A 40,784-nucleotide genomic window follows, 5' to 3' on the forward strand; every position below is an offset into this window, starting at 1 on the left:
GGACCAGGTACACGGCCCGCGGCAAGGTCATCTGGTCCGAGCAACCGCTGACCGCACCCGAGTTCCAGTTCGAGGCGATGCTGCTGTAGCCCGGACCCGTGGACAGAGCGCACTACGATCGGCGCCAGACCGAGGCGGCGCGCCGGCACCGGGAGCGGATGAAGACCCTGGCCACGTGTCGACTGCGGCATGTTGACCGAACCGGAATCCCTGACCTGCGCCGCCGGAGCGCCTGCCGCCACTGTTTGCGCGGCCGCCACGGTCTGGCCAGTTTCAGGAAGCTCGCGCCGCACTGATATCGGCGCTCCTGCCGGCTCTCCTGGTCGCATGAGGACTACGTGCTCAACCCCGGATCGAAGACCTTTACAGTGCCCTTATTTACTCGGCGAGCCCTCTTGCGGATGAGATCGTGTCGGGCATGAATGAGACGGAACACACCGTGTTCGACGATTCCGACCTGCTGGGCAGGATGGAGCAGAACCTGGCCGAACGCGCCGGCCACCTGCACCGCAACATGAAGCACGCGACCGTCACCGAGACAGCCGATCTCGTGATCGCCGACAGCGGGCTCGACGACGACACCTTCAACATCGTGGCGGCCGCGCGTTTCACCGACGACACCGCTCCCGACCGGGTGGCGGAGACGGTCCGGACGCTGACCGCGACAGGCCGGCCCTTCTCCTGGTGGGTCGGTCCCGCCACCACACCCCCGGACCTCGCCGTGCTCCTGACCGGCGCCGGCCTCAAGGCGTCCGAGACCGAGACCGGCATGTGGATGGACCTGCACACCGCCCCGCCCGAGCCATACGCCGAGGGCCTGGACATCCGTCCCGTGACGACTCCCGAACAACTCGCCGACTACGCGATGATCCTGGCCGCGAACTGGGACCCGCCGGCCGCCACGGTCCGCCGCTTCTTCGCCGATGCGACCGAGTGGGCTCTGGCCCCCGCCTGCCCCGCGCGCTACCTCATCGGCTACGTGGACGGCCGACCGGTCTGCTCGGCCGAGGTCTTTCTCTTCGCGGGTGTCGCCGGGATCTACAACATTGCGACCCTCGCTTCCGACCGCCGCCGCGGATACGGCGGAGCCATCACCCTGGCCACCTTGCGCACGGCCTACAACGCGGGCTACCGCACCGCGGTCCTGCAGGCGTCCTCGGACGGAGAACCCGTCTACCGCCGTCTCGGATTCCAGGCCTGCGGCCAGTTCACCGAGTACGCAGTCACCACCTGAGACCTCCGGCCGGGCCAGGGGCAGGGGACACCGCCCACCGGCTCGGCCTCGGGTCATGTCCGCTGGAGTGGTGTATCGACGGCCACTCGGTGATTCGTCAAGAGGTTATGCGGTGAGGGGAGTTGGGGTCAGGTCTGTGCTGTTTCCTCCCTTGACGAGGTGAACACGGCAGCGGCCGAGGATATCGGGGCCCGTGTAGCGGCGCTGTCGGCCCACTCGTCGTTCTGTTCGGCGAGGACCGCGCCGACGAGCCGGATGACGGCCGTGCGGTCGGGGAAGAGGCCGACGACGTCGGTGCGGCGGCGGATCTCCTCACGTTCCTGGGGGTTGTTCGAGATCTGCCCAGGGCCGCCGGGCACGTCTCCGGCTTCATTTCTCCTGCTGCCGCGTGGCCTGCGCGGGCGGGGCCGCCAGCCCGGGTCGATGCCGGTCCGGTCAGGGAGTGTTGCCGTGGACCGTCGTGCGGCCGGGGTAGTGGGTCGCGAGGTAGGTACGGGCCGCGGTGAGGTCGCCGACGACGCCGACGATGGTGCGGCCGTCCGGCGCGGCGCCGGTCTCGAAGACCGCGAAGCCGGGCTGATTGAGTGCCTGGAGGTCGCCTTCGAGTTGGTAGTCGTGGCCGCGTCGAAAGACGAGGTCGGAGGTGATGTGGCCGCGCACGACCCGTGTCCGGCCTGGGAAGCGCTGGTCGAGGGCGCGGCGGGCGTCGTTGAGGTCGCCGATCACTTCGACGGTCTGCACCCTGTCACCGGGGTGGGCACCGACGGTGTCCACGTGCCAGGTGGCCGGGCCGACGCCGGCGTTGTAGATGGCCTGCTGGAGGTCGGCCAGCGACTGCCCCCGCGGTCCGGCGGGCTGGGCGGCCGCCGCGCCGCATGCGACGGCCAGGACGGAGACGGTGACCAGGAGCCGGCCGGTGAGTGCGACGTCCACGGGCGTGCCCTTCTTTCATGCTGTCAGGCGATGGAGAGGCCGAACTTGTCGACGACCGGCGAGATCGGGGTGTACAGGAGGGTGTCGTAGCAGGTTGTCCGGATAGCTGTGTCCCCGCAAACAATCTTGTTGCCACCACCGGCAACGGCGATGCCTCTGGCCTGCATGTCCTCGCCACCGTTGATGCTGGCGAAGACCGGCCCGCCGCTGTCTCCCTGGGCCACGGCGATGGTGCTGTCGTCGGTGCGCTCGGCGATGTCCATGTCGGTGTGCCAGGTGCCCTCGACGTTGGCGGCGTACTCGGTTTTGGTGATCTTCAGACCGCAGTGCACGCCGGACATGGCCCCGCTGTCACACACCAGTCCTCCGACGTTGTTGTGCCCGGCGCCGAAGGTCCGCTTGGAGTAGCCCGACGCGTTGTTCCAGGCCCCGTCGTAGAAACGCCCGGACGGAGTGCCGTTGACGTTGATCACGGCCACGTCGAGAGCGGTGTCCGCATCGGAGACCGAGCCGATGACGGCCCCTGCGCCGGTCTTGTAGGTGCCGGAGGTGCCGCAGTGCGCGGCGGTGAGCAGGACGGCGGTCTTGCCGCGCCAGGCACCGAACCCGCTGCTGCAGAACGCGTTGGCGGGGGAGGTGAGTTCGGCACCGGCGCTCCAGGGGTTGGCGTCGCTGTGGCGGGTGGCCGTGGCAGTGGGAGCGGCGGCCGGGGCAGCGTCGACGGGGACACCTGCGAGCTCGGCAGCGCGGGCGGCGACCTGCTCGCGCGCGCGAACACCGTCCCGACGTGCAGTGCCCGGGGTGTAGCCGACAACCAGCCCGGTCCCGTCTGCCGTAGGCCCGGCCGAGTTCCACACCGCGCCCGCGTCGCCGCGCACCGCGGCCGCCACGAGCCGGTCCCGCGCCTCGCGAAGCTGCCGCAGGGTGTAGGGCGCCCGCCGGACCGTGGCCGTGACCCCCGGCGGGGTGTGCGCCAGCAGGTCGGTGACGCGCTCGGGCACGTCCCCGTGCCAGTACAACGTCAGCCGGCCCTCCTGCGGGTCGACAACGTGCCCGGCGTAGCCCGGGACCTGCGCGCGCCGGTGCTCGGGCACCCCGAGGGCGGCGTCGGCAAGCCGGTCGAGCACCACCTGACGCCAGAGCACCTCAGGGGCCACGACGCCGACTGTGCGGTGGGTGCCGAGCGCGGGCGGCGCCGTCGCCGCTCGGGCCGGCACCGCGGTGAGAAGGGCGAGCAGGGCCCCGACAACGGCCGTCCTGCTGGTTCGCATCCGCCCAGTAGCCCACAACATGGGTCAGCGGCACCAGTTGCTGGGCCCCGTGTCACCCGCACGAGCGACCCGGTCCGCCCACGATAGACGGTGTGTGGAAGCAGCAGGGGCCGGGCGGGCCTCGGCTACCGGCTGCCGGTCGAAGCGGGGGGCGAGACAGTGTCGGTGGTGTCCGGCTCCGGGGTGACCGTGGCGTAGGTCGGTGCCGGAGCGGTCAGTCGCGGACCCGCGACATGCCAACTGGTCACACGACAAGTGCCTGTCGAGCGCGCTCGGACAGGGCGGCTGCGCCCGGTACCCCACGTGCCTGGTAGCGCCGCGTCATGCTACCCATGGCCTGGACGGACTCGGTGTTCCGCTTCGAGGTGATGCCGTCCATCAGGCTCAACGCCTGCCCCCAGGTCGAGACTGCCCGTTCATCTGGCCGCGGCTGTCGAGCGTTCCTGCCAGCTCGTCCAGCGTCAGAGCATGGATACGCCGGAACTTCTCCGGGGCTCGGCCGGCAAGAACAGCACGGCGGTGCTTCTCCGCGTTCTGGTGGTCGCCGAGTTCGGAGAGCGTCTTGCCAGTGTGAGAGCTGACGGGGGCGCCGGCCGGCCCGGCAGTGGCGGTACGGTCTTCCCGCCAGGCCCGCTGGGCGGCTACCTCAAGTGTGTGGGCAACGAGAAGGGGCTGGTGCCGGCCTGCGCCTGGGCCGACCAGAGCGGGACCACCATCGGGAGCGTTGCGGACTGCCGCAGCGGTGCCGGCACGGACGACCTGGCGTCTCTCGCCGAGCGCACCAGGGCCGTGCGCGAGGCGATGACGCATCAGCAGAAGTAGCGCGTGCGCGTGGGCCATTTTCACGAATCCTCATCACTGTGCCGCCCCACCTCCGGCAGTGGGGGAGGTGGGGCGGCGGTGAGAGTGCGATCAGAGCCAGTCGAGCCCGAGCGCGGCGGCCTGGTCATCGGACCTGTTCCACCGGGTACCCCTGGGCCAGAGCGGCCTTGCGGAAGGCGGCGAGCCGATCGGCGGGGACGGCGAAATGGCGCTCCCCCAGCCGGGTCACGAGGGTACGCAGGCGCCGGTCTCCGGCCAGGAGAGCGGCGACGGCACCGTCCGCGCATTCGATCAGGTGGACCGGGCCGGTGTCGCGGACCTGGCCGAGGCGGCGAGCGGCGTCGGCCAGGAGCGTCGTGACGGTCTGCGGCAGCGGATGCCGGCTTGCCGACTCCAGGTAGCGACGCAGCTCGGTGAGGTCGCGTCCGGCGTCGGCGGCTTTGAGCAGGGAGCGGTGGGTGAGGCTCCAGACGTGGTCGCTGGTCTTGTCTGCGAAGGCGTCCAGAAGCAGGGCGTCGCCGGGGGCCAGTCCGTCGAGGGCGGCGATGTCGTGGTTCGGCAGGACGGTGATCCGGCGGGCCGGGGTTGCCGGTTGGGGCTTGGGGCTGGGGGTGTAGGTGGCCGCCTCGCCGGTGGCGTAGGCGCCGAGCGGGTTGAGGCGCAGGGCGAGCAGGCCGTCGTAGCGGCTGAGTTGGTCGAGGTAGTCGCCACCCCAGTTGTGCTGGTAGTCGGTGCGGGCTCCGGTGGGCGGGACGTAGTCGATGTCGATCAGGCCGAGGACGGCCGCGTACTCGAAGAGCACGGCGAGTGTGTAGCGTCCTTGGAGCAGTGACCAGTCGTGGTGGCCGTCGTAGCCGAGGCTTCCGTACTGGGGGTCTTCCAGGTACAGCTTCCACAGGGCGCGTTCGGTTCGGGTGATGACGGGGTCCTGGCCGGCTCGGCGCATCCGGGCGAACAGGTCGTCCATGGCGATCCACTGGCCGGTTGTGCGGGCGGCGAGTGCCTGGCCGACGAGCTCGCGGCGCGGTCGGACGGCGGTGAGCACGTTCGCGGCGCGCTGGCCCTTGATCTCCTCGATCCGGGAGAACTCGTCCAGCAGGGTGTTCTTCAGCCAGCGGTGCCACAGGGGGGCGATGGTCTCGTGCGCGGGCTTGGCGAGTGCGGTCCGGCCGCGCGGGGTGAGCGTGAGCCTGCCGGAGGCGAGGGTCGCCAGGCCACCGGCCTGGAGGAGTAGCGGCCAGGCGAAGGCGGCGATGGCCTCGTGCTCGTAGAAGTCGCCGCCGTCGAGGACCCCGCCGATCGCGGCGACGGCGGCCGCGCTCGGCCTGCGGGTCTTCTCGCTGCAGCGCAGCTTGCCCGTCGCGCACAGCTGGAGCACCGCGGCCAGGTTGGCCTGCGCCTCGTGCTCGGTGACACGGATCCGGCGCTCTTTCTCCTGCCGGTCCTCGAGCTGGTGGTCGATGCTCACAGCTGTCCCATCGCCACGGTGTAGTGGAAGCCGCCCGGGCCGCAGGACTGCTCCAGGGTGCGGACGATGTGCCGGGCGTCGTCGTACGGGCCGGAGGCGTAGAAGGGCTTCCCCTCGCGGCCGAAGACGATCGCGGGCTCATCGCCTCGCACAGGCCCGAGGTAAGGGGCGGTATCCGCGAAGCCCGGTGCGGGCGTGAAACCGAGGGAACGCGCGTACGCGACCGCACCGTGGACGATCGTGCGGGCCTGGTCGAGCTCGATGCTCAACGGCGGCTGGTCGAAGGCCGAGTAGTACCGGCGCAGGTACGAAAGGAGTGAGCCGGCTCCGATGACCTCCGGCCCGACGGTGTTCTTGACGCCCAGGCAGTAGACGTCGACCAGGAACCCGCACACCGTCAACCTGCTGGCGCGCTCCTGACGGGCCACCAGCACCTGGGCGAACCCGCTGGTCTCCGTGTCGTCGGCGGCGTGGGGGTACCCCCGCCCGGAGGCTGGGGGAGGGTCGGCCTCCGCCCACGCGGGCACGGCGGCCAGCCCCAGGCCGGCGCTCCAGCCCGCGTTCACCCAGCACCCGACCACCGGCCGATCGGCCGGGGCCGCCCCTGCCGTCCGGCACTCGGCCACCTGCCGCAGCAACGCACTCGCCTGCGCAGGGCGCAGGCCCAGCGCCCTCGCGATCTGCTTCGGCCCGCTCCCCGCCGCCCGCAGCTCCAAGACCCTGGCCAGGACGTCATCGCTCTCCATCACCCGGGCATTGTCCACCAGCCCCGGACACCGGAGACACCCGCCCATGACCGTTCGACCCCAACGGCTGGAGCATGCCCCGAACGGCCGCCGTCGACGTGGCAGTGCCGCTATTCTGGGGCGTTCCAGGGCCAGCTTCCGCCACGATCGGGCCCACCCGACCGCTCACCTCAACCCGACTACGTCATCTCTGCAACTCGCAGCCTCCCCGCAACCGCCACTGCCGCCCCGCCGCCGTGGTCGCCGTCGCCGAACGCAACTGCCGGGCCACGAGCACTGCCCGAACATCCGCGGATCCCCGTGCCCGCCCATGCGCCGGCTGTTCCGTCCGGCGGTGGTCACGGGCGGGCCACCGGGCGATAGCCGTTCCCGGCGAGCCAGGCCCGCGCCCGGCCGCGATGCCGCTCCTCGGCGAACAGGCGGAACCGGCGCAGCTCGTCCTCACGGCGCGCCAGGACATCCTTGAAGCGCCGGAACGTCCCACGGCCCGCAATCGCGATCTCCAGGCGATCCGCGAAATCGGCGTCACCGACCGTCGCGATGAACAGCTCCATCCCTGATCTTCGGAGGGTACCCCCGGCTTCAGTCGGGGAGGGAATCCGATCCTGGGACCGGCGGCGCGGAGCGCTCGTGGTGCCTTCTGTCAGCGGCGACCGCTAGCGTGCGGCGCAGCCAGGACGGGTGACCAGGGAGGGTTTTGCGTGGGTGGCAGTGGATGGGCGGAAACCGGGCCCTACCAGGAGGATCTGGGAGCGGCATTCCGTCGGGCTCAGGCGCAGGAGCTGGCGAAGGACGATCACGGTTTTCCGGGGCAGAGCATCAGTGAGCTGTGGAGGGACGAGGACTGGCAGGAGTACATCCTGACGGGAGGCACCGGTACCGTGCTCGACTTCTACGCACTGATCGACGCCGAGGGCGGCGACGACGTCGCCATGATGCGCCCACTGACCGGGAGCGAAGTCCGGAGCTGGGCTCCCAACGGCCGGCCCACGCGCGAACAGTGGGAGGCCGCGCTACCGCAACTCCTGAACCCTGTCGGCCGAGGAATCGGCCGGTGCACGGTGCTGTACCAAGATGGCGAACCAGCCGAGATCGCCTACTGGGGCTGTACCGCGGACTAGATTCAGCACCGGTCAAACTTCCCTGAGACGGGTCAGTGGGCTACCGGCCGGGTGCGGTGCCCTTGACCTCGGCGACCAGGCGGGCATGGACGGTGGCGGCCGCTTCCTGGGTGGCCGGATACGGGTCCTTCAGCTGGGGAGCGATCAGTTCGGCGGCCGCGGTGAGGACCGGCACCGGCACCGGCCCGGTGGTCTCCCCGGCGCCACTGCCGCTGCCGCCGTCCGGACGTCCACCGACCCCGACGCTGCGGTCCGCGCCGCGAGGACGCCGACTCCCGTCCGCCTGCGGCCTGGCCCTGGTCCACCACCTCACGGGTCAGAACAGCTAGAGCTCGTTCCGGCCTTGGTGCAGGGGTTGCGCCGTCCCCGGGTCTGCCGCGGCGGCTTGGAAGCCGAGCGCCGCGCCGCGCTGACCGACCCGTGTCGTGGCCTCGTATGACTGCCTTTGGACGCGGTGTGCCTCCGGCATCCGGATCGCGGCGAATCCGGCCAGCGCGGTCGGGATGGGCAGGTCGGGCAGTGTGAGGAGCTCCGTGAGTGCTGCGGCGTCCTGCAGGCCCACCCCTGCGCCCTGGCCGAGTCGGGGGCTCATGGCGTGTGCGGCGTCGCCGATGAGCGTGACCCGGCCGCTGGTCCATCGGTCGGCCAGTACCTGGTGGATGTTGGCGTAGTAGCTGGGGGGTTCGGTGCGCATGGCCTGGATGAGGCTGCGCAGCGGTCCACGCAGGCCGCGGTAGCGTTCGGCGAGGTCGGCGGGCGTGTGATCCCGATGGTTGTCGGGTCTGCCGGGCAGGAACACCGTGGCGTTCAGCGTCCGGCCGCCGTCCATGATGAAGTAGCCCAGGGACCCGTCGCTTGTCATCGCGGTGACGTCGAGGCCGTCGGTGTTGGGGACCTGGAAGCGCAGGACGGCGCTGCCGGCGTAACTGGCGTCCGGACCGCCCAGGACGGTGCGTCGCGTCCAGGAGTTGATGCCGTCGGCGGCGACGACCGCGTCGAACTCGCCGCTGCTGCCGTCGCTGAACTCCACTTCCACCTGCGCGCCGCGCTCGGCGATCGCGACCGGCGAGGTGCCGGTGCGGACCTGGTCGCGGACCGGCTCGTAGAGCCAGAGTTGGAGCGCGGAGCGGGCCGTGATCCGGCCGCCCACCGTGGTGGTGGCGACCGGGACGGACCTGTCCGGATCGAACATGACGACGCGGCTGAGCGGGTCCGAGGGGAGTTCTCCCGGGTCGAGGCCCAGTTGGCGAAGGGCGTCGAGATGCCGCTCGGACAGCACGATCGCCCAGCCCGCCTCCGCTATGACGGGCGTCCGCTCGACGACGGTGACGTCGACGTCGCGGGCCCTGCGAAGCCCGTTGGCCAGGGCGAGTCCGGTGAGTCCGGCACCGATGATCAGGATGCGGCGGGTCACGCGATCGCCATTCCGCCGTCGACCGCGATCACCTGGCCGGTCACCCACGCTGAGGCGGGGTCGGCGAGTGCGACGATCCAGCGGGCGACCTCGTCGGCCGTGCCGCGACGCCTGAGCGGCAGCGCGGCTGCCTCCTGCGCCTTGACGGCTTCAACCGCCTCGGGCGGCAGCATCGTCGAGAGGATCGGGGTGTCGGTGGGGCCCGGGGAGACCGCGTTGACCCGGATGCCCTGCTCGGCCAGCCCGGCGGCCCACGAGCGGGTCAGATAGTCGATGGCGGCCTTGGACGCGCCGTAGAAGGCGCCCTGGGCGTTGGGGCGCTGCGCGACCGCGCTGCTGACGTTCACGATGCTGCCGCCCGAGGCGGACAGGTGCTTCACTGCCGCGCTCGCCAGATAGGACGGTCCGAAGACGTTGATGGCGAACAGGTTGCCGAGAGCCTCGGCATCGAGGTCGAGGATGTGCACGGGGCTGATCACGCCGGCGTTGTTGACCAGCGCGTCCAACCTGCCGTGGGCGTGCGCGGCGTGGTCGACCAGCCGGCCGGCCTGCGCTTGATCGGAGATGTCCGCGATGCGGTAGTCGATGGCCGGGTGGGCTGCGGCGAGCTCGGCGAGCGGCGCCTCTCGGCGGCCCGCCACGATCACCCTCCAGCCTGCGTCGGCGAACTGGAGGGCCGCCGCGCGGCCGATTCCGGTGCCGCCGCCGGTGACCAGGGCAACACGCTCCGGGCTGTGGGTCGTCATGCTCGGCTCCTTGAGCGAAAGCGAATGATCTTTCGTTTTAGTTCTACTCCCGGTCGGGGTGCGCGTCAAGACGAAAGATCGTTCTATATTGGGGGCATGCCTCAGGTCACGCCGGAGTACCTCGCCGAGCGACGCTCGTCCATCCTCGCGGCCGCGCGCCGCCGCTTCGCCACCCACGGCTTCCACACCACCTCGATGCCTGACATCTGCGCCGAGGCGGGAATGTCGGCCGGCGGGGTCTACCGTTACTTCGACGGCAAGGACGCGCTCATCAGGGAGCTGGCCGAAACCGCGATGGCGCCCGTTCTCCACGCCCTCCGCGAGGCGGCCGACGCGGACCCGGTGCCGGGGCCGGCCGAGGTCATCGACCTGATCCACCGCACACTGCTGACAGATGGCGCTTCGACGTCCACCGCGCCGCTCATGCTTCAGGTGTGGGCCGAGGTGGTCCACAATCCCGGTCTGCGGGAGTCCCAACGCCGCCACACCGCCGAGCTCCTCGACGTCCTGAGCATCTTCGCCCGCCGGTGGGCGGACCTCGACGAAGAGTCGGCGAGGGCCGCGGCACGCGCTCTGATCGCGATGAGCGTGGGGACGTTCGTGATGCAGAACGTCATCGAGGTGGACGGCGAGCCGACTTCCGCCTCGACCCTGCTCAAGTCACTCAAAGGAATCGCTCTCCAGTGAGTCTTCCGTCGACTACCCGGTAACCCCTGCCACCTGCTAGACCCGGCCTCCCAGCACTCCCCCCTGCCGGTCCTACGCCCAGGACCGTCCGTGGGCACGCGTCCGGTACCGCGCAGGACGTCCAGGAGACCATGGTCTGAAGCGTCCTGCGCGACATCCACCCGATGATCGAGACCGGGCCGCTGGACCAGGCGGCTGAGGCCTGCCGGAAGATGCTCTCCGGCATCGCGTGCTTCCGGATGGTGCTGACCGCCGGCTGACCTCGCGCCTCCGCCCGCGCTGGACCGCGCGCTCCCGCTGCGCGGCCGGTGGTGACGGCCGTCACCCGCTCGTGTGGCGGGGCAGGTGAGGGGCTTGTTCGAGGAAGGTGTCGAGCACGCCGTCGGCGATTTTGACGGGGCCTTGGGGGCGGGTGGCGCCTGGCAGGGTGTGCTGGCGGGCGGCTTGTCCGGCGTGGTCGCGGGAGAGGGAGAAGAGCTGCTCGGCGCGGGCCGTGTCACCGTCGAGGCGGGCCAGCAGGGCGTCGCTGGTGTCGGTCAGGGCTTGTCCCCACAGGGCGAGGGCGTCCAGCCAGGGTTTCGCCTCGGCTGCCAGGCCTGCATCGGGCACATGGGCGCGGATCTGCTGAGGGGCGGCGGCCATGGAGCGGGCGTAGCGGCCCAGTTCCTGTGCGGCGTGCTGTTGGCGGCCGGCCTTCCAGTCGGCCTGGAAGCGGTTGATGCGGGCCTGCAGTTCGGGGGCTTGGGGCTGCCAGGGGGTGCCGTCCCAGCTGGGGGCGAGGTGCTGGGTGTCGAAGAAGAGGGCCAGGGCGTCGGTGGTGGAGGGATCGCCTGCCGCGAGGTAGCGGGTAGCGGCCCGGAGGCTGGCCTCGGGGGTGTAGGCGCGGGTGTTCCAGGCGTAGTCGGCGCCGGTGAACAGGACCGGCTTGCTGGCCGAGGCCTGGTTCATGGGGTTGAGGACGATGCCGGTGAGGTGTTCGTCCAGGGCGGGGGCGCGGCGTGCGTAGGGGGCGAGCAGCAGGCGTCCGGCCGCGTGGTCGTAGTCGTTGGTGGGGTAGTTGTCCCACAGGGCCACTTCGCGGCCCCACACGTCCGTGGCGTCGTCGGCCTGCTGGGCGGTGACGCTGGTGGGCACGACGTCCGCGCCGGTCCACATCATCGCGATCCGGCTGTCCAGTGTGCGGCGCAGTGTCTTCTTGTACGGAGTGTCCTTCAGGTCGCTGTACTGGGTGGGGACCATCTGCAGCGGTCGCACGTCGGGGTGCTGGTCCACGAAGTCGTGCTGGACGCGGTTGAGGAGTTCGCTCTGGGCTGCCGCCATGGCCTGTTCGTTCAGCGGTCCCCAGCGGGCCAGGTCCGCGGCGCAGCTCCACACCGGCAGCGGGTGGATGTCGTCGAAGGCCATCACGAAGTCGCGTATCCCCAGCTGGTACAGGGACCGCAGTTTGCCGGTGACGGCGGTGCGGTCGGCGGCCGAGCTGTAGCACATCGACTTGCCGGGCGAGAGAGCGTAGGTGAAGTCCACGTGGTTCTCGCGGGCGGCCCGGGCGAGTTCGGCCAGCTGTGCGGCCTGGGCGGCGGGGTAGTCCTCGCGCCACCGGTCGCGCTCATAGGGGTCGTCCTTGGGCGCGTACAGATACGTGTTGAGCTTCATCCGGCCGTAGAAGGCCAGTTGGTCCAGCCGCTGGGCCTGCGTCCAGGGAGTGCCGTAGAAGCCCTCGACCACGCCACGCTGGGGGATGGAGGGGTAGTCCACTACCGTCGCTCCGCTGAGGGTCCTGCCACGGATCAGCTGGGTGAAGGTCTGCGCCGCATAGTAGACGCCGGCCGTGTCCTGCCCGGCCAGCACCATGCCGCTGCGGCCGTCCACCGCGCCGGAGGTGATCTGGTAGCCCTCGGTGGGAAGGCCGCCAGGACCGAACGCTCCGCTGCGAGCCAGCAGTTCCCTGACGCGCGGAGCGTCGCGCCGGCCCAGAACCAGCGTCAACTCGGCTTGCCGGGAAGGTTGTTCATCGACACGGGCGGTGCGCACCTCGGCCCCTGCCGCACGCAGCGCCTGGGTGACCACCTTCACCGCCTGGTCGTCGGCCCCGTCGTCATGGAGCACATCGACCTGGCGGGGAACGGGCAGGTCCGCACCGGTGCGGCGGATCTCGTGCGGCGTGGGCGACACCTCGGGCAGGTCGGGCCCGTCGACCGGGCCGGCAGTGATCGACGGGGCCGGTGCCGTGGGCCTGGCGGACGGCGGGCCCGGGTCCCGGGGTGCGCATGCGGCGGCGGTACCCAAGGCCATCGCCACCGCCGTCGCGGTGGCGGCCCGCTTGACCCGCCTCACCGGCCGCTCCCGTGCGCGCGGTCGGTGCCTGCCTTCAGCAGGGACCAGGCGGCGACCACCAGCACCAGGAACCAGCTGCTGGGAACGAGCAGGAAGAGCGAGGTGATCACGGAGGAGACGGGGTCACCGAGCGGAAGAACCAGCCAGTACGCGGCGGCGCTGGTGACCACCAGGCCGAGGGTGCACAGCGGCCATACGAGCACCCCTGCGATCTTCGACGTCCTCGTCCATCCCGGGACGAGCAGCCACACGGCCGCCCCGATCAGCCAGCCCACGACGGGCAGGAGGTAACCACCGAAGACCACCAGCAGGACAGCGACCACCTGGCGCCGGCTCCACCGCGGGAACGGCTGCTGCCGGCTCCCCCCGGATGACGCCTGGTCGGCGGCGGACGGCGGGAGGGACACGAGGGGATGTGTCACGGGCACTCCTTCTGCATCGGGCTGCGGCAGCCTCCCCCGGGCTCACCCTGGGAAAGAGGCATCTGTTCAGTTTGTGACGAAATAGGGCGGTCGGCCGGTTCCCTCCGGATACAGCGGCCCGGCACGGGCAAGCGTCCTACGCGGTCACGCGCATCGGACGGGGGAGCGCAGACCCGCCGATGCCGCCCCCTTGATGCCCAGTGGGCCGACCTGCGCTTCCACGCGGCGGCCGCGGCCCGGCCCTGCGCGCGGCGGTCTCGTATTCTCGTGCCGCCGGAGAGGAATTCGGCGAGCGGGAAGGGAAGCTGACGGTGTTCGGACGAAGCAGGCGCGACGAGCCCTTCGAGGCGCTGCACTGGGACGAGATCACCCAGTTCACGGTGGGCAGGGCGTTGCGGAACACGTTCCGCACGCCGAAGCGGGGCGAGGGCGCGCACGCGGTCCGGTTCATGAGGACGCGCGGGGGCGACGAGTACATGGTCCCTGGCGTCTACATCGTCCCCGTGGAGCCGGCCGGACCGCTTGCGAAGGGCGGTTTCCGGCTCTTCGAGGACGAGGCCGGGCGGCAACTGCTGTGCACGGTGCTGCCGGACGGTTCCGACCGCTACCGGGTGACGGACGCTGCCGGCCGGGAGCTCGGCTCCGTCCGTCGCACACCGGTCACGAAGCGGCTCTCCCAGCAGGGCCTGTGGATGGAACAGCTCGGGCACCCGGTCATCGTGGCCCCACGGGCCTGGGCTCGGGGAGGGCCGGGAGCGTCCCTGGGGCGTGGGGCGGGCCACGTCCTCGACGGGATCGTCGACTCCCTGCTGTCCTTCGGGTCCGACGAAGCGACGGGTTCCGGGGGGAGCCTCAAGCCGGTGGTCTGGGCAACGGGCGTGGGCGCGGGGGAGGGGGCGGACGGGACGGGGGAAGCGGTGCTGACCTTCCCGCGCCGCTCGGACGGCACGCGCTGGTACTTCGTCAAGCGGGACGGCTGGCTGGACAAGCGCCTCGCCTTCGCGCTGGCAGTGCTGCGCGAGACCGACACCATCGGCGCCGACCGCCGTTGAACCGCGCCCGCCTCCGGGCGTGCCCGGCGCGGCCGAACCCTTGCCGTCGGGTTCGGCCGCCCGGACTGCCTGCACGGCCCGGACGGCCTGGACCGAATGTCGGGCGGTGAGGCCTGCCTCCGACGGCAACACCGCTGCCCGGCACAAGACGTGGCGGCTGGAGGGCGTGGCTGGGCTGGACGCGGCCGCTTCGGTGCTCGGGATGGTCCGCTCGGAGATGGGCGGCACTGCTCGGGGCGCCGGCCGCATGGGCGCGCCGCACGCGAAGGCGGTCAACGAGGCCGTGCTCTCCTTCGTCCTCGGCGGTACCGCGCCCGGGGCCGTGGGTGGGGGTGGCCCGGCCCGGCCGACGCGTCCCGTACGAGCACGGCGGAGCCGTGAGTGCGGGGGAGGCCGATCCGGTACAGGCCGGTGGAACGTCCGGGTGGCCTGTTCAGTGGCCTGGCTGGTGTTCGGGCATCAGGGCGAGGAGGCTGTCGGGGATGGTGTCGCCGAAGGTCTCTTCGAGGTGCTTGGCCGTCTCGGCGTCGGCCCGGCTCATGCGGGCGAACATGTCCTGCTCGTAGGCGTCGAGGCCGGATTCGAGACTGCAGGCATGCGGCGGAGCCCCGTAGCCAAACGGACGGGGCGTCAGCGCATGCCACCGGAAGCGAGGATGACATCCCCGGTGATCCAGCGCGCGTCGTCGGAAGCCAGAAAGGCCACCAGCGGGCCGTAGTCGTCCGGGGTGCCCGTACGGCCCAGCGGGGTACCGGCGATCGCCTGTGCTTCCTGAGCCGAGCCGGGGAATCCCATGGCCCTGGTGCCCTCGGTGTCCGACGGTCCGGGCATGATCGCGTTGACCCGGATACCGCGCGGGCCCAGCTCCTTGGCCGCCACGATGGTGAACGCGTTGACGGCGCTCTTGGACGCGACGTAGAGCGAGGCGTACGGCGGGTGGGTAAGCGTGCCGGCCGTCGAGACGTTGATGATCGATGCGGCGCCGATGTCGTCCTGCGCGGCCAGGGCCTGCGTAGTGAGGATCGTACCCAGCAGGTTCGTGGTCATCTCGCGCTGGAACTCCTCTTCGGTGATGCCCGACAGCGGCGCGAAGGCCGCGACGGCTGCGTTGTTCACGAGCACGTCGACCGGTCCGTACTCCTCGCGCGCTCGATCGAACAGATGGCGCACGTCGTTGCCGCGGGCCACGTCCGCCCGGACCGCGATCGCCCGGCCGCCCTTGGCGGTGATGCCCGCGACGACCCGTTCGGCGCCCTTCGCATCCTCCCGGTAGTTCACCACGACGGCCGCGCCGGTCCCGGCCAGCGCCTGGGCGATCCCCGCACCGAGGCCCTTTGATGCGCCCGTGACGATCGCCGTACGTGCGTTGCTGCTGATCACAGTGACTCCTCGAACGTTGGTGCTTGCGGAAGTCACCGTAGGAAAGTTAATTACTATTGGGAAGTACCTACTTTTTTGTAAGCTCATAACGTGATGGAAACTCAGCAAGTCGCGACGGCTGCCCGACTCCTGGCCCACGACACCTTCGACAACAAGTGCGCGCTCAGGCCGATCATGGACCAGACGACAAGCCGCTGGGCGACGCTGATCATCTCGGCCCTCATCGCCGGCCCGCACCGCTTCGCGCAGCTGCACCAACGAGTCGGTGGCATCAGCCAGAAGATGCTGTCGCAGAACCTCAAGGCACTGGCCCGGGCCGGGCTCGTCGACCGCCATGTCGCGCCCACCATCCCGCCCCAGGTCACCTACAACCTGACGGAACTCGGTGTCAGCCTGGCCGGGCCGCTGACCGAACTCATCCAGTGGTTCGGCCGACACGGATACGAGCTCCTCGCCGCCCAGGAGCACTACGACAGCCAGCAGGCGTCACCGCGCGCGTAGCGGGCCGCTCCCACGGGACAGCCTCTGCCACCAAGGCGGGGCCTCCGCGGCCGGGGCGTTCGCCGTCCCCTTCCTGATCCGCACCGCCCTCACCCACCCGCGCCCCGCCACCGTGCCGGCATCCTGCTCCTGGTCGGCTCCCTCGCCCGCCGCTCCCACTTCGGCGACGGCTCCCGCACCGGGCTCTTGCGCGCAAGCCTCCCCGCCGGCGCACTCGTCTTCGAGTCCAGCGGCTACGTGGGCACCTGGTCCGTCCAGGCCGCACAGCAGGCCATCGCCGCCGACGCAGACCTGCTCGTACCCCTGCCCCTGCTCGACCACCCTGCCGCAGTCGTCCGCACCGCCACCGCCTACGCCCTCTCGGCCACAGCCCTCCCCGTCCCCGACGGAATCACAGCCGCCCCGCACGCACGCTTCGAAACCGAGGACGACCCGGTGGCACGGGCGAGCCTGGTCCTGGCCATCGGCCAACTGGCCTGGGAAGACCGCGACGCCGCCACTATCGCACGCACCCGCACATGGTGGCAGGACTCCGCCCGCCCCACCGACGTCCGCATCAGCGCAGCCCTCGCCTGGCTCTGCCTCGTCGACGACCCCATCCCCACAGACCTCGACGCCCTCCTCGACACCGAGGTCACCGACGAAATCGCCAGCCTCCTCGTACCCGTCCCCTGGCTGCACGACGTCGACGACGACGGGCTGCGCACCACCCTCACCCAGATGCGCAATCCCGTAGTCCGCAGCGGCGCATACGTCACCGGACCCCCGACTACGCACGGATGAAGGTCGCAGCCGTGCTGGACCGGCTGGACGAGCCGGTGCTCGTGGTCCTGGTGCGGCTGGTGCAGGAGCCCAACCACGCGGTGGCCCGGCCCTCGCTCGCCCAGGCCACGGTGGACATCAACGGGCGTCCGCTGCGCGCGCACGTCGCGGCGGCCGGCATGCGCGAGGCGATTGACCTGCTCCAGAACCGCCTGTCGGCACGGATCGCCCGGTTCCGCCACCACCGCCGTCCGGCCCGTACATCGCTGGGCTGGGCGGACGGCCTGGGCCCTGAGCACCGTCCGCAGCCGCCCCCGCGCACCGGAGGAGCGTCGGCTGGTGCGGCACCGCAGCTACAGCGCGGCGCGGCTGGGCGCGCTGGAGGCGGTGTTCGAACTGGAGGCGATGGACTACGACTTCCAGCTGTTCACGGACGCCGAGAGCGGCTGCGACAGCCTGGTGCACCGGGGCGCGGCGGGCAGCGGGCCGGCCCGCTGCCCGGCCCGGTGTCGGGCCTGGTGGCCGGCCGCTTCACGGTGCCCTGCCTGACGGGCGCGCAGGCCCGGGTCCGACTGGACCTGAGCGGGTTGCCGTTCGTGTTCTACACCGATGCCGCGACCGGCCGCGGCAACGTCCTGTACCACCGCTACGACGGGCACTACGGGCTGATCACGCCCGCCGAGTAGCGGCCCCGTGCACCCGGCCCGCGTGGGGGCGGGAGGCGTGGAAACAGCTCCCGGCCCGCGTGGGGCCCGCCCGGGAGGCGAGGAGACAGCTCTCGGCGGGGGTGGGGACCGTCCGGGAGCGTGGGAGGAGGAGCTGGGGACGGTGTGGGGCCGTCCCCGGCTCCCGTCTGCTTTTCGCCTGCATTACCCGCCCACTGATGGCGAATTACCTCGACATTACGTCTGTGGCGAAGCATTTCGGCCAACTTGCTGCAGCACGGGTGACGCGTTCCCAACAAAGCTGGCACTGTACCGTCCCATCGCCGCAGAGGTCCTTGCAGCCGCACGCGCACCACCCGCTGCGGCGATCACATGAAGGCTGTCCCCCACTCGAACCACCAGCTCTACCGGGCGGCACCACCCTCGGCCGCCCGGCTGACTCCGGCCGTACCCTCACGGCCGCCGCAGAAGGAGTTCAGTGTGACTCGATCCTTCCGAAAGACCACTGCCACAGGCGCGCTGATAGCCAGCGCCGCAATGGTCGTGACTGCCCTGACGTCCGGCGTCGCCACCGCCGACGAGACCCCCGTCCAGGCCCCCGCCGAGGTCCGGGCGATCGCCGGCGCGCTGCCGGTGCAGCTGTCGCCGGAGCAGCGCGGCGAGTTGCTGGCCTCGGCGGACGCGTCGCTGGCGCAGACCGCCAGGTCGCTGGAGCTGGGCCCGCAGGAGGCGCTGGTCGTCAAGGGCGTCACCAAGGACGCCGACGGCACCCTGCACACCCGCTACGAGCGGACCTTCGACGGACTCCCGGTGCTCGGCGGCGACCTGGTCGTCCACACCGCCGCGGACGGCTCCACCAAGGGCGTCACCAAGGCCACCCAAGCGGACATCGCCGTCGACACCACCGCCGAGGAGAGCGCCGAGGCGGCGAAGGGTCTCGCGCTCGACAGCGCCGGCAGCGCGAAGGTCGCGGAGCCGGCGGCCGACAACGCCCGCAAGGTGGTCTGGGCCGCGTCCGGCACCCCGCGACTCGCGTGGGAGACGGTGGTCACCGGCACGCAGGAGGACGGCACGCCGTCCGAGCTGCACGTCATCACCGACGCGAACTCCGGCAAGAAGATCCTCGAGTACCAGGGCATCGAGACCGGCGTCGGCAACAGCAAGTACTCCGGCCAGGTCACGATCGGCACCACGGCGACCGGCGGCGGCTTCGCGATGACCGACACCACCCGCGGCGGCCACAGCACCTACGACCTGAACGGCACCACCTCCACCAGGAAGTTGTTCACCAACCCGACCGACACCTGGGGCGACGGCACCGTCGCCAACCGGCAGACCGCCGCCGTGGACGCCGCCTACGGCGCCCAACTCACCTGGGACTACTACAAGAACGTCCACGGCCGCAACGGCATCAAGGACGACGGCATCGGCGCGTACACCCGGGTCCACTACGGCAACAACTACGTCAACGCGTTCTGGTCCGGCAGCTGCTTCTGCATGACCTACGGCGACGGTGCGGGCAACGTCAAGCCGCTGACCTCCATCGACGTCGGTGCCCACGAGATGACCCACGGCGTCACCTCCGCCACCGCGAACCTGGTCTACAGCGGCGAGTCCGGCGGCCTGAACGAGGCCACCTCCGACATCATGGCCGCCGCCATCGAGTTCTGGGCGGGCAACTCCGAGGACCAGGGCGACTACCTCGTCGGTGAGAAGATCGACATCAGGGGCGACGGCACCCCGCTGCGTTACATGGACAAGCCCTCCAAGGACGGCCGCTCCAGGGACTACTGGTCGTCCGACCTCGGCTCCGTCGACGTGCACTACTCCTCCGGCCCGGCCAACCACTGGTTCTACCTGGCCTCCGAGGGCAGCGGCGCCAAGACCGTCAACGGCGTGGCCTACGACTCCCCGACCTCCGACGGCCTGCCGGTGACCGGCATCGGCCGGGACGCGGCCGCCAAGATCTGGTACCGGGCGCTCACCACGTACATGACCTCGACCACCAACTACGCGGGCGCCCGCACCGCCACCCTCCAGGCCGCTGCCGACCTGTACGGGCCGACCAGCGCGACCTACATGAACACCGCCAACGCCTGGGCAGCCATCAACGTCGGCCCGCGCGTCGTCGACGGCCTCCTGCTGGACCCCGTCGCCAGCCAGGTCACCGCGATCGGCGCCCCCGCCGATCTCCAGATCAAGGCCGCCAACTTCAACCCCGGCATCGTCACCTACCACGCGACCGGCCTCCCCGAGGGCCTGACGCTCCACCCGGTCACCGGCCGCGTCACCGGCATCCCGGCCCTTGCCGGCACGTACACGGTCACCGTCACCGCCAAGGCTTCCCACCACAGCAGCATCGCGACGACGTTCACCTGGAAGGTCTCCCGGGGCATCTTCGCGAACACCGCCCCCATGCCGATCCCGGACGGGGGCCCGGCGGTCTTCTCGGACGTCGTCGTCGACCGGATCCAGGGCCGGGCACCGAGCGACCTCAAGGTGGGCGTGGACATCAAGCACACCTGGCGCGGTGACCTGGCCATCGACCTGGTCGGCCCGGACGGCACCGTGTACCCGCTGAAGAAGAGCAACATCGGCGACGCGGCCGCCAACGTCATCGAGACCTACACGGTGGACGCCTCCACCCAGCTCGCCAACGGCACCTGGCGGCTCCGGGTGCAGGACATGTACCGCGGCGACTCGGGCCGCATCGACGGCTGGAAGCTCATCTTCTGACCGCGTCCGCACTGAGCACCGACCACTGAGGTGACCCGGTCGGCGAAGGCACTCACTTCGCCGGCCGGATCATCTCTTGGACGTGCGGTACGGTTCGTCGCCGGGCTCTGGACCACCGAGACCAGCAGTAGTTCGACTGTTCGGCGGCTGGTCAAGTCCCTGACGACGAGGGACGGGACCTCTGGTAGATCACTTGTGCCGAGCAAGATGATCAAGACCGAGGGGTCCTGTTGCAGGAGAAGCCTGTCATCACCCGGACGATCACGACAGCCCCGGGGTGTACGCGCCGGGGCACCTGGGCGAGCTGTCCCCTGCTGCTGTGGATGGGCCGCTACCTCGGCTTCAAACGCCTGGACCTGCTGCTGGAGGCCTTCGCCAGGCTCCGGGACATCCCGGCCGTGCGCCCGGCCCTGCTGGTCCTGGGCGGCTTCCCGGGGGAGTGGGTGGGCGAGCACCCGCGTCGATCCTCGACGGCACGAACTCGATGATGGTCAACCTTCGATGACACATGGCGGTGCCAGTCAACCTTCGACGGCAATCGGTGATGACCCGACGCAACGAAGTTAGTCGACCGGCTCGCATCGACCTGCGCGGACTGGATTGAGTGAGACGGCTGTGGGTCGGCGATTTGCCTGTGTGTGACATGGCTGTCCTTTGACGCTGAGGTATGACGGCTCAGGCACTCGCCCGCGTGACCAGCTGCCGCGCCGTTAGGATGCCGGCGATCGCGTCTGCGGCAACGGCTCGTGTGCACTCCAGGCCGGTCGCGCAGGTTCGAATGAGGGGAGCGCTGTGGCTCTGGCGGAGCGGCCTTCGCCAGCGTGGGATGTTGCCGACCTGGTGGATCAGCAACTGCTCGTCGTGCCGAATCCCCTGGCCGCGTGAAACAGTGACACGTTGTCGGGTGCAAGCGGTGCGGATCGACGAGCCGCTGCTGTGGCGCCGAATGGGCTGGGTCCGGGTGCGGATGAACGTGGCCGGGCAGGACGCGGCCGGCGGCTCGCTGCTGCTGCCGGTCGCGCCACGCGCGCAGGCGCTGGCCCTGCTGGGCCGGCTGTGGCCAGGGGGCTGGACCTGGACGCAGTCGCCCTGGCCCCGCCACCGCGGCGGGCCTGCTTCCTCGCGCCGCTCTGGGCGGCTCGGTCGGGCTTCGGGCTGGACGCGCAGGTCGTGGTCGGTCGCCGGGGACTGATCGTCCGCCGGACGATGATCATCCCTCATACGAAGCCGCAGAGTCTTGCGCTGACGCAGAACCCACTGACGCGATCGCTGGGACTGGCAAGGCTGCACCTCCGCCCCACCACTGGCCCGGTGCGCGTCTCCGCCCGCTTCCGTGACCTGGGCGAAGCTCGCACCTTCCTCCAAGCCCAAGCCAGTAGTGCTCGGCGACCAGACCGAAGTGGGCCGTGCTGTAGCGGATGCTGAGGCTGAGCTCGCCGCCTCGGCAGGGCCCGGCCGGAGTCGCCGGCACATTCGGCTGGACCCGTCCGAGGGCGTCGACGACATGGACGAACTGCTGGCCTTCCACGACTTCCCGGCCGAGCGCCGCCTCGCTGCTGCTGCCGATCGCGCTGGACCGCACGACGGTACCCGGTCGCCGGGGAGGGGGCCCGGCTTGAGGCGGTACAGCATACCGGGTATACATACTCGGTATGTCCATCCGTCACGGTCTGCTCGCCCTGCTCGACCAGGGCCTGCGCTACGGCTACCAGCTGCGCACCGAGTTCGAGGCGCGCACCGGCGCCACTTGGCGCTCAACGTCGGGCAGGTCTGCACCACGCTCGGTGGGGTGGACCTTGAGGTTGACGCCCGCGTAGGGCCTGGACTTCGGCGGCGCCGTGGCCGTGGACGCGGCTGGCGTTCTCCAGGTGGAGCACCGGCGTCTGCCGGGCCTCTTCGGTGGGGGACACGAATTCCCCCTGCGGGGCTCAGGTGCGCAGGCGGCGGCCGCGCTTGGCGGGCGTGGTGCCGTCGCGGGCGGTCTCGGCCGTGCGGTTCTGCAGTCAACGTGCGCGCCGCACACTGAACGGTTCACAGAAGCCGTTGCCATATCGAACGCGAGCACGAAGTGCACCCCGACTCGAAAGGGGAGGCCCCCAGTCGTTGCCTGCGAGCTCGTCCATCAGAACAACCATGCAATAGCACAAGGAGTTTCCCGTGACCACGACGTCCGCGCATGCCGTCCGCACCGGCCAGGCGGCTGCCCGAGCCACCGGTCTGAACAAGGTCTACGGCGAGGGTGAGACCCGAGTGGTCGCCCTGGACAACGTCAGCGTGGTGTTCCCGCAGGGCGAGTTCACCGCGATCATGGGCCCCTCGGGTTCCGGCAAGTCCACCCTGATGCACTGCATGGCCGGCCTGGACACCGTCTCCTCCGGCTCGTCGGTGATCGGCGAGATGGAGCTGGTGGGGCTGAAGGACAAGCAGCTGACCAAGCTGCGCCGGGACAAGATCGGCTTCATCTTCCAGGCGTTCAACCTGCTGCCCACGCTGACGGCGCTGGAGAACATCACGCTGCCGATGGACATCGCCGGCCGCAAGGTCGACAAGGCCTGGCTGGACAGGGTGGTGGACACCGTCGGCCTCTCCGGCCGTCTCTCGCACCGCCCGTCCCAGCTCTCCGGCGGCCAGCAGCAGCGCGTGGCGTGCGCCCGCGCGCTGGCCGGCAAGCCGGACATCATCTTCGCCGACGAGCCCACCGGTAACCTCGACTCCCGCTCCGGCGCGGAGATCCTCTCCTTCCTGCACGACTCCGTGCGCGAGCTGGGCCAGACCGTGGTGATGGTCACCCACGACCCGGTCGCCGCCTCCTACGCGGACCGCGTGGTCTTCCTCGCCGACGGCCGGATCGTCGACGAGCTGACCGCTCCGACCGCCGACGGCGTCCTGGACCGGATGCGCCGCTTCGACGCCAAGGGCCGGACGAGCTGACGCCTCGCCAGCAGCCGCCCCCCGAACTCCCAGGACGCAACCCATGTATCGCACCGCACTGCGCAATGTGCTGGCCCACAAGGGTCGCCTGTTGATGACGGCACTCGCCATCCTGCTCGGCACCGCTTTCGTCTCCGGCACCCTGGTCCTCTCCGACACGCTCGGCCAGGCCATGAAGAACAGCTTCGCCAAGAGCTACACCGACGTCTCCGTGCTGGTCACCGACCGCACCGTCGGCATCCGGACGGGTCCCGGGAACCTCGAGGACGAGAAGAACACCGAGAAGCTGACCGACGCCATCGTCCAGCAGACAGCCGCCCTGCCCGGCGCGGCGAAGTCACGCGGTGTGGTCTCCGGCTTCATCGGCGTGTCGGACAAGAAGGGCAACCTGATCGGCGAGGTCTGGAGCGCGATGGGCGGCAACTACGTGCCCGACGCCTCCGGCAAGGACAGCCGCTACCCGCTGGTGGAGGGCAAGGCCCCGTCCGGCCCCAAGGAGGTCGCACTCGACAAGGCAACCGCCGACAAGGGCGGCTACCACGTCGGTGACACCGTCCGGATCGCACGCAACGGCCCGGCCCTGGAGGTCAAGCTGGCCGGCATCGTCACCACCGACGACCCGCAGATCACCTCCGGCGGCACGCTCACCCTGTTGGACACCGCCAGTGCGCAGAAGATACTGCTGACGCCCGGCCAGTACAGCTCCGTCTCGGTGCTGGCCAAGTCCGGTACCACCGAGTCCGCCCTGCTCGACCAGGTGAGCAACGTCCTTCCCAAGACCGGCGACTTCCGCACCAACACCGGTCAGCAGCTGATCGACGAACAGGCCGAGGTCATCGCCAAGGGCACGGACAAGATGAAGACCATGCTGCTGGTCTTCGCGATTATTTCGCTGTTCGTCAGCATCTTCATCATCGCCAACACCTTCACCATGCTGGTCGCCCAGCGCACCAAGGAACTGGCCCTGCTCCGCGCGATCGGCGCCAGCCGCTCGCAGGTCACCCGCTCGGTGCTGGTCGAGGCACTGGCCCTCGGCGTCACCGCCTCGGCGGCCGGTCTGCTCGCCGGTATCGGCATCGGCGCCGGGATGCAGTCCCTGATCCACGCCACCAGCCCTGGAATACCCACCGGCCCACTGCTGATCGCGCCGACCACGATCGTGGTGACCCTGGTGGTCGGTGTCCTGGTCACCGTCCTCTCCGCCGTCCTCCCCGCCCTGCGCGCCTCCCGGATCGCCCCGGTGACCGCGATGAGCAGCGGCGACCAGCCGGCCACCCAGAAGAGCCTGGTGATCCGCAACGTCGTCGGCTCGGCGTTCACCATCGGTGGCCTGGGCCTGGTCGTGACGGGCGCGGCCACCAGGAGCAGCTCCGGCCAGGTGCCGGTGGGTGCCGGTGTCGGGCTGGCGCTGATCGGGATCTTCGTCCTGCTGCCGCTGCTGTCCCGTCCGGTGATCGCCCTGGTCGGCCCGCTGCTGGCCAAGCTGGCCGGCACCCCTGGCAAGCTGGCCCGCCGCAACGCGGTGCGCAACCCGCGCCGCACCGCCGCCACGGCCGCCGCGCTCACCATCGGCCTGGCCCTGGTCACCGGCCTGAGCGTGCTCGGCTCCTCGGTCTCCGACATGGTGGACAAGGCCGTCACCAGCTCCATGAAGGCCGACTACGACGTCACCCTGGCCACCGGCGACCTGACCCCGGAGCTGGCCGCCGCCATCGCCAAGGCCCCCGGTGTCGCGGCCTCCAGCCCCATCAACCGGGCCTTCTGGGAGCTCGGCGGCGCCTTGCACTCGGTCCGCGGCTTCGACGCGGCCGGCTTCGAGCAGCTGGTCCAGCCGAAGATGACCAGCGGCTCCGCCGCGGCGCTGAAGCAGGGCCAGATCCTGGTCGACTCCAACATGGCCAAGAAGGAGAACCTGTCGGTCGGCTCCATCGTGAAGGTGGACTACCGTACCGGGGGCGGGGGCGCCGCCAGCGAGGGCACCGTGACGGTCGGTGGCGTGTACGAGGGCAACACGATGATCTCCGAGGTCGTCATGGCCGGCGCCGAGATCGCCAAGCACGAGCCCCAGGCCTACCTCAGCGAGGTCCTGGTCAAGGGCACCGACGGCCCGAGCGCCGCCCTCAAGCAGTCCATCAAGGACGCCACCGGCAACAACCCCGTGGTCGAGGTCAAGACCAAGCAGGACATGCGCGACGAGTTCAGCAAGATGATCACCTTCGCGCTGAACATGATGTACGGCCTGCTGGGCATGGCCGTGGTGATCGCGGTCATCGGCGTGATCAACACGCTGGCGATGTCGGTCTTCGAGCGCAAGCGCGAGATCGGCATGCTGCGGGCGATCGGTCTGGACCGCCGCGGCATCAAGCGGATGGTCCGGCTGGAGTCGGTGGTGATCTCGCTCTTCGGCGCGGCGATCGGCGTCGCACTCGGCACCTTCGCCGCCTGGGCGGTCAACCGCACGCTGATCTCCACCCTGCCGACCCTCACCACCGTGGTCCCCTACGGCCAGTTGCTGCTCTTCCTGGCCCTGGCCGGCCTGGTCGGCCTGGTCGCTGCCCTGTGGCCCGCCCGCCAGGCGTCCAAACTGAACATCCTGGTCAGCATCAAGACCGATTGACAGCCGAGACCACCGGAAAGGCTCCGGCTCCGACGGCCGTCTTGCCGCTCTGCCTGTGCGCGGACAGCGCACAGGCAGAGCGGCAGCAGCGCCGTGCCGGCAAAGCTCAGCCGGCCGGAGGCCTGGAAATGCGGGCAGCCGACAACATCGGGTGAGACGAACCCACCGATCTGCTTCTGTCGGCGGCGGTTGAACCGTGACCCACTTTGGACGGTTGAGTTCTGACTCTCGCGTCGTCGGTGGTTTTGTTCAGTCGTTGTCGGTGGTGGCGGGGACGCGGCCGAGTTCGCGGCCTCGCATGCGGTAGGACTCGCCCTTGAGCGAGTGGACCTCGGCGTGGTGGACGAGCCGGTCGATCATCGCGGCGGCGACGGTCTCGTCGCCGAAGGTCTCTCCCCAGCGTCCGAAGGGCTTGTTCGAGGTGACGATCACGCTCGCGCGTTCGTATCTGTTCGAGATCAGCTGGAAGAACAGGTTCGCGGCCTCGGCCTCAAACGGGATATACCCCACCTCATCGATCACGATCAGCGGGTAGCGGCCGAGCTTGACCAGTTCGTCCTGGAGCCGGCCGGCGTGGTGGGCGGCGGCCAGGCGGTCGACCCACTGGGCGGCGGTGGCGAACGCGACCCGGTGGCCGGGCCCGGATCGCCAGCCCGGTCGCGATGTGTGTCTTGCCCGTGCCCGGCGGCCCCAGGAAAATCGCGTTCTCCTTCGCGGCGATGAAGTCCAGTGTTCCCAGGTGAGCGAGCTGCTGGCGCGTCATTCCGCGCAGATGGGCGAGGTCGAGTTCCTCGATGGTCTTGATCGCGGGGAAGCGGGCGGCGCGGATGCGGCCCTCGCCGCCGTGACTGTCGCGGGCGGCGACTTCGCGCTGCAGGCAGGCGACGAGGTATTCGAGGTGGCTCCAGGACTCGACCTGCGCGCGTTCGGCGAGCCGCTCGGCGGCGTCCAGCAGCGCGGGTGCCTTCATCGCGCGGGCGAGGAAGGCCAGGTCGGCGATGGTCTGCCGGGTGGTGCGGGCGGCGGGAACGCCTGCTTTCGCCGTGTCGGTGGCGGTGTTCGGGGGTTGGGGAGCGGTGCGGGCCATCATGTGTCCTCCTTCCCGGCGCCGCCCTCGATGAGGGTGAACATACGGTCATAGGTGCCCAGTTCGCGTTGCTCGACCTCGATGCCAAGACTGTCCGGGGCCAGCATCGCGGCCCGGGCAGTGGCCGCGCGGGCGGCCTGCTGATGGATCACCTCGCCGCGCATGAGGTCCGCTGCGGCGGCGTGGTCGGGATCGGTCAGGCTCTGGTGCCTGGCCCAGCAGCGCGGATGGCGGGCCACGGTCTCGTCGCCGCAGATGACGGTGATCTCCTCGTTGTCGGCGTGGACCATCACCGTCCGGCCGATCGCGCGAGGGTGGACGGAGTAGTCGTTGGTGTCGACGCGGATGTAGTGGTCGCGGCCGATACGGACGCGAAGCGGCCACCAGTGCGGCGGGGCGACCGGCGGGATGGTGAGCATCGCGGTGCGGTCCACCTCCCACCGGTCCGTGGGGCGGGCGTCGATCGAGCGGTGATGCCGCCGGTTGGCGATCTGCAGCCAGGCCGTGAGCTGGCGGTTGAAGTCGTCCGGGCCGGTGAAGGTGCGGCCGGGCACGAAGCTGGTTTCCAGGTAGCCGTTGGCCCGCTCGACCAGGCCCTTCGTTTCCGGGTCACGGGGCCGGCAGAGGTGCACCCGGGTGGCGAGCAGGCCGGCGAACGCGGCGAACTCGCTGGTCAGCCTGCCCTTGCCGACACCGGTTTCGTTGTCCCAGACCAGCGTCTTGGGGACGGCTCCCCAATTGGAGAGCAGGCGCCAGTGTCCGTCGATGAGATCACCGGTGGTCCGCGAGGGCAGCATCCGGGCGGTGATCACTCGCGAGTAGCCGGAGACGATCACGAGCACCGGTGGGCGGCCCGACTGGCCGTAGCCGAGCGGGATGTCGACCGGTGGGAACCACAGGTCGCACTGGGCGAGCTCACCGGGCTGGTAGACGGTCCGCGAGACCGGGTCGACCGGCAGGTAGGCGGGACGCAGTTCGCGCACGCGCTCCTTGAGGATGGTCATCCCGCGCTCCCAGCCGATGCGCTCGGCGATCACGGTGGCGGGCATCGTCGGGGTCTGCTTGAGCAGCTCGCGGATCGCGGGTTCCACGGCGTCCACCGCCGAGCCCTTCAGCGGCCGCTGGTAGACCGGCGGCCGGTCGGTCGACAGGGCCCGTTTCACCGTGTTCTTCGAGATACCCAGGTGCCGGGCGATCCCCCGGATCGGCATGTGCTCGGCCCGGTGCAGCCGACGGATCTCAGCCCAGTCCTCCACGGAAATCACCCTCTCCTCCTGACCCTCAATGAAGATCAGGATGATCAGACGATCGCGAGGTGGGTCACCGTTGATCCGCCGTTCAGCGGTCAGTTTTCACCCGTCACCGAGAGCTTCCCGGCGACAACATCAAGTGAGACCGGCCGCCAGGCCGGTCTCACCGCTGATTACACCTGTCCAGCTCACAGGACTGCCCACCGGCAATGATCAATTGAGACGGGACACCAGCCAGGTACACCGGGGTCGCCTGCGGCATGAGCTCGGATACACAGCCCATCGCACCCGACCCTTGCTGTCTGCTGCCCGTGCCTTGCTGCCCGGCAGTCTCACACACCCCTGGGTGTCGGGGCAGATGAGCCGACGACCGTCAGCATGTCGCGGCGCCGGGCCACCCACATCGACACCGACGCGCTGCTCCCCAGCCCGTTCACTGCGGACGGCTCCCCGCCGACGGGCCCAGCCTGGTACTCCACGGTGAAACTGCTTGGGCGGCGCCTTTGCCCGGGGCTTGAAGGGGCTGGTGGGCAGGGGCTGCGACCTGCTGAAGATTTCGTCATTTCGGCCAGTACGCGCCTGGAAGCGCGGGTGCGGGACTTTCCAGCGCATACGAGTTCGAGTCGGGCCGGAATACCGCACACATCGTCCAGTGCGTCCTCGCGAATGGCGACGGTGGGCAGTGTGCACCGTCTTCGTGGGGCTGTCACCGTGAGGGCGGGCACTCCGTGCCGCAGGAATCCCTGGGAGGTGTCGGCCCCGACGGGGTGCGGCCAGATACTCAAGCGGCTTGCTCTCCAGGTGTGTTCACGGTCCTCTCGGCTCGGAATCGGCAGCCTCGGGGAAGGCTCCCGCAGAACCGGGGGTGAAAAATCCCGCCGCGGCGGGCCGTGGCCTGCTACAGTCGCCCTAGTTGCAGTAGTGGTTCCCATGAACTTTGTGTGCGCCTGCTGATGTATTGCAGGCGCATTTTTTGTTCCCCGGCTCTTCCCCGGTGGGCGCTCCATGCGGTGACTCGAAGCCCGCGCTGTGCGTGCTTCGGACAGTCCCTTGAAGGAGAGATTTTTAATGGCTAATGGCACTGTGAAGTGGTTCAACTCGGAGAAGGGCTTCGGCTTCATCGAGCAGGAGGGTGGCGGCCCCGACGTCTTCGCCCACTACTCGAACATCAACGCCAACGGCTTCCGCGAGCTGCTTGAGGGCCAGAAGGTCGAGTTCGACGTCACGCAGGGCCAGAAGGGCCCGCAGGCCGAGAACATTCGCCCGCTGTAGTTCTTCTGCCACGGCACCCGCCTAGCAGCGAGGGGCCCGCACCGCGCACATGCCCGGTGCGGGCCCCTCGGCCATCGCGCCACGGCGCATCCCCCGGCCGTTCAGGCCCCTGGCTCCGCCACCGGCGGCCATCCCCATGCGAGACGCACAGCGCCGCGTCCGGATCGGCGCCCCGCCGTGACAGCTCACGGTTCGAGGTTCTTCGCTCCCGCCCTCCGCGGCGAGCGCCGACCGTAGGTGACGCGCCGCACGGTTCCACCGTCCACGCTCCGCTCGTCACACTTCCGGCCCGTTCCCTTGCGGTCTCCGCCCGGCGCCCCGCGCCACGGGGCCTTCCTCGCGACGTGCCGCCCCGAGGAAGGTTTTCCGCATGGCCCCCTCCAGTCGCTCCTCGTACCACAACGCCGACTTCCGCTCCGGTGGCGGCCGCTCCTACGGCGACCGGCCCGCCGGAGGCCGGCGCTCCTCCGGCCGGAGGGCCCCTCGGGGCCCCTTCGCGCAGGGCGAGTTCGCGGCGCCGGTGAGCACGACCCCGGCACTGCCGGCCGTCGAGTCCTTCGACGAGCTGGACATGCCGAAGGCGCTGCTGTCGGTGCTGACCCGCCAGGGCGTCACCGCGCCGTTCCCGATCCAGGCCGCAACGCTGCCGAACTCGTTGGCCGGCCGTGACGTCCTCGGACGAGGCCGGACCGGCTCCGGCAAGACCATCGCGTTCGGCCTCGCCGTGCTGGCCCGCACCGTCGGGCAGAGGGCCGAGCCGCGTTACCCGCTGGCTGTCGTGCTGGTTCCCACCCGCGAGCTCGCGCAGCAGGTCACCGAGGCACTCACCCCCTACGCCCGCGCCGTACGCCTGCGGATGGCGACCGTGGTGGGTGGGACGTCGATCAGCCGCCAGGCATGGATGCTGAACCGTGGGGCGGAGGTCGTGGTGGCCACCCCGGGCCGGCTCAAGGACCTGATCCAGCGCGGCGACTGCCGGCTGGACCGGGTCGGCGTCACGGTGCTCGACGAGGCCGACCAGATGGCCGACATGGGCTTCCTGCCGCAGGTCACCGAGCTCCTTGAGCAGGTCGCCGAAGGCGGCCAGACGATGCTGTTCTCCGCCACCCTGGACCGCAACGTCGACCGCCTGGTGCGGCGCTTCCTCAAGGACCCGGTCACACACTCGGTGGACCCGTCCGCGGGAGCGGTCAGCACCATGGAGCACCATGTGCTGCACGTGCAGAACTTCGACAAGAACGCCACGATCGCCCACATCGCGTCCCGTGATGGCAGGGTGATCATGTTCATCGACACCAAGCACGGCGCGGACCGCCTGGTGGAGGACCTGCTCGCGAACGGGGTGAAGGCCGCGGCCCTGCACGGCGGCAAGTCCCAGCCTGAGCGCACCCGCACCCTGGAGCAGTTTCGCACCGGCGAGGTGACCGCGTTGATCGCGACCAACGTCGCCGCCCGGGGCATCCACGTCGACGGGCTCGACCTCGTTGTCAACGTGGACCCGCCGGGCGACCACAAGGACTACCTGCACCGGGGCGGGCGCACGGCCCGGGCTGGCGAGTCCGGCACCGTCGTCACCCTCGTCCTGCCCAACCAGCGCCGCGCGATGGCCCGCATGATGACCACGGCCGCCATCACCCCCGTCACCACCAGGGTCCTCGCCGGCAGCGAGGACCTGGCCCGTATCACCGGCGCCCGCGTGCCCACCGGCATTCCCACCGTGATCGCCGACCCCGCCGTCGAGCGGACGCGCCGCAGCCCGTCGACGAGTCGCGGCCGCCGCGGCCGCCCCGCTTATGCCGCCGGCGACACCCGGGCCGCCTCCGGCCGCGACGACCAGGGCTCCGCTGGCCGCCGCCGGACGCCCCGGCGCGCCGCTCCCGCCGCGTAGTACCGCCGGGCCCGCTCGTCGCCGAGGATCTTCTCCGCGTGGCCTCGCTGGGACAAGAGGAGCCGGTCGGTGCACTCCTCCCGCACGGAGCGTATGAATCGTTCCGCGTGCGGGTTGCAGTTGGGGCTGCGGGGCGGAATCCTGGCGACAGAGATGCCCTCGCCGGCGAAGACGGCGTCGAAGGCCGCGGTGAACTTCGCGTCACGGTCCCGGATCAGGTGGGTGAAGTCGGCAGCGCGGTCGCCGAGTTGCCAGAGCAGTTGGCGAGCCTGCTGGGTGGCTCAGGCGGCGGTGTGCGCCAGATGCGCGATCGGGCCGTGAGCGTGGGCGAAGCGGGGTTCACCCGTTCATGGACCCGGTGTCCGGAGCTCGGCCGGGCAGGTTGGATGATGGGCATGGCCGTGAGTATCGCTACTGACACTGTCCGGGCCGCTGCGTCTGTGAAGGCGTACCGCAGCGGCGAGAAGCTGTTGACCGCCGGCTCTGTGCGCAACCTGGAGCCCGGCTTCGGCGGAGCCAACGCCGATGTCGTGGACGGCACCCGGACCTGGCAGGTCTGGGTCGGCGTCGTGGGCCGCGCCCTGACGGGTGAGTGCGACTGCCCCGACAGCCGTCCCACCGTGCTGTGCCCGCATACCATCGCGGCGGCCCTGGCTGCCGTACGCGCCGGGTTCACCTGGAACGCGTTGCACGAGTCCCGTCCTGACGTGCGGACCGTGGATCCCGCGGAGCGGCGCTTCCGTACGCTTGCCAGGACTCTCGACCGTCGGGATTCCGGCGTACGTGACCGTGCTCTATCCCTTCCTGCGTCACGACCGCATCGGTGATCAGGTTCTCGGCGAACTCGGTGAACTCTTCGGTGCCCACGGTGCCTTTGACGTTGGGTTCCAGGGCTGCGGTCGCTTTCCTGGCGTGCTCTATCTCGCCCCGGTACAGGAGGATCGGCTGCGTGCGCTCACCTTGGCTGTGGCCGGCCGGTGGCCGGAAGCGCCGCCGTTTCAGGGCTGGTTCACCGACGTCGTTCCGCACCTGACAGTGGCATACAGCCAGGAGTCGAGTGTGTTCGACGAGATCGAAGCGGACATCTCAGGTCGGCTACCGGTCACGGCGCGCGTTGGTTCCATCCACCTGCTGGTGTACGACGGCACTACGTGGCACGAACGCGCAGAGTTCGCCCTGCGGGGCTGATGGGCCGCAGCCGGCCAGGCCGTCTTGAGCGGAGTGCCGCCGTAGGTCCACCGGAAGGGGCTGGCGTTCTCGTTGTGGTTGATGATGTAGCTGTCCAGCTTGTCGATGAGGTCGTCTCGGCTGGCGAAGTTGCCATGGCGCAGGACGCTGCGGCTCAGCACGGAGAAGACCAGCTTCACTTGGTTGAGCCAGGAGGCATGGGGCGGGGTGAAGTGCGCTGTTCAGCGCGGATGAGCGGCGAACCATGCCTTGGTGTGCTTGGCGGTGTGCGAGGAGCCGTTGTCCAGCACCACGTGGATGGCCGTGCCCTCGGGGATGAGTGCGTCGATCCGGTCGAGGAATGCGGTGAAGGTCGCCGCGTTGATGCGGGCGATCACCTCGGTGAGAACCTTGCCGGTGCGCACGTCGAGCGCGGCCATGGGGGAGGCGGTGCCGTGGCGGACGTACTCGAACTCCTGGCGAGCCGCCCGGCCCGGAGTGGCGGGGCGGCCGGGATGCTTGCGGGAGCAGGCGGCGATCGTGGTCTTCTCGTCGACCGACAACAGCACCGCACTCTGGGGCGGGTTACGGTGAAGATCGCAGATGTGCTCGGCGCGCTGCCAGAACTCGGGGGTGTCACGGCGGGTGGGCCAGCCGCGGACCTTGCGCGGGTTCATTGGATGGGCGCGATACCTGTCGTCAAACGATGGTTTGACGACAGGCGTGGGTGTTGATGCGGGCAGCTCTCGCGGCGTCGTCAGGCTTGCACGGTGGGCCGGACGACGATCTCGCTGACGTCGACGCCGTCGGGCTGCTCGATCGCGTAGCCGATGGCGGAGGCGATGGCTGAGGGCGGCATGGCGATCTCGTCGCGCTGTCGGGTCATCGCGGCCGCGACCTCGGGGCTTGCCCCCTTGCCGATGCCTTCGGTGTTGGTGAAGCCGGGTGAGACAAGGGTGACTCGCAGGTCGGGTCCCGATTCCTGGCGCAGGCCCTCGGTGAGCACCTTCACTGCCGTCTTGGTGGCCGCGTAGACGGCCTGGGGGGTTTTGACGACGTAGGCCGCGGTGGAGCCGACGTTGATGAACTGGCCGGAGCGCTGTCGGCGGAAGACGGGAAGGGCTGCTCCGATGCCGTTGAGCAGGCCGGTGATGTGGGTGGAGACCATGGCGTCCCAGTCGTCCTGGCGCAGGTCGTCGAACGGGGAGACGGCCATCGTGCCTGCGTTGGAGATGAGGACGTCGAGCCGGCCGAACTGGTCGAGGGCCGTGTCCGTCAGGCGCTGGAGGTCTTCGCGGCGTGTGACGTCGACGATGACGCCGGTGGCGGTTCCGCCCTTCGCCGTGATGGCGTCCACGACAGCGCTCAGTCGGTCCTCGCGCCGGGCTCCGAGTACGAGCCGGGCACCCTTTTCGGCGAGGTGGGTCGCGGTTGCTTCGCCGATGCCGCTGCTGGCACCTGTGATCGCAATGACCTTGCCCTGGATTCTCGACATGATCAGGTTCCTTCCGAGGGGCGTGCGCCGGTCAGCGCGTTGGCCTACAGTTGAAGTGGGGGTGCCCCCACTTATTCAGAGACTAAGTGGGGGCGACCCCGTTTAGCAATTCGAGACGCCTCTGAGAAGGGATGACGAGACTGATGGCCAACGAAGCGCACCGTCCGTTGCGCGCTGACGCACGGCGCAACAGGGAGAAGATCCTCACGGCTGCTGCGCGCGTGTTCACGACGGAGGGGTTGGACGCGCAGATGGAACGCATCGCCAAGGAAGCGGGCGTGGGCAGCGCGACCCTGTACCGCAACTTCCCCACCCGGGAAACCCTGGTCGAGGCGGTCTACCGCAACGAGGTGGCCCACCTGTGCGACGCCGTCCCCGCTCTGCTCGCGCAGAAGTCGCCTGACGAGGCCCTGCGCGCGTGGACACGCCTGTTCCTGGACTACGTCACCGCCAAGTACGGCATGATCGACGCCCTGCGCGCCATCGCCGCGACGGGAAGCAATCCTTTTGGTCACAGCCGGGAAATGATCCAGGCCGCCATCACCTCACTCATGGATGCTTGCACGGCCGCCGGGGCGATCCGCACTGATATCCAGCCCACCGACATCGGCGCAGCCCTGGAAGGCATCGCCCTCACCTCGGCGGGTGCTGAACACCGACAGCAAGCGGAGCGCCTGCTCGACCTCACCCTGGACGGCCTCACGGTCCGCCCGTGAGGACACGTGCGTGGGTCCGCTCCACCACCGCAGGGCCTCGGGTGGTCATTCCTCGCTCTCGTCGTCATCGTGGAGAGCGCCGGCGCCCGGGTCGCGCAGCGGGCGTAGGTCGCCGTCGACGGGGTGGAGGCGCGGAAGCTGCAGCGGCCGAGCACGTTGAGGTTCGCGTGCTTGAGCGGAGAGACGCGGGCGACGTCCTCGTCCAGGACGTCGTGCCCACGCACCTCGGCCGGCAGTGCCCGCAACTCCTCGACGGCGGCGTCCAGGTAGCGGGTGGTCCACAGCACCGCGGCGTTGAGGACCAGGCCGAGCGCGCCGGGCTGGTCCTCCTGCCCGGTCCGGTACGCCTGCGTGATCTGTCCGCGCCTGCCGTGGCAAATGTCCCGGGCGAGCTTGTGGCGGGACTTCCGGACGGTGAGCTGACGGTTCATCTGGCGCCGGTCGGCGTCGTCCGCCGGATCGACCACCCGCAGCAGGTGCAGGGTCTTGGCGATTCGCCCGTACTCGGCGAACGCGGTGCCCAACGGGGTGGGACGGCCCTCGCGGCCGAACATCCGCAGCAGGTCGTAGGCACGGACCTGTCCGGTCACCAGGAGCCGGCCACTCGCAGCATGTCCGGCCAGTGCGTGACCACCTTGCCCAGGTTGACTCGGTTGCGGGCCAGCGGCTCCAGCGGCCCGTAGTCGCCGGTGGACACCCCGGGCAGTTCGGCCCGCCAGAACCACTGGTCGGCCAGGTCGCGGAAGCGGGGCGAGAAGTTGTAGTCCAGCATCGAGAACAGCCCGAACACCATGTCGAGTAGGAGGCGTTGTCGGTGGCCACCATCTCCGGGCGAGCGCCGGCGTCCAGGTTCAGCAGGGTATCCAGGATGTGCAGGGAATCGCGCGGGGTGCCCGGCACCACCATCTGCCCGATGCCAGCAATCTGGTCATTTACAGTATTTACTGACTTCGGCTCGTCAGGGTGAACCTTCGCGAAGGCCCTGATGGGTCTGGAGCGGCGGCTGTATCCGGTGGTGTGTGAGATATGCGGATGGGGGCGGGCTGACCGCCGCGGGACGTGAGCGCCGGGAAGTGGTGCGGATCCAGGCGGCCGAGATGTTCGAGCGGGGAGTCAAGCCGCCGGAAGTCGCGCGACGACTGCGGGTGAGCCCGAAGTCGGCCTACCAGTGGCACCAGCTGTGGCGGGAGGGCAGGGTCGAGGCACTGGCCTCCCGCGGCCCGAGCGGATCCCGGTGCCGTCTGTCCCCGCGCTGCCTGGAGAAACTGGCCGCGTACCTGGAGCACGGCCCGGCCGCCCATGGCTGGGTGGAGGACCAGGTGTGGACCGCTGCGAGGGTGGCCACGCTGATCGGCCGGAAGTTCCACGTCTCCTACAGCGTCTCGGGTGCCACGAGGCTGATGCACCGGCTCGGTTTCAGCCCGCAGGTCCCCGCGCGGCGGGTCGCCGAGGGCGACGAGCAGGCCGTTACCACGTGGAAGGAGGCGATCTGGGAGGAGGTAAAAGAACGCGGGCGGCCTGCGGGGGCTACATCTGCTTCGAGGACGAGGCAGGCTTCACCCGCCGTCCGCCCAAAGGACGCACCTGGGGCCGACGGGGCCGCACCCCGGTTGTGACGGTCAGCGGCCGGCGCTCGGGACGCCTGTCGGTGGCCGGGCTGATCGCCATGCGGCCCGGCTCCCGCACCCGGCTGTGAGGCTATGTGGCAGTTGGCGGCCAGCTGCCCCGACGAGATTCTGACCGTGACGCTCGCCCGCTGATCCCGGGTATCTCCGACGCGCAGCGGGCGCGGGCCGGCGGTCGGGCGGGGAGGGTTGTGTGCGAAGCGGCGTCGGCGGTGTTCGGCCTGGCGGCGGGGCGGGAGGTGGCGGTGGTCAGGCGCCGCAGGGCGTGTTGTTGATCCTCGGCGAGTGGGTGGTGTCGTTGAGCTGGTACGAGCGCAGGTTGCTGATGGAGCCTTTGTCGTTTCCCACGCACGGTGTAGTCGTCCTTCCGGCAGACGCGTGCGGTGCGGCTGCTGTTGTTGATCACCGAGCTTCCCGCTCCTCGGATGGAGTCCGGCAGGTGCCGGACGCTTCCGTTGGCGGCGCTCCGGACGTCGCGCTGGTCAGTGCGAGGACGCGCTTGCGGGCGGCACTGATGAAGGACACCCGGCGGGCGCTGGATCTGGAGCAGGCCGCCTTGGAGATACAGAATGACCGGGGCGAGCTCATGACACTCCCTTCACGCCGGCAGTGCTCCGGTGGGGTGACCGTGTTCTCTGCCACATGCAGTGAGGGCGAGGACGCCACATCCCGCTGTCCTGGTGTGCGCTCCCAGCGATCCGGGATCGACGGAGAGCCGGGCGGCAATGTCGGTGGCGTCGCAGGTGTCGGGGATCTGGAGTTCTTCCTTCACCTGGAGGTACCGGGCGCGGAACGCTTCGGAATCGGAGGAGCTCACACCGTCGAACGCATCATCGGGGAATCCGTCCTGGTGCGGCAGAAGGTAGCCGGATTCGGCCGGGTGCCCGGGGCTGTCGTCACCATCCTCCTCTGCGTTGTAGGCGTCGTAGTGGCGCACGACCTCTCCCTCCTCAGCGATGCACCAGGCGGTCCAGTCGTCGCCGCAGCTCATCCCGTACCACTGGGCCGAGCCGAACCGGCGGCTGAGACCAGCGCACCGCTCCCGCGCCGTCTGGTCAAGGGCCCGTTCCCGGTCGTCCGCGTCGTTGATGCGGTGGGTGTCCTGTGAGGAGTCGCCGAAGACCAGGGTCCAGCCGTCCAGGGCGGGGCTGACGAAGACGCGCGCGCAGGATTCGTGGGGTTGGGTCCGGTTCCAGTTGTGGTGGTCGTGGTTCCAGGCCGCAGCGCCGGTTCGAAGCGTGACCGGCTGGGGGACTGCGAGGTCGAAGGCCTCCAGCACCGCGTCCTGGTCGCTGGTCGGCACCGCGTACCAGGATCCGCACAGGTGCATGCCCTCTGGGACCTCGGTCAGCAGCTTGATCCTGGTCAGCCGCTCCCAGGCGTCCCGGTCCCGGGAGTCGAGGGCCGCGGGCCCGCCGATGGCTGCGAGGGCCTCCAGTGCACCGGCCCGGACCCTGGGCCCCGGGGCCGGCCGGCGGCGCACCCGTTGCAGGCCGGGGACGGCCTCGGGGCCGATCGCTTGAAAGGTCCAGACCGCTCGCTGCCGGACCTCACGCTCGGGGTCTCCCAGCCGCGGGATCAGCTTGTCAACGAACTTTGCCGCCGCCTTGCCCTGGGTCTGGAAGGCGAAGAGCGCGTTGCTCCGGACTTCAGGGTGCGAATGCTCCAGCAGCGGAACGTAGACCGCGTGATCAGCCACCTTCAGCCGGCCCAGCGCCCACCCAATCCTCCTGGCGACCTCGGGCGAGTCCGCCGCTACAGCCGCCTGTACCAGTGGCAGGAGCGCGGGCTCGCCGATCCGGCACAGAACGTCCGCCGAGGCGGCCCAGTCGGCCGGTGACCGTTCGTCGCAGAGGAGCTCCAGCACCGCCGCGACCACCCCTTCTCCCTGTTCCACGAGCGCGTCGCGGAACAATCGGGTGTCGTTCCATGCGCCGGAGAGTTTCTCGGTCAGCAGTCGCTTGTCCACGGCGGGCACCGTAGCCAGAGGTAGTGACACCCGCCGTGGAAGCGCGACCAATGTCGCTGGTCCCCTCCGATTTGACGGTTTTGCTCGTGTCCACACCTGGGGGTGTACGGCAGCCGCCAAGCGAGCTGCCGCCAATCGTCGTCAGCGAGCTGTTCGGCGTCTCTGCCAGCAACGCTCACACCTGGGCCGGCTTCGCTCAGGACAGCTGGGCAGACTACCTCGCGGCTTGTCAGCCTGACGTGGAGTGAGCGACGCCGTTCGCGCCTTTCGCCACGAAAGCGTGGGCGGCTTCGACGATCTCACTCTTGATCTGCTCCAACGGAATGTCCCAGTTCTCGTTCCAGTCCTCGCCATTGATAGCCCCGTTAACGAGCTCCTGGAGCTCCTCTGGGTATCCCAGTTCCATCGCGACGCGCCACCAGATGAGGTCCGCGCCAGTCAGAGGATCGAGTTTCCCGCCCACAATCAGGCGGGCCCACCATCGGGCCATCGCCCAGAGTGCCTGATCACGGTCGGTGGGCAGGTCAGGAACAAGATCGAGCTCTTCAAGCACCTTGGCGAACAGATCGGGAGCCTCTGGTTCCTCAGCACGTCCGAGGCCGGCGAGCAGTGGCAGTGATGGCGAGTCCACTCCACTGAGGAGAGCGTCAAGGCCGGCGGCGATCAGGCGATCCGATCCGGCGTGGTGGCCAGACGCGCGTTCGATCGCCAGCCAGCGCAAGCTGTCCAGCGCGTCACCGGGGTCAGTCATGGTCACCTTCCTTTCACCTGCAGCATGCCGCATCTGCTGTCGACAGTGCCAAGGAATTCGGCGCCAGCGACTGCGACCACCCAGGAATAGTGCAGGGTTCGAACACTGCCGCTTCACCAGTCGAGCTCCAGGCCTACGAGGTCGCGGTGATCCGCGAGAAGCTCACCGAGATCCGCCGGTTCATCACCGGCGTCGTCGCCCGGCACACCGTCCTGCAGCCCAAGGGCCGCTGGATCAGACACCTGAATACCCAGCTCAGCTCGGTGGAGTCCGCGCTCGACGTGATCGCCGACTACATTCACGCCCGACCGAACCCGGGCCCAGCCGCCGGAGGCGGCCGGGCCCTCCGACTGACTGTCTCGAAACCCCAGGGGGAGCTCATGACGCGCCGCCGCTGCTATCCCTCGGACTCCTTCGACGACGAATGGGCGCTGATCGAGCTCGATGTCGGCGAGGTCGACGGCCTGGACTCCGTCCTCGTCGACGAACGCGAAGCGTCCGTCACCCTGAGGTTCTCCGCGTTCGCCGTCCCGGCAGGCGCCGCGGAGCTGTGGCGGGAGCGTGGCCACAACGCGGTCGAGTTCGTGCTGGTCTACACCGGTGTGACGGACTTCGCGGTGGACGCCTGGTCGGGCCGGCCGACGACCCGTGCCACGCTCACGGGCCGGAGGGTCGTGCTCTCCGGGCGGGGCAAGCACGTGTCCTTCGCGGCGGCCGAGATCCGCGCCGAGCCGCCCGTCGGACAGCTCCGGAGCCGGAGCGAGTGACGTAGGCCGAGGGGGATGCCCCTCGGCCCTCTGCGCGCGACGCGCCCGGCCATGCCGGTCAGTGCCAGTTGCTGATCCTGACGTCGTGCGGCGCGGGCTCACCCCTGCCGGTCTCCAGCACGGCCTTGAGGCTCATCAGGAACGTGGCCCACTTGGTGCTGCAGTGGTACATGAACTCCACCGGCTCCCGCCAACCCTCGTGCCGGAAAAGCACGATGGTGAAGTCGTCCTCCTGCTCGAGGTTGAAACGGACCCGGGTGCCGATCCACTCCTCGGGGCCGTCGATCACCTCCCAGAGCACCCGCCGGCCGGGCTCGGTCTCCAGGACCTTCATGTCGAAGCCGCCGGGCGGGCCGCAGCGGAACCGGAGCACGGCGCCGACGCCGGCGTCGCCCTCCGTGTCCTCGGTCCATCAGCTCGCCAGTCCGTCGACCGTGGTCAGGGCCGTGTGGACGGCGTCCGGGGACGCCGTGACTCCGATCCGGTGCAGGATGTCCGCCATCGCGGTACCTCTTCTCTCGTATGGGCGCCCGTTCCCGGGCGCGTTCGCTCCTCCGTGCGTGCCTGCGGGCTCAGCTCCTCCGGTTGTTCTCCCGGCTGTTCTCCTGGCCGCGCTGGATGGCCTCAGGGATCCGCTTGATGCGGTGCAGCCGGGCGTCATCGCGTGGTACAACGGTGAACGAGTCCACTCCGCCCTCGGGTACCTCCCCCAAGCTGCGGTGTTGCACCGGGAAGCGCAGCCGCGTCGTGGACTTCGTCCTCTGCCTGTCCGCCGTGATCGCCGCACTGCGTATGCTCATCCGCCGTGCGGCCCCGCGTTACCGCTGGGATGGCCGCCCCACCACCAAGTGCCTGGAGTAACGCCTACGGACGGGCGCCCTTGACTGTGGGCTGCGTCTTCTGGTTGTAGATCTCCTTGCCGTCCGCGTTGTAGGCATGGACGTAGGGGGCCGGG

General features: G+C 69.9%; 41 protein-coding genes and 7 pseudogenes. 25 read left to right on the forward strand and 23 right to left on the reverse strand.

Annotation, left to right across the window (positions count from 1 at the left end):
* Positions 1 to 469 precede the first annotated feature (469 nt).
* Positions 470 to 1,234: a GNAT family N-acetyltransferase gene (locus AB0O11_RS35080; protein WP_363395345.1), complete on the forward strand. Its 765-nt coding sequence runs from the start codon at positions 470 to 472 to the stop codon at positions 1,232 to 1,234.
* 105 nt (positions 1,235 to 1,339) lie between these two features.
* Here the strand turns inward: AB0O11_RS35080 and AB0O11_RS35085 are convergent.
* The 3 genes and pseudogenes from AB0O11_RS35085 to AB0O11_RS35095 all read right to left on the reverse strand — a co-directional run.
* Positions 1,340 to 1,575, reverse strand: a pseudogene (locus AB0O11_RS35085) (transposase); the annotation flags it as partial.
* Positions 1,576 to 1,669: 94 nt separating this feature from the next.
* Positions 1,670 to 2,167, reverse strand: a complete 498-nt coding sequence (locus tag AB0O11_RS35090; protein ID WP_363395238.1) for a hypothetical protein — start codon at positions 2,165 to 2,167, stop codon at positions 1,670 to 1,672.
* Positions 2,168 to 2,190: 23 nt separating this feature from the next.
* Positions 2,191 to 3,438, reverse strand: coding sequence for a hypothetical protein (locus AB0O11_RS35095; protein ID WP_363395241.1), 1,248 nt, complete (start codon positions 3,436 to 3,438; stop codon positions 2,191 to 2,193).
* Positions 3,439 to 3,906: 468 nt separating this feature from the next.
* Here AB0O11_RS35095 and AB0O11_RS35100 point away from each other — a divergent pair, with 468 nt between their 5' ends.
* The gene (locus tag AB0O11_RS35100) at positions 3,907 to 4,260 is read left to right on the forward strand and encodes a hypothetical protein (protein ID WP_363395244.1); all 354 of its coding nucleotides are present in this window, start codon (positions 3,907 to 3,909) and stop codon (positions 4,258 to 4,260) included.
* 124 nt (positions 4,261 to 4,384) lie between these two features.
* Here the strand turns inward: AB0O11_RS35100 and AB0O11_RS35105 are convergent, their stop codons facing one another.
* The 3 genes from AB0O11_RS35105 to AB0O11_RS35115 form a co-directional block, all read right to left on the reverse strand.
* Complete coding sequence (locus tag AB0O11_RS35105) at positions 4,385 to 5,728, reverse strand: helicase-associated domain-containing protein (RefSeq protein ID WP_363395247.1); 1,344 nt, start codon at positions 5,726 to 5,728, stop codon at positions 4,385 to 4,387.
* The gene (locus tag AB0O11_RS35110; protein ID WP_363395250.1) at positions 5,725 to 6,477 is read right to left on the reverse strand and encodes a hypothetical protein; all 753 of its coding nucleotides are present in this window, start codon (positions 6,475 to 6,477) and stop codon (positions 5,725 to 5,727) included. Before AB0O11_RS35110 ends, AB0O11_RS35105 begins: the two co-directional genes overlap by 4 nt.
* 335 nt (positions 6,478 to 6,812) lie before the next feature.
* The gene (locus AB0O11_RS35115) at positions 6,813 to 7,028 is read right to left on the reverse strand and encodes a UPF0158 family protein (protein ID WP_363395253.1); all 216 of its coding nucleotides are present in this window, start codon (positions 7,026 to 7,028) and stop codon (positions 6,813 to 6,815) included.
* Positions 7,029 to 7,175: 147 nt separating this feature from the next.
* Between AB0O11_RS35115 and AB0O11_RS35120 the strand changes: the two genes are divergently transcribed.
* Positions 7,176 to 7,595: a hypothetical protein gene (locus AB0O11_RS35120; RefSeq protein WP_363395256.1), complete on the forward strand. Its 420-nt coding sequence runs from the start codon at positions 7,176 to 7,178 to the stop codon at positions 7,593 to 7,595.
* Positions 7,596 to 7,635: 40 nt separating this feature from the next.
* On the opposite strand, the gene AB0O11_RS35125 is transcribed toward AB0O11_RS35120, so the two are convergent.
* The 3 genes from AB0O11_RS35125 to AB0O11_RS35135 all read right to left on the reverse strand — a co-directional run bounded on the left by AB0O11_RS35125 (position 7,636) and on the right by AB0O11_RS35135 (position 9,755).
* Positions 7,636 to 7,776, reverse strand: a complete 141-nt coding sequence (locus AB0O11_RS35125; protein WP_363395259.1) for a hypothetical protein — start codon at positions 7,774 to 7,776, stop codon at positions 7,636 to 7,638.
* A 144-nt stretch (positions 7,777 to 7,920) separates the two neighbouring features.
* Positions 7,921 to 9,009: an FAD-dependent monooxygenase gene (locus AB0O11_RS35130; RefSeq protein WP_363395262.1), complete on the reverse strand. Its 1,089-nt coding sequence runs from the start codon at positions 9,007 to 9,009 to the stop codon at positions 7,921 to 7,923.
* The gene (locus AB0O11_RS35135; protein ID WP_363395265.1) at positions 9,006 to 9,755 is read right to left on the reverse strand and encodes an SDR family oxidoreductase; all 750 of its coding nucleotides are present in this window, start codon (positions 9,753 to 9,755) and stop codon (positions 9,006 to 9,008) included. Before AB0O11_RS35135 ends, AB0O11_RS35130 begins: the two co-directional genes overlap by 4 nt.
* 96 nt (positions 9,756 to 9,851) lie before the next feature.
* Between AB0O11_RS35135 and AB0O11_RS35140 the strand changes: the two genes are divergently transcribed.
* Entirely contained in the window at positions 9,852 to 10,442 is a 591-nt protein-coding gene (locus AB0O11_RS35140) for a TetR/AcrR family transcriptional regulator (protein WP_363395268.1), read from the forward strand.
* Positions 10,443 to 10,522: 80 nt separating this feature from the next.
* Positions 10,523 to 10,702: pseudogene (locus AB0O11_RS35145) on the forward strand (alcohol dehydrogenase); the annotation flags it as partial.
* Between the two features lie 61 nt (positions 10,703 to 10,763).
* On the opposite strand, the gene AB0O11_RS35150 reads toward AB0O11_RS35145, so the two are convergent.
* Both AB0O11_RS35150 and AB0O11_RS35155 read right to left on the reverse strand, forming a co-directional pair.
* Positions 10,764 to 12,776: a beta-N-acetylglucosaminidase domain-containing protein gene (locus tag AB0O11_RS35150; RefSeq protein WP_363395271.1), complete on the reverse strand. Its 2,013-nt coding sequence runs from the start codon at positions 12,774 to 12,776 to the stop codon at positions 10,764 to 10,766.
* Entirely contained in the window at positions 12,773 to 13,198 is a 426-nt protein-coding gene (locus tag AB0O11_RS35155) for a hypothetical protein (RefSeq protein ID WP_363395273.1), read from the reverse strand. Before AB0O11_RS35155 ends, AB0O11_RS35150 begins: the two co-directional genes overlap by 4 nt.
* Positions 13,199 to 13,509: 311 nt before the next feature.
* Here AB0O11_RS35155 and AB0O11_RS35160 point away from each other — a divergent pair, with 311 nt between their 5' ends.
* Positions 13,510 to 14,250, forward strand: a complete 741-nt coding sequence (locus AB0O11_RS35160) for a hypothetical protein (protein ID WP_363395276.1) — start codon at positions 13,510 to 13,512, stop codon at positions 14,248 to 14,250.
* A gap of 630 nt (positions 14,251 to 14,880) precedes the next feature.
* Here AB0O11_RS35160 and AB0O11_RS35165 read toward each other — a convergent pair.
* Positions 14,881 to 15,630: an SDR family oxidoreductase gene (locus tag AB0O11_RS35165; protein ID WP_363395279.1), complete on the reverse strand. Its 750-nt coding sequence runs from the start codon at positions 15,628 to 15,630 to the stop codon at positions 14,881 to 14,883.
* A gap of 93 nt (positions 15,631 to 15,723) precedes the next feature.
* On the opposite strand from AB0O11_RS35165, the gene AB0O11_RS35170 reads away from it, so the two are divergent.
* The 11 genes and pseudogenes from AB0O11_RS35170 to AB0O11_RS35220 all read left to right on the forward strand — a co-directional run bounded on the left by AB0O11_RS35170 (position 15,724) and on the right by AB0O11_RS35220 (position 25,842).
* Entirely contained in the window at positions 15,724 to 16,131 is a 408-nt protein-coding gene (locus AB0O11_RS35170) for a helix-turn-helix domain-containing protein (protein ID WP_363395282.1), read from the forward strand.
* Between the two features lie 186 nt (positions 16,132 to 16,317).
* A complete protein-coding gene (locus AB0O11_RS35175; protein ID WP_363395285.1) occupies positions 16,318 to 16,914 on the forward strand; it encodes a hypothetical protein in 597 nt (198 codons plus the stop codon).
* Between the two features lie 318 nt (positions 16,915 to 17,232).
* Entirely contained in the window at positions 17,233 to 17,442 is a 210-nt protein-coding gene (locus tag AB0O11_RS35180) for a sigma 54 modulation/S30EA ribosomal C-terminal domain-containing protein (protein WP_363395288.1), read from the forward strand.
* Complete coding sequence (locus AB0O11_RS35185) at positions 17,430 to 17,579, forward strand: sigma 54 modulation/S30EA ribosomal C-terminal domain-containing protein (RefSeq protein WP_363395291.1); 150 nt, start codon at positions 17,430 to 17,432, stop codon at positions 17,577 to 17,579. The genes AB0O11_RS35180 and AB0O11_RS35185 overlap by 13 nt, the downstream gene beginning before the upstream one ends.
* Positions 17,580 to 18,095: 516 nt before the next feature.
* A complete protein-coding gene (locus tag AB0O11_RS35190) occupies positions 18,096 to 20,294 on the forward strand; it encodes a M4 family metallopeptidase (protein ID WP_363395294.1) in 2,199 nt (732 codons plus the stop codon).
* A gap of 230 nt (positions 20,295 to 20,524) precedes the next feature.
* A complete protein-coding gene (locus AB0O11_RS35195; protein ID WP_363395297.1) occupies positions 20,525 to 20,782 on the forward strand; it encodes a hypothetical protein in 258 nt (85 codons plus the stop codon).
* Positions 20,783 to 21,207: 425 nt separating this feature from the next.
* Positions 21,208 to 21,486 carry a hypothetical protein gene (locus tag AB0O11_RS35200; protein ID WP_363395300.1) on the forward strand — a complete coding sequence of 93 codons (279 nt, stop codon included), beginning with the start codon at positions 21,208 to 21,210 and terminating at the stop codon, positions 21,484 to 21,486.
* Positions 21,487 to 21,500: 14 nt separating this feature from the next.
* A complete protein-coding gene (locus AB0O11_RS35205) occupies positions 21,501 to 21,719 on the forward strand; it encodes a PH domain-containing protein (protein ID WP_363395303.1) in 219 nt (72 codons plus the stop codon).
* A gap of 227 nt (positions 21,720 to 21,946) precedes the next feature.
* Positions 21,947 to 22,080, forward strand: a pseudogene (locus tag AB0O11_RS35210) (PadR family transcriptional regulator); the annotation flags it as partial.
* A gap of 371 nt (positions 22,081 to 22,451) precedes the next feature.
* A complete protein-coding gene (locus AB0O11_RS35215) occupies positions 22,452 to 23,225 on the forward strand; it encodes an ABC transporter ATP-binding protein (RefSeq protein ID WP_363395306.1) in 774 nt (257 codons plus the stop codon).
* Between the two features lie 43 nt (positions 23,226 to 23,268).
* Entirely contained in the window at positions 23,269 to 25,842 is a 2,574-nt protein-coding gene (locus tag AB0O11_RS35220; protein WP_363395309.1) for an FtsX-like permease family protein, read from the forward strand.
* A 249-nt stretch (positions 25,843 to 26,091) separates the two neighbouring features.
* On the opposite strand, the gene AB0O11_RS35225 is transcribed toward AB0O11_RS35220, so the two are convergent.
* Genes AB0O11_RS35225 through istA form a run of 3 tightly spaced genes read right to left on the reverse strand, consistent with a single transcriptional unit; the run spans position 26,092 to position 28,185 of the window.
* Complete coding sequence (locus tag AB0O11_RS35225) at positions 26,092 to 26,433, reverse strand: ATP-binding protein (RefSeq protein ID WP_363395347.1); 342 nt, start codon at positions 26,431 to 26,433, stop codon at positions 26,092 to 26,094.
* On the reverse strand, positions 26,354 to 26,932 hold the full coding sequence (locus AB0O11_RS35230) for an ATP-binding protein (RefSeq protein WP_363395312.1): 579 nt from the start codon (positions 26,930 to 26,932) through the stop codon (positions 26,354 to 26,356). Before AB0O11_RS35230 ends, AB0O11_RS35225 begins: the two co-directional genes overlap by 80 nt.
* Positions 26,929 to 28,185 carry an IS21 family transposase gene (gene istA, locus AB0O11_RS35235; RefSeq protein WP_363395315.1) on the reverse strand — a complete coding sequence of 419 codons (1,257 nt, stop codon included), beginning with the start codon at positions 28,183 to 28,185 and terminating at the stop codon, positions 26,929 to 26,931. Before istA ends, AB0O11_RS35230 begins: the two co-directional genes overlap by 4 nt.
* A 1,062-nt stretch (positions 28,186 to 29,247) precedes the next feature.
* On the opposite strand from istA, the gene AB0O11_RS35240 reads away from it, so the two are divergent.
* Together AB0O11_RS35240 and AB0O11_RS35245 are read left to right on the forward strand one after the other, a co-directional pair.
* On the forward strand, positions 29,248 to 29,451 hold the full coding sequence (locus AB0O11_RS35240; protein ID WP_045694210.1) for a cold-shock protein: 204 nt from the start codon (positions 29,248 to 29,250) through the stop codon (positions 29,449 to 29,451).
* A gap of 370 nt (positions 29,452 to 29,821) precedes the next feature.
* Entirely contained in the window at positions 29,822 to 31,339 is a 1,518-nt protein-coding gene (locus tag AB0O11_RS35245) for a DEAD/DEAH box helicase (RefSeq protein WP_363395318.1), read from the forward strand.
* On the opposite strand, the gene AB0O11_RS35250 is transcribed toward AB0O11_RS35245, so the two are convergent.
* Positions 31,243 to 31,494, reverse strand: a complete 252-nt coding sequence (locus AB0O11_RS35250) for a hypothetical protein (RefSeq protein ID WP_363395349.1) — start codon at positions 31,492 to 31,494, stop codon at positions 31,243 to 31,245. The two genes, AB0O11_RS35245 and AB0O11_RS35250, sit on opposite strands and share 97 nt — an antisense overlap.
* Here AB0O11_RS35250 and AB0O11_RS35255 point away from each other — a divergent pair.
* Positions 31,378 to 32,166, forward strand: a complete 789-nt coding sequence (locus AB0O11_RS35255) for a hypothetical protein (RefSeq protein WP_363395321.1) — start codon at positions 31,378 to 31,380, stop codon at positions 32,164 to 32,166. The genes AB0O11_RS35250 and AB0O11_RS35255 overlap by 117 nt on opposite strands.
* A complete protein-coding gene (locus tag AB0O11_RS35260) occupies positions 32,123 to 32,527 on the forward strand; it encodes a 2'-5' RNA ligase family protein (protein WP_363395324.1) in 405 nt (134 codons plus the stop codon). The genes AB0O11_RS35255 and AB0O11_RS35260 overlap by 44 nt, the downstream gene beginning before the upstream one ends.
* Before the next feature lie 221 nt (positions 32,528 to 32,748).
* On the opposite strand, the gene AB0O11_RS35265 is transcribed toward AB0O11_RS35260, so the two are convergent.
* On the reverse strand, positions 32,749 to 33,183 hold the full coding sequence (locus AB0O11_RS35265; protein WP_363395327.1) for a transposase: 435 nt from the start codon (positions 33,181 to 33,183) through the stop codon (positions 32,749 to 32,751).
* Positions 33,184 to 33,263: 80 nt separating this feature from the next.
* Positions 33,264 to 34,001, reverse strand: a complete 738-nt coding sequence (locus tag AB0O11_RS35270) for an SDR family oxidoreductase (protein ID WP_363395330.1) — start codon at positions 33,999 to 34,001, stop codon at positions 33,264 to 33,266.
* A gap of 143 nt (positions 34,002 to 34,144) precedes the next feature.
* On the opposite strand from AB0O11_RS35270, the gene AB0O11_RS35275 reads away from it, so the two are divergent.
* Positions 34,145 to 34,717, forward strand: coding sequence for a helix-turn-helix domain-containing protein (locus tag AB0O11_RS35275; protein WP_363395333.1), 573 nt, complete (start codon positions 34,145 to 34,147; stop codon positions 34,715 to 34,717).
* Positions 34,718 to 34,920: 203 nt separating this feature from the next.
* Here AB0O11_RS35275 and AB0O11_RS35280 read toward each other — a convergent pair.
* Together AB0O11_RS35280 and AB0O11_RS35285 are read right to left on the reverse strand one after the other, a co-directional pair.
* A pseudogene (locus AB0O11_RS35280) lies at positions 34,921 to 35,271 on the reverse strand (Tn3 family transposase); the annotation flags it as partial.
* Between the two features lie 32 nt (positions 35,272 to 35,303).
* Positions 35,304 to 35,623 (reverse strand): annotated as a pseudogene (locus AB0O11_RS35285) (Tn3 family transposase).
* A gap of 137 nt (positions 35,624 to 35,760) precedes the next feature.
* Here AB0O11_RS35285 and AB0O11_RS35290 point away from each other — a divergent pair.
* Entirely contained in the window at positions 35,761 to 36,333 is a 573-nt protein-coding gene (locus AB0O11_RS35290; protein ID WP_363395352.1) for a winged helix-turn-helix domain-containing protein, read from the forward strand.
* A gap of 607 nt (positions 36,334 to 36,940) precedes the next feature.
* On the opposite strand, the gene AB0O11_RS35295 is transcribed toward AB0O11_RS35290, so the two are convergent.
* Together AB0O11_RS35295 and AB0O11_RS35300 are read right to left on the reverse strand one after the other, a co-directional pair.
* Positions 36,941 to 38,311, reverse strand: coding sequence for a HEAT repeat domain-containing protein (locus AB0O11_RS35295; RefSeq protein ID WP_363395336.1), 1,371 nt, complete (start codon positions 38,309 to 38,311; stop codon positions 36,941 to 36,943).
* A gap of 229 nt (positions 38,312 to 38,540) precedes the next feature.
* The gene (locus AB0O11_RS35300) at positions 38,541 to 39,062 is read right to left on the reverse strand and encodes a hypothetical protein (protein WP_363395339.1); all 522 of its coding nucleotides are present in this window, start codon (positions 39,060 to 39,062) and stop codon (positions 38,541 to 38,543) included.
* Between the two features lie 89 nt (positions 39,063 to 39,151).
* On the opposite strand from AB0O11_RS35300, the gene AB0O11_RS35305 reads away from it, so the two are divergent.
* Positions 39,152 to 39,829, forward strand: coding sequence for a hypothetical protein (locus AB0O11_RS35305; protein ID WP_363395342.1), 678 nt, complete (start codon positions 39,152 to 39,154; stop codon positions 39,827 to 39,829).
* Between the two features lie 58 nt (positions 39,830 to 39,887).
* On the opposite strand, the pseudogene AB0O11_RS35310 reads toward AB0O11_RS35305, so the two are convergent.
* Positions 39,888 to 40,223: pseudogene (locus AB0O11_RS35310) on the reverse strand (SRPBCC domain-containing protein); the annotation flags it as partial.
* A gap of 317 nt (positions 40,224 to 40,540) precedes the next feature.
* Between AB0O11_RS35310 and AB0O11_RS35315 the strand changes: the two are divergent.
* Positions 40,541 to 40,690 (forward strand): annotated as a pseudogene (locus AB0O11_RS35315) (IS5/IS1182 family transposase); the annotation flags it as partial.
* Between the last annotated feature and the right edge of the window lie 94 nt (positions 40,691 to 40,784).

The sequence above is a fragment of the Kitasatospora sp. NPDC093102 genome (genome assembly GCF_040683915.1).
Lineage (GTDB): Bacteria > Actinomycetota > Actinomycetes > Streptomycetales > Streptomycetaceae > Kitasatospora.

Coding starts and splice junctions, on each gene's coding strand:
- AB0O11_RS35245 (WP_363395318.1), top strand. CDS start 29,822: ATGGCCCCCTCCAGTCGCTCCTCGTACCACAACGCCGACTTCCGCTCC.
- AB0O11_RS35080 (WP_363395345.1), top strand. CDS start 470: ATGGAGCAGAACCTGGCCGAACGCGCCGGCCACCTGCACCGCAACATG.
- AB0O11_RS35095 (WP_363395241.1), bottom strand. CDS start 3,438: ATGCGAACCAGCAGGACGGCCGTTGTCGGGGCCCTGCTCGCCCTTCTC.
- AB0O11_RS35220 (WP_363395309.1), top strand. CDS start 23,269: ATGTATCGCACCGCACTGCGCAATGTGCTGGCCCACAAGGGTCGCCTG.
- AB0O11_RS35270 (WP_363395330.1), bottom strand. CDS start 34,001: ATGTCGAGAATCCAGGGCAAGGTCATTGCGATCACAGGTGCCAGCAGC.
- AB0O11_RS35170 (WP_363395282.1), top strand. CDS start 15,724: ATGGAAACTCAGCAAGTCGCGACGGCTGCCCGACTCCTGGCCCACGAC.
- AB0O11_RS35205 (WP_363395303.1), top strand. CDS start 21,501: ATGATCATCCCTCATACGAAGCCGCAGAGTCTTGCGCTGACGCAGAAC.
- AB0O11_RS35140 (WP_363395268.1), top strand. CDS start 9,852: ATGCCTCAGGTCACGCCGGAGTACCTCGCCGAGCGACGCTCGTCCATC.
- AB0O11_RS35115 (WP_363395253.1), bottom strand. CDS start 7,028: ATGGAGCTGTTCATCGCGACGGTCGGTGACGCCGATTTCGCGGATCGC.
- AB0O11_RS35300 (WP_363395339.1), bottom strand. CDS start 39,062: ATGACTGACCCCGGTGACGCGCTGGACAGCTTGCGCTGGCTGGCGATC.
- AB0O11_RS35135 (WP_363395265.1), bottom strand. CDS start 9,755: ATGACGACCCACAGCCCGGAGCGTGTTGCCCTGGTCACCGGCGGCGGC.
- AB0O11_RS35100 (WP_363395244.1), top strand. CDS start 3,907: ATGGATACGCCGGAACTTCTCCGGGGCTCGGCCGGCAAGAACAGCACG.
- AB0O11_RS35230 (WP_363395312.1), bottom strand. CDS start 26,932: ATGATGGCCCGCACCGCTCCCCAACCCCCGAACACCGCCACCGACACG.
- AB0O11_RS35190 (WP_363395294.1), top strand. CDS start 18,096: ATGGTCGTGACTGCCCTGACGTCCGGCGTCGCCACCGCCGACGAGACC.
- AB0O11_RS35240 (WP_045694210.1), top strand. CDS start 29,248: ATGGCTAATGGCACTGTGAAGTGGTTCAACTCGGAGAAGGGCTTCGGC.
- AB0O11_RS35275 (WP_363395333.1), top strand. CDS start 34,145: ATGGCCAACGAAGCGCACCGTCCGTTGCGCGCTGACGCACGGCGCAAC.
- AB0O11_RS35265 (WP_363395327.1), bottom strand. CDS start 33,183: ATGAACCCGCGCAAGGTCCGCGGCTGGCCCACCCGCCGTGACACCCCC.